This is a genomic window from Pseudoalteromonas sp. L21 (assembly GCF_021728035.1).
Taxonomy (GTDB): Bacteria; Pseudomonadota; Gammaproteobacteria; order Enterobacterales; family Alteromonadaceae; genus Pseudoalteromonas; species Pseudoalteromonas arabiensis.
This window is the reverse complement of the sequence record NZ_JAKKCV010000005.1, coordinates 1-57,671: the sequence shown is the minus strand read 5'-3', so window position 1 is coordinate 57,671 and position 57,671 is coordinate 1. Positions and strand designations below refer to the sequence as shown.

General features: G+C 38.1%; 48 protein-coding genes (1 of these 48 running past the window's edge). 19 read left to right on the top strand and 29 right to left on the bottom strand.

Going from position 1 to position 57,671, the window contains the following annotated elements:
- A protein-coding gene (gene recQ, locus L3V41_RS14705) for a DNA helicase RecQ (protein ID WP_237128017.1) crosses the window boundary here: on the bottom strand, window positions 1-1,346 show its 5' portion. It extends 478 nt beyond the left edge of the window; only the first 1,346 of its 1,824 coding nucleotides appear in the window; it begins with the start codon at window positions 1,344-1,346; the stop codon falls past the left edge of the window.
- Window positions 1,347-1,600: 254 nt separating this feature from the next.
- On the opposite strand from recQ, the gene rarD reads away from it, so the two are divergent.
- A complete protein-coding gene (gene rarD / locus L3V41_RS14700; RefSeq protein WP_237128016.1) occupies window positions 1,601-2,524 on the top strand; it encodes an EamA family transporter RarD in 924 nt (307 codons plus the stop codon).
- A 3-nt stretch (window positions 2,525-2,527) separates the two neighbouring features.
- Here rarD and L3V41_RS14695 read toward each other — a convergent pair whose 3' ends face one another.
- Both L3V41_RS14695 and L3V41_RS14690 read right to left on the bottom strand, forming a co-directional pair.
- Window positions 2,528-3,763 carry a diguanylate cyclase gene (locus L3V41_RS14695; RefSeq protein ID WP_237114800.1) on the bottom strand — a complete coding sequence of 412 codons (1,236 nt, stop codon included), beginning with the start codon at window positions 3,761-3,763 and terminating at the stop codon, window positions 2,528-2,530.
- Between the two features lie 78 nt (window positions 3,764-3,841).
- Window positions 3,842-4,216: a DUF413 domain-containing protein gene (locus tag L3V41_RS14690; protein ID WP_130151724.1), complete on the bottom strand. Its 375-nt coding sequence runs from the start codon at window positions 4,214-4,216 to the stop codon at window positions 3,842-3,844.
- Window positions 4,217-4,306: 90 nt separating this feature from the next.
- On the opposite strand from L3V41_RS14690, the gene L3V41_RS14685 reads away from it, so the two are divergent.
- Complete coding sequence (locus tag L3V41_RS14685; protein ID WP_062567377.1) at window positions 4,307-5,164, top strand: LysR family transcriptional regulator; 858 nt, start codon at window positions 4,307-4,309, stop codon at window positions 5,162-5,164.
- An 89-nt stretch (window positions 5,165-5,253) separates the two neighbouring features.
- Here the strand turns inward: L3V41_RS14685 and L3V41_RS14680 are convergent, their stop codons facing one another.
- Genes L3V41_RS14680 through L3V41_RS14665 form a run of 4 tightly spaced genes read right to left on the bottom strand, consistent with a single transcriptional unit; the run spans window position 5,254 to window position 10,954 of the window.
- Complete coding sequence (locus tag L3V41_RS14680) at window positions 5,254-6,723, bottom strand: DUF3526 domain-containing protein (protein ID WP_237128015.1); 1,470 nt, start codon at window positions 6,721-6,723, stop codon at window positions 5,254-5,256.
- Complete coding sequence (locus tag L3V41_RS14675; protein WP_237114801.1) at window positions 6,720-8,120, bottom strand: DUF3526 domain-containing protein; 1,401 nt, start codon at window positions 8,118-8,120, stop codon at window positions 6,720-6,722. The genes L3V41_RS14680 and L3V41_RS14675 overlap by 4 nt, the downstream gene beginning before the upstream one ends.
- Window positions 8,120-8,839: an ABC transporter ATP-binding protein gene (locus tag L3V41_RS14670; RefSeq protein WP_062567380.1), complete on the bottom strand. Its 720-nt coding sequence runs from the start codon at window positions 8,837-8,839 to the stop codon at window positions 8,120-8,122. Before L3V41_RS14670 ends, L3V41_RS14675 begins: the two co-directional genes overlap by 1 nt.
- 9 nt (window positions 8,840-8,848) lie before the next feature.
- The gene (locus L3V41_RS14665) at window positions 8,849-10,954 is read right to left on the bottom strand and encodes a TonB-dependent siderophore receptor (RefSeq protein ID WP_237128014.1); all 2,106 of its coding nucleotides are present in this window, start codon (window positions 10,952-10,954) and stop codon (window positions 8,849-8,851) included.
- Window positions 10,955-11,556: 602 nt separating this feature from the next.
- On the opposite strand from L3V41_RS14665, the gene L3V41_RS14660 reads away from it, so the two are divergent.
- Window positions 11,557-12,489, top strand: coding sequence for a porin (locus L3V41_RS14660; RefSeq protein WP_062567382.1), 933 nt, complete (start codon window positions 11,557-11,559; stop codon window positions 12,487-12,489).
- 68 nt (window positions 12,490-12,557) lie between these two features.
- Here L3V41_RS14660 and recG read toward each other — a convergent pair whose 3' ends face one another.
- From recG to asnC, 3 genes are read right to left on the bottom strand one after another with little or no spacing between them, the layout of a single operon-like run.
- Entirely contained in the window at window positions 12,558-14,639 is a 2,082-nt protein-coding gene (recG, locus tag L3V41_RS14655; protein ID WP_062567383.1) for an ATP-dependent DNA helicase RecG, read from the bottom strand.
- A gap of 38 nt (window positions 14,640-14,677) precedes the next feature.
- Window positions 14,678-15,394: a tRNA (guanosine(18)-2'-O)-methyltransferase TrmH gene (gene trmH, locus L3V41_RS14650; protein ID WP_062567384.1), complete on the bottom strand. Its 717-nt coding sequence runs from the start codon at window positions 15,392-15,394 to the stop codon at window positions 14,678-14,680.
- A 54-nt stretch (window positions 15,395-15,448) separates the two neighbouring features.
- Window positions 15,449-15,907 (bottom strand): transcriptional regulator AsnC, encoded by a 459-nt coding sequence (gene asnC, locus L3V41_RS14645; RefSeq protein WP_062567385.1) that lies wholly within the window; start codon window positions 15,905-15,907, stop codon window positions 15,449-15,451.
- Between the two features lie 188 nt (window positions 15,908-16,095).
- On the opposite strand from asnC, the gene asnA reads away from it, so the two are divergent.
- The gene (gene asnA, locus L3V41_RS14640) at window positions 16,096-17,091 is read left to right on the top strand and encodes an aspartate--ammonia ligase (protein WP_237128013.1); all 996 of its coding nucleotides are present in this window, start codon (window positions 16,096-16,098) and stop codon (window positions 17,089-17,091) included.
- Between the two features lie 39 nt (window positions 17,092-17,130).
- Here the strand turns inward: asnA and L3V41_RS14635 are convergent, their stop codons facing one another.
- The 5 genes from L3V41_RS14635 to gmk all read right to left on the bottom strand — a co-directional run bounded on the left by L3V41_RS14635 (window position 17,131) and on the right by gmk (window position 22,557).
- Window positions 17,131-18,735, bottom strand: coding sequence for a FapA family protein (locus L3V41_RS14635; protein WP_062567387.1), 1,605 nt, complete (start codon window positions 18,733-18,735; stop codon window positions 17,131-17,133).
- A 180-nt stretch (window positions 18,736-18,915) separates the two neighbouring features.
- On the bottom strand, window positions 18,916-19,308 hold the full coding sequence (locus L3V41_RS14630; protein ID WP_062567388.1) for a RidA family protein: 393 nt from the start codon (window positions 19,306-19,308) through the stop codon (window positions 18,916-18,918).
- An 11-nt stretch (window positions 19,309-19,319) separates the two neighbouring features.
- Window positions 19,320-21,425 carry a bifunctional GTP diphosphokinase/guanosine-3',5'-bis pyrophosphate 3'-pyrophosphohydrolase gene (gene spoT, locus L3V41_RS14625; RefSeq protein ID WP_062567389.1) on the bottom strand — a complete coding sequence of 702 codons (2,106 nt, stop codon included), beginning with the start codon at window positions 21,423-21,425 and terminating at the stop codon, window positions 19,320-19,322.
- A 130-nt stretch (window positions 21,426-21,555) separates the two neighbouring features.
- The gene (gene rpoZ, locus L3V41_RS14620) at window positions 21,556-21,831 is read right to left on the bottom strand and encodes a DNA-directed RNA polymerase subunit omega (RefSeq protein ID WP_054554225.1); all 276 of its coding nucleotides are present in this window, start codon (window positions 21,829-21,831) and stop codon (window positions 21,556-21,558) included.
- A gap of 105 nt (window positions 21,832-21,936) precedes the next feature.
- On the bottom strand, window positions 21,937-22,557 hold the full coding sequence (gene gmk / locus L3V41_RS14615) for a guanylate kinase (RefSeq protein ID WP_193988313.1): 621 nt from the start codon (window positions 22,555-22,557) through the stop codon (window positions 21,937-21,939).
- Window positions 22,558-22,832: 275 nt separating this feature from the next.
- Between gmk and L3V41_RS20020 the strand changes: the two genes are divergently transcribed.
- The 5 genes from L3V41_RS20020 (at window position 22,833) to L3V41_RS14590 (ending at window position 28,290) form a co-directional block, all read left to right on the top strand.
- Complete coding sequence (locus tag L3V41_RS20020) at window positions 22,833-24,128, top strand: tyrosine-type recombinase/integrase (RefSeq protein WP_237128012.1); 1,296 nt, start codon at window positions 22,833-22,835, stop codon at window positions 24,126-24,128.
- A gap of 127 nt (window positions 24,129-24,255) precedes the next feature.
- Window positions 24,256-24,858 (top strand): tyrosine-type recombinase/integrase, encoded by a 603-nt coding sequence (locus L3V41_RS14605; RefSeq protein ID WP_237128011.1) that lies wholly within the window; start codon window positions 24,256-24,258, stop codon window positions 24,856-24,858.
- A 1-nt stretch (window position 24,859) separates the two neighbouring features.
- The gene (locus tag L3V41_RS14600; protein ID WP_237128010.1) at window positions 24,860-26,188 is read left to right on the top strand and encodes a site-specific integrase; all 1,329 of its coding nucleotides are present in this window, start codon (window positions 24,860-24,862) and stop codon (window positions 26,186-26,188) included.
- Window positions 26,189-26,543: 355 nt separating this feature from the next.
- On the top strand, window positions 26,544-27,104 hold the full coding sequence (locus L3V41_RS14595) for a hypothetical protein (RefSeq protein ID WP_237128009.1): 561 nt from the start codon (window positions 26,544-26,546) through the stop codon (window positions 27,102-27,104).
- 526 nt (window positions 27,105-27,630) lie between these two features.
- On the top strand, window positions 27,631-28,290 hold the full coding sequence (locus L3V41_RS14590) for a hypothetical protein (RefSeq protein WP_237128008.1): 660 nt from the start codon (window positions 27,631-27,633) through the stop codon (window positions 28,288-28,290).
- Window positions 28,291-28,483: 193 nt separating this feature from the next.
- On the opposite strand, the gene L3V41_RS14585 is transcribed toward L3V41_RS14590, so the two are convergent.
- The 5 genes from L3V41_RS14585 to L3V41_RS14565 form a co-directional block, all read right to left on the bottom strand.
- Window positions 28,484-29,812: a HipA domain-containing protein gene (locus L3V41_RS14585; protein ID WP_237128007.1), complete on the bottom strand. Its 1,329-nt coding sequence runs from the start codon at window positions 29,810-29,812 to the stop codon at window positions 28,484-28,486.
- Between the two features lie 2 nt (window positions 29,813-29,814).
- On the bottom strand, window positions 29,815-30,105 hold the full coding sequence (locus L3V41_RS14580) for a helix-turn-helix domain-containing protein (protein WP_237128006.1): 291 nt from the start codon (window positions 30,103-30,105) through the stop codon (window positions 29,815-29,817).
- A gap of 170 nt (window positions 30,106-30,275) precedes the next feature.
- Entirely contained in the window at window positions 30,276-30,626 is a 351-nt protein-coding gene (locus L3V41_RS14575) for a hypothetical protein (protein WP_237128005.1), read from the bottom strand.
- Window positions 30,619-31,764 (bottom strand): hypothetical protein, encoded by a 1,146-nt coding sequence (locus L3V41_RS14570; RefSeq protein WP_237128004.1) that lies wholly within the window; start codon window positions 31,762-31,764, stop codon window positions 30,619-30,621. Before L3V41_RS14570 ends, L3V41_RS14575 begins: the two co-directional genes overlap by 8 nt.
- A 519-nt stretch (window positions 31,765-32,283) precedes the next feature.
- The gene (locus L3V41_RS14565; RefSeq protein WP_237128003.1) at window positions 32,284-32,871 is read right to left on the bottom strand and encodes a hypothetical protein; all 588 of its coding nucleotides are present in this window, start codon (window positions 32,869-32,871) and stop codon (window positions 32,284-32,286) included.
- 366 nt (window positions 32,872-33,237) lie between these two features.
- Between L3V41_RS14565 and L3V41_RS14560 the strand changes: the two genes are divergently transcribed.
- From L3V41_RS14560 to L3V41_RS14550, 3 genes are read left to right on the top strand one after another with little or no spacing between them, the layout of a single operon-like run.
- The gene (locus L3V41_RS14560) at window positions 33,238-33,879 is read left to right on the top strand and encodes a class I SAM-dependent methyltransferase (RefSeq protein ID WP_237128002.1); all 642 of its coding nucleotides are present in this window, start codon (window positions 33,238-33,240) and stop codon (window positions 33,877-33,879) included.
- A gap of 60 nt (window positions 33,880-33,939) precedes the next feature.
- A complete protein-coding gene (locus L3V41_RS14555; RefSeq protein WP_237128001.1) occupies window positions 33,940-35,058 on the top strand; it encodes a cysteine desulfurase family protein in 1,119 nt (372 codons plus the stop codon).
- 11 nt (window positions 35,059-35,069) lie between these two features.
- Entirely contained in the window at window positions 35,070-37,985 is a 2,916-nt protein-coding gene (locus L3V41_RS14550) for an NB-ARC domain-containing protein (RefSeq protein WP_237128000.1), read from the top strand.
- Window positions 37,986-38,044: 59 nt separating this feature from the next.
- On the opposite strand, the gene L3V41_RS14545 is transcribed toward L3V41_RS14550, so the two are convergent.
- Genes L3V41_RS14545 through L3V41_RS14520 form a run of 6 tightly spaced genes read right to left on the bottom strand, consistent with a single transcriptional unit; the run spans window position 38,045 to window position 45,913 of the window.
- Entirely contained in the window at window positions 38,045-39,250 is a 1,206-nt protein-coding gene (locus tag L3V41_RS14545; protein ID WP_237127999.1) for a DNA sulfur modification protein DndB, read from the bottom strand.
- Window positions 39,250-39,720: a GIY-YIG nuclease family protein gene (locus L3V41_RS14540; protein WP_237127998.1), complete on the bottom strand. Its 471-nt coding sequence runs from the start codon at window positions 39,718-39,720 to the stop codon at window positions 39,250-39,252. The genes L3V41_RS14545 and L3V41_RS14540 overlap by 1 nt, the downstream gene beginning before the upstream one ends.
- Before the next feature lie 38 nt (window positions 39,721-39,758).
- A complete protein-coding gene (locus L3V41_RS14535; RefSeq protein WP_237127997.1) occupies window positions 39,759-40,613 on the bottom strand; it encodes a GIY-YIG nuclease family protein in 855 nt (284 codons plus the stop codon).
- Window positions 40,614-40,626: 13 nt separating this feature from the next.
- Window positions 40,627-41,739, bottom strand: a complete 1,113-nt coding sequence (locus tag L3V41_RS14530) for a phosphoadenosine phosphosulfate reductase family protein (RefSeq protein WP_237127996.1) — start codon at window positions 41,737-41,739, stop codon at window positions 40,627-40,629.
- 9 nt (window positions 41,740-41,748) lie between these two features.
- Complete coding sequence (locus L3V41_RS14525) at window positions 41,749-44,985, bottom strand: hypothetical protein (protein WP_237127995.1); 3,237 nt, start codon at window positions 44,983-44,985, stop codon at window positions 41,749-41,751.
- On the bottom strand, window positions 44,978-45,913 hold the full coding sequence (locus L3V41_RS14520; protein WP_237127994.1) for a DUF4007 family protein: 936 nt from the start codon (window positions 45,911-45,913) through the stop codon (window positions 44,978-44,980). The genes L3V41_RS14525 and L3V41_RS14520 overlap by 8 nt, the downstream gene beginning before the upstream one ends.
- 319 nt (window positions 45,914-46,232) lie before the next feature.
- On the opposite strand from L3V41_RS14520, the gene L3V41_RS14515 reads away from it, so the two are divergent.
- From L3V41_RS14515 to L3V41_RS14500, 4 genes are read left to right on the top strand one after another with little or no spacing between them, the layout of a single operon-like run.
- Entirely contained in the window at window positions 46,233-48,308 is a 2,076-nt protein-coding gene (locus L3V41_RS14515) for a DEAD/DEAH box helicase family protein (protein WP_237127993.1), read from the top strand.
- Window positions 48,305-48,514 carry a hypothetical protein gene (locus L3V41_RS14510; RefSeq protein ID WP_237127992.1) on the top strand — a complete coding sequence of 70 codons (210 nt, stop codon included), beginning with the start codon at window positions 48,305-48,307 and terminating at the stop codon, window positions 48,512-48,514. The genes L3V41_RS14515 and L3V41_RS14510 overlap by 4 nt, the downstream gene beginning before the upstream one ends.
- 8 nt (window positions 48,515-48,522) lie before the next feature.
- The gene (locus L3V41_RS14505; RefSeq protein WP_237127991.1) at window positions 48,523-50,649 is read left to right on the top strand and encodes an AAA family ATPase; all 2,127 of its coding nucleotides are present in this window, start codon (window positions 48,523-48,525) and stop codon (window positions 50,647-50,649) included.
- A complete protein-coding gene (locus L3V41_RS14500; RefSeq protein WP_237127990.1) occupies window positions 50,649-51,080 on the top strand; it encodes a hypothetical protein in 432 nt (143 codons plus the stop codon). The genes L3V41_RS14505 and L3V41_RS14500 overlap by 1 nt, the downstream gene beginning before the upstream one ends.
- Here L3V41_RS14500 and L3V41_RS14495 read toward each other — a convergent pair.
- Window positions 51,070-53,097, bottom strand: coding sequence for a DNA phosphorothioation-associated putative methyltransferase (locus L3V41_RS14495; protein ID WP_237127989.1), 2,028 nt, complete (start codon window positions 53,095-53,097; stop codon window positions 51,070-51,072). The two genes, L3V41_RS14500 and L3V41_RS14495, sit on opposite strands and share 11 nt — an antisense overlap.
- Window positions 53,094-53,759, bottom strand: a complete 666-nt coding sequence (locus L3V41_RS14490; RefSeq protein ID WP_237127988.1) for a hypothetical protein — start codon at window positions 53,757-53,759, stop codon at window positions 53,094-53,096. Before L3V41_RS14490 ends, L3V41_RS14495 begins: the two co-directional genes overlap by 4 nt.
- Window positions 53,760-53,871: 112 nt before the next feature.
- Between L3V41_RS14490 and L3V41_RS14485 the strand changes: the two genes are divergently transcribed.
- Window positions 53,872-54,357 carry a hypothetical protein gene (locus tag L3V41_RS14485; RefSeq protein WP_237127987.1) on the top strand — a complete coding sequence of 162 codons (486 nt, stop codon included), beginning with the start codon at window positions 53,872-53,874 and terminating at the stop codon, window positions 54,355-54,357.
- 370 nt (window positions 54,358-54,727) lie between these two features.
- Here the strand turns inward: L3V41_RS14485 and L3V41_RS14480 are convergent, their stop codons facing one another.
- Complete coding sequence (locus L3V41_RS14480; protein ID WP_062567428.1) at window positions 54,728-55,588, bottom strand: YicC/YloC family endoribonuclease; 861 nt, start codon at window positions 55,586-55,588, stop codon at window positions 54,728-54,730.
- A gap of 180 nt (window positions 55,589-55,768) precedes the next feature.
- Between L3V41_RS14480 and rph the strand changes: the two genes are divergently transcribed.
- Together rph and pyrE are read left to right on the top strand one after the other, a co-directional pair.
- Window positions 55,769-56,482: a ribonuclease PH gene (gene rph / locus L3V41_RS14475; protein ID WP_237127986.1), complete on the top strand. Its 714-nt coding sequence runs from the start codon at window positions 55,769-55,771 to the stop codon at window positions 56,480-56,482.
- Between the two features lie 22 nt (window positions 56,483-56,504).
- On the top strand, window positions 56,505-57,149 hold the full coding sequence (gene pyrE, locus L3V41_RS14470; protein WP_054554229.1) for an orotate phosphoribosyltransferase: 645 nt from the start codon (window positions 56,505-56,507) through the stop codon (window positions 57,147-57,149).
- Window positions 57,150-57,671: the final 522 nt, after the last annotated feature.

Genomic DNA, 57,671 nt, shown 5'->3' with positions numbered 1-57,671 from the left:
ATACGACTCGTGTTAGCGCCGCGCAACAGCTCTACAATATAACCAATACCAAAGCGTTGCTCAGCACGATAAACACAGGATAATGCTTGTTGCGCAACCAGTGTACCGTCAAAGCTTTTTGGTGGATTTAGACAGATATCGCAGTTGCCACACGTTTCACGTTTGTATTCACTAAAATAATTGAGCAAGATTTGTCTGCGGCAGGTTTGTGCTTCGGCAAAGCTGGCCATAGCGTTAAAGCGCTGCTCTTCCACACGACGACGTTGCTCGTCCTCAATATCTTCAAAAAAGCGGCGTACGCGGCCGATATCAGCCGGATCAAAATACATAATCGCTTCTGCGGCAAGACCATCACGACCAGCACGGCCTGTTTCTTGGTAATAGGCTTCAATGCTTTTTGGAATATCGTAATGCACCACAAATCGCACGTTTGGTTTGTTGATGCCCATTCCAAACGCAACGGTGGCGACCACAATTTGAATATCGTCACGAGCAAAGCCTGATTGTACAAACTGGCGTTGCTCGTTACTCATACCTGCATGATAAGCTGCGGCATTAAATCCTGCGTCAGCGAGCTTTTCAGCCACATCATCGACACGTTTTCGGCTAGTACAGTAAATTATACCGCTTTGATTTTGTTGTTCTTTTAAGTAACGAAGTAGTTGCACCATCGGTTTGAACTTTTCTTCAATGGTGTAACGAATATTGGGTCTGTCAAAGCTGCCTGTGTGCACGTATGGGTGATTAAGCTGGAGCTGTTCAATAATATCGTAGCGAGTTGCTTTGTCTGCTGTGGCAGTTAATGCCATCATGGGCACATGCATAAAGCGCTGTTTTAATTCATTGAGCCTACAGTAATGTGGCCTAAAATCGTGCCCCCAATGCGATACACAATGGGCTTCATCAATCGCAAATAAGGCTAGCTTAAGATGGCTCAAACGCTCTAAAAAATCATGCTGTAAGACTTTTTCTGGTGCAACATATAAAAGCTTAATTTGGCCATAATGCAATTGCTGATACACCGCTTGTTGTTCTTCAAATGGCAAGCTGTTGTTGATATAGGCAGCTTGAACACCAAGGGCACGAAGTTGCGCAACCTGATCTTGCATGAGGGAAATAAGTGGCGAAATGACCACAGTGACGCCATCAAGGATCAAAGCAGGTACTTGATAGCACAATGACTTACCACCGCCAGTAGGAAGCAGCACGAGCGAATCTTGTCCGTCTAGCGCGGCGGCTATAATAGCGTGTTGGCCATCACGAAACTCACTGTAACCAAACACTTGTTTGAGTACGGCTTGTGGTGAGCGAATGGGTGTGTTGGTTGTTGCGGTATTGGTATTCATCGCGAGCATTTTAGTGGTTTTTTATAGCGATGTCTTTAGCAATATACCCAAACGACCTCAATATGCAGAATTCAGCGTTTCACAGGAGCTTAATATCAAGGCGTTACTTTGCAACAATGGCAGTACCCTTTTAAGAAGTAACAACGATGAGGGTAAGTGCCTGTGGAGCGCCCAAAGGGTTTATTTAACCCGTTTTAGTTGCGCAGTTAGAAAGGGGGCGTAAAATAGTGTTTTTAATCAATAAAGCCTAACTTATGCCTACCAATACCGAACAGCGAAAAGGGGTCATTTTCGCATGTTTAGCCTTTTTTATGTGGGGCTTAGCACCCATTTATTTTAAGCTTCTACAAGATATTTCTGCTTTTGAAATATTGATGCACCGTGTTATTTGGTCGGTGTTATTTTTACTTCTTATTATTGCCGTTCGTCATCAGTGGCAGCGAATTCGAGTCGCTTTAAGTCAGCCTAAGCTGCTGTTTATGCTGGTGGTTACCGCTACCTTGTTGGGCTTTAATTGGGGCTTGTTTATTTGGGCTGTGAATAATAACCACATGCTGGATGCAAGCTTAGGTTATTACATAAATCCGCTTTTAAATGTATTACTGGGGATGCTGTTTTTAGGTGAGCGTTTACGTAAGTGGCAAGGTGTTGCGGTAGGTTTAGCCTTGTGCGGGGTACTGTTACAGTTAGTAAGTTTTGGCTCTTTCCCTGTGGTTGCGTTTTCATTGGCGGGCTCGTTTGCTATTTATGGTTTATTACGTAAAAAGCTGCCTATTGAGTCATTACCAGGTTTGTTGCTCGAAGCGCTAATTTTACTGCCTGTTGCATTGATTTACTGGTGGTTAATGGTGCCGACTACAAGTTCAGATTTTACGGCTAATAATTGGCATGTTAACTTATTGCTGATCAGTGCTGGTGTCGTGACAACCCTACCTCTTTTATGTTTTACAGGTGCAGCTAAGCGCTTGCAATACAGTACCTTAGGTTTTTTTCAGTATATAGGTCCAAGTTTAATGTTTATGCTTGCTGTGGCGTTTTATGGTGAAGTATTTGATGCTGAGCGCGTGGTTACCTTTGCGTGTATTTGGAGTGCGTTGGCATTATTTAGTTGGGACTCTTATCGCCAAAGCCGTAAGCAGCGAAAAGCGCAGCTAGCCGCCGTAACTAAGCCAGTATAAAGCTTAACTAATGAGTTTGTTACGGCCACTTTCTTTGGCTTGATAAAGTTTTAAGTCGGCCTGTTTTATAAGTTCATCAAGGTTATAAACAGGCCCACAATGAAAGCCTATCGATAAGGTGAAGGCTACCTTATCTTTACTAAATTCAGTACTGTGCTTTTGCACAAAGAGACGAAATTTTTCTAATCGTTGGTATGCTTTTTCAGCGTCTTGATCAGCAAAGTACACCGCAAACTCTTCACCACCAAAACGACCTACAAGGTTATCTTTGAAGTAGGTTTGCATACATTGCGCTAGCCCTTTTAAAACGTCGTCTCCTGCATCGTGGCCGTATTTATCGTTAATTGCTTTAAAGTGATCTACATCGATCATTCCTAAAGAGACTTGATTGTTGGCAAGTTTAGCGGCTTTTAAGTGGCCATTTGCTTCACTAAAAAAGTAGCGACGGTTAGGGAGTTTTGTAAGATAGTCAGTGTTTGCTTGTAAACGAATCGTTTTAATATTCTCAAGCATGTCGACGTTCTGGCTAAGCCGACAATAAAATTCTTCGCTATTAAATGGTTTACGCAGGTAGTCATCTGCACCTGATTTTAAAAAGCGCGTTGAAAGATGTAATGTATCAAGTGCTGATATACCAATAATTGCTTTTTCATCGTTTGAGTATAAACGGCGAATCTCGACACAGAGCTCATCACCGTTCATATTCGGCATTTCGTTGTCGGTAATAATAACCGAAATGGTTGGGTTCTCAGCGAGCACTTTTAATGCTTGCACACCATCTTCAGCCTCTAATACTTGGTATTTATGTCGTGTGAGCAGGCTGCAAATATAATGGCGAGTGGATGCTGAATCGTCAACTACGAGTACTTGTATTTGCTCATTACGAGGGAGGCGAGTAAGTTGCTTTTCTAGGTATTGATAAGCTTGTTTATTTTCTTTGGTGATGTAATCAATAATAGGGTGTTTTTCAACAATATTGCGTGTGGTTTCATCAAGGTTACCCGTCATTACAATGGTAGGAATGTCAGCTGCAATGGTACAAGGTACAGCTTCACCGGTTGGCGCATCAGGCAGAATAAAATCAACAACGGCGCAAAAGTAACTGTGCTGGCTAATGAGCTCTTTTGCTTCGGCGAGTGAAACTGCGAGATCTGCTTCATAGCCAACTTTTTGCGCGATATGTTTTTGCACTCGCGCAATGGTTGGCGTATCTTCAATTATTAATAGTCTTCGAGTCACGGTTTGCCTTGTAATAACTTATTGGCGAAACAAAAGTTATTACAAGTTTTAACCCTAAAAGGCTAAAAAAGCAAATCGTTATAGGCTGTCTGACTCAGAATAGTATTCAACACTTTGCGATGTTGGACTTGCAATTCGAGAACGACCAAATAAAGTGTGAAACTTAGTTTTGCAGGTTGTCTGTTTAAGGTATTTTATCCAAGCGCGTTCAATCGGGTTGGTGGCTTCTAAATTACCTGTCACAACTTGCACAAATTGAGTTTGAAATTCATTTTGTGGTTCTAGGGTTTTGTTGTATAAACCCTTTAATATAACACCATGCTGTTCGAGAATGTCGGCTTCTAGCAAAGTGAAGTGACCACTACGACCAAAACCGCGTGGGAAATTTTGATCATCATAAAATTGACGTTGGCTTGCAAATGCCTGACGAAGTGATGAAATGTCAATGCTCATGGCTTTATCCTCATGCCCTAATTTCTTGCAGGAGTATGGATCAAGTTGTCGATTTTATTAAACAAGTTATTTTTATCGTAAGGGTAAAAAATGGATATCGATTTATTGAAGACTTTTGTTGAAGTGGTGCGCACGCGCCATTTCGGTAAAGCAGCTGAGAATTTGTATATTACGCAGTCTGCGGTGAGTTTTCGGATCCGACAATTAGAGCAAGGTTTAGGTGTTAATTTATTTATTCGTCAGCGCAATAATATTCAGTTAACAGCGCCAGGCGAGCGGTTACTGCCTCATGCACAAATGATCATAACGGGCATGCAAAGGGCAAAAGTCGATGTCGCACTGGCAGATAATATGCACAAGCAGATTAGCCTAGCAGGCACCCCAAATGTTTGGGATGCATTTTTGCAGTTCGGTATTACTAATATAGTCTCTGCGATGCCTGGCGTGTCACTTGTGGCTGAAGTTAAGGCTCAGCAAGAAAGCACTCGTTTATTACTAGAGCGTACATTAGATCTTGCTGTGCTGTTCGATCCTCCGAAGGTGGATGAACTTGTTGTTAAGCGAATATGTGAACTACCAATCATTCCGGTCAGCGCTTTTGAAGCTGCAAATAGTGAAAACTTTTTCGATAATCAGTATGTGTATGTTGATTGGGGAACGTCCTTTTCGTTGTGGCATGCACGTGAGTTTAATGGCCACGCACCTCCTTATTTTAGAACCAGTACAGGCCGTATAGCACTCGATTTAATTTTAAAGTGCGGCGGCAGTGCATTTATTCCTCAGCTACTTGTTGAGGAGCAATTAAAAGCAGGTGAGCTTTATCATGTTGAAGATGTGGCCCACACATCCCGTGATGTGTTTGTTGCATATCATAGAGACAATGAACAAACCCCACTACTGGAAAAATTGGTCAACCTCTTGATGGAGCTAAAAATAAGTTATAAGTAGTTCCTGTTGAATATAAAAGTGTTCTTATAGCCAGCTACTACTTGGTAACTGGCTATACAAATCCCTTCGTCATCTAAAAAATAGATAATTCATACTACTAACACCTCTTTGTTATTCGCACTGTCTAGTTTGTTAACGCGACGTTTTGCTATAAGGAGAAGGCTAACGGCTAGTAGCAGCAACCAGATTAATGGCGTGTAGCTGTACACCGGTGTAGCAAGTTCGCTGCTAAATTGAGGAATATCCGCAAGATTCGTGAGTGTTGGCTTTGCGCTACAACCATCACACGGTGCAAAGTCTCCTCTTTGATTAGCTTTGGCAATCTCGTTGGCAAAGAAACGTTGTAGTGCTTGATGATGAGCTTCAACTTCGCTCATAAAAGCGTGATGACGCGTTAAACCGTTTCCAGCTAAATCAACCAATAGTGTTTGGACAATGAGCGCAGGGGAAAGATACTGTAGTTTTTGAGCGCTTTGTTGTTGTGCTTGCTGCGCGTTTAAAAAGCGTGCATCTTGAACTTCCATTGCGCGTTCAACAGAGTTTATTGTCGCAATTTTTTTGGTGGCGTAATCACTGGCGCCACTGCCATTTTTTGCAAGCTCTGGATGGTCTTGAAAATACTGCGCTAAGGTTTTTTCACTTGCTTTTTGAGCGTCATCGCTGGCTGCTCGAAGACTATCTATATAGTGAATACGTGAAGGCGTTGGGTCGAGTAAAGCAATGCTTGTGTTGACCAAAGCAGGAACAACAATCACCAAGGCAAGCCAACAGGTAACGAGAGTCGCAGCATTGTTTGCGGCACTTTTGGCCCGGCTATTAACCCAAGCTGTTAAAGCAATCCAAAATCCAGAATAACACAGTACAATAAGGTTATAGCTAAGTAGTTCAGTAACACCCATCTGGTCTCTGATAATAACCAAAAGCAGGCTGCTTATGAGTAAAAATGGCATTACAATCAACGCACTTCGTAGTAATAATTGGTAGGTGAGTAGATGCGTGGCACTGCCACCTTGAAGCATTAGTAGCCTTAATTGCCCGTCTTGGCGCTCACTGGCCAAGGCATTAAAACAAATGCTAATAATGAGCAGTGGCAGTAAATAGATCACCACAAAGCTTAAGTCGAACTGACCAAGTAACAGTGAAAGCGGGTGGACATAATCATATTGATGAACAATATGCTGCTTTTCTTTAATCAGCATTTTAAAGTAATACGGTAATACATCCGCTTGTCCCGTAGCGATAGGAGCCGTTGCGAGCGGAGTTTTAGTAGCGTAATTTTGCATCAAGTAAAAAGCTTGTCCGCGCAGGTCGTACGGGTCTTCCCACCATTTATGATTTTCGGTACTCGCGAGCCTTTCGGGTAATCCTGCTTTAGCATTTTGAATTGTTTGTTGCTGCATTTGTTGAGCAGCAAGTACTACGTCGCGCTGCTTATTGGCAAAATAATGGGCGTTAAAGAATGCCACGAGTGCAAGCACGCTGGTGGTAAGAAAAAGTGTGAGTACGAGTTTCTCTCGCCATAGGTTTTTAAGCTCAGTGGCTAATATTAGGCGCTTCATCTTTGTTCCTCTAAACGTAGCTTTTTAATTGCAAATAAACTAAGTAGCACCAGTACAATCAGCCAAAAGGCAAGGCTTATAAGGCTAATAGCGTAGTGAGGCAGGTAGTGAGTAAAACGTGGATATTGGTATGAAAACTCAGGGATCTGCTGCCATAGCTCTTTTCCTGCGGTGTAATGTCCCTGGGCCTTATGACCATGATCTCTTTGATTAAAGTTAAGGACTTCTTGCATTAGACGACGATGTTGCTCTGCTGCATTTTCAAAAGATTGCTGGTGGCTAAAATCAGTGGCTGCGGTCGCCATCGAGAGTGTTTGTACTGCGATAAAGGGGGTTAGCAATCCTGCCAACTGGTAGCTTTGTGACTGTGCCTCAAGCTGTTCTAAACGTGCTTTAAATAAGCGGTCAAAGATTTTGTCGGCGTATTGTTCACCAAATTGGAGTTGTGCTCCGGCATAATCGAAGGGCAAGTCTGCTACTTGGCTGACGCCATACTGGGCGAGTGTTTGCTGCTTAAATTTTTCAATCGCATCGAGGCGTGCATCGGTATAAACCTCACTTTCAAGTTTTGCTTGAAACGCTTGACCAGAGCCTTGTGGATGCAAGGTGGTTGCAAGATTCATTGCAAGTTTTGGGAGTAATAATGTTGCGAATGCCCATATAGTAAGTAATGTAATTAATGCGCGTCGTGCCGTAGGAAATAGGCTTGAGAGTGTCGTAGTGATTAATGCCCAAAGTAATAGGTAAATTAAATAAGAGAGTAAAAATAGAGCGCTTCTTAGCGTGTAAGGCGCCTCACTTGCAGTTTGGCTATAAAGTAAAAAAAGTGCAACGGGTAGCAAGAACAGGCATGACAGTGTGAAAAGCACAGCACATTTAGCAAAAAACAACTTTGCTGGGCTTGCACCTGCTGCAAGTAGTTGTTTTAAAGTGCCTTGCTCGCGTTCCCGTGCAAGTAATGGGTAGCCAATTAAAATGATCAATAAGGGTAATAACACTTGCAACACAAAGGCGGGTGATAAGCTCCCAAAGCGCGACAACGGCACGTTATCTTGTGCGCTTCTAAATAAGCTATCGTTACGAATGTGCGCCTCTAACCTCAATACATTTCCTTGGTAGGCTTGTAATCCATCATCGAGCGCTGCCAGCGGCGTAGTGGGCTTAACGACATAAATGCCGTAATGAGCTGCAGAGTGGGGGCCTTTTTCACCTTGGTTCAGCCAGCGTAATTGCTCTGATTGAGATACCTCGTTTACGGCTTGCTGATAGCTTTGATGGCTTTTAAAACCAGTCACACAGGCCAGTAATAATAACAAAACAGCAATACCACTTAGCCAGAGTGCTTGACCTTGCCGCTTAGTATCGAGCCATTCTTTTTTAAAAGTACTTTGTAACATTAGGCGCCCACCTTGATATGCTTAAGGTATACAGATTCAAGTTGGACTTCTTTTAATTGTTCGAAAAGTAACGTGTCGACTAATTGCCCTTGATTAATAATTGCAACACGATGCGCATCCTCTTGAGCACGGTATAAGTCGTGGGTCGCCATTAAAATTGCGACACCTTGTTTCGCTAGCGATTGTATGAGTTGACTAAACTCATGGCTAGCTGATGGATCAAGGCCTGAAGTCGGTTCATCTAGAATCAATGCTTTAGCTTGTTTTGCAAGCGCTATAGCAATGCCTACTTTTTGTCTCATTCCTTTTGAATAGGTTGCAACGGGTTTATCTACAGCATGGCTTGGTAGTTTTACTTCTGCGAGTAGGGTACGAAATTCGTCATCGGTTTTGTCGATACTCGCCACTTTGCTGAAATAGGCGAGATTTTCAAGTCCAGTTAGACGAGGATAGAGAGCCACTTGCTCGGGAATATACGCTAAATGCTGCCTCGCTGTTACAACATCGAGTTGTGGGTTTACCCCTGCAATAGTGATTTCTCCTGCATCAGGTTGTAAAAAACCTAACAGGCAATTAATGGTGGTTGTTTTTCCTGCGCCGTTAGGACCAAGCAGCGCTAAAATCTCTCCTTGATGTACGGCCAAGCTTAAACCTTGAAGGGCTTGATATTCGCCAAAGCGCTTTTGTAAGTTATTAATTTGAATAATGGGTGTGGTCATGATTTATCCTTAAAAGCTGACGCTTAATGATGCAATAAGTGTCCGGCCGCGACCTGGCGCGACGCCCCAATCTATGCCTTTAGCACCGCCAGACAGCCAGTACTCTTTATCAAATAGGTTTTCGGCCTTAATTCGCAGTGTGGTGTTAAAATCACTAAAGTGATATTTGGCACCTAAATCAAAGCGTGTATAAGCCGGAAGGTTCAAATTGTTATTAACATTTTGCTCCCGTTCACCCACATGAAACATACCTGCATTTACATTTAGGTTTTCTAAGAAAGGGAGTTGATAATCTAAAAATAGATTTGCTTGGAATTTAGGAACATTTGCAGGACGATTACCATTGAGTGCAGGTTCACCATCAAGCTCATCCAAACTAGGGTCCATAAATGTTATCGAAGCAACAGTTGATAGGCCTTCAATAAACGAGCCGCTGGCATTAAGTTCGATACCTTTATGAGGTTGAGTCCCGTCTTGTACAAAGTAATTGGTGATATGGTTATGGTATTCCAGCATTTTTTCAATTTCGAATACTGCAACGGAATAGTTCATTGAGTCAGTTTGGTATTTTATACCGGCTTCTATTTGTTCACTTTCTTGTGGCCCTAACGATTCACCCTCGTTAATTGCTCCACTGCCAATTACTGCTACGCCACCTTCTCCAGCACCTTCAGAGTAACTGGCATAAAAAGCGAGTTGATCGTTCGGGTTATAATTTAAGCCAATGATAGGTGTGTTGAAGGTGCGATCATCTAATCTTGATTTAGCTTGGTTTGGTGCGGTTTGATCTTTTTTATATTGAATATGACGCAGCCCTAGAGTCGCATAAAATACATCATTAAAATGCAGGGTATCGGTAATGAAAAATGAGCTTTCGGTTGTATCGGTTGTTGTTGGGTCGGGGTATTCTGGGAAGACTGGTTTACTTACATGTATAGGGTTAAATATGTTACCAACAGGATTGTCTAACTCAAACCAGCGACCATCTTTAGATTGGTAGTCACGAATACTTGCGCCGACAACGAGTTCATGTTCAATGCCTGCAGTAACAAGTTGCCCTGTAAAGAAGCTGTGGGCAGAAACCGTATCATAGGTTTCATTTGGCGTTACTTGAATACTTGCTGATAGAACATTTCCTTCTAAATCAACTGAATATATATCAGGAAAAATAGTGAACCGATCATTCCCCGAAAGTGCGACTTGGTTAACCCACTGCCAGTTATCATTGAGCCAAAAATCCACTCGCGCCGCTATATTGAAGGACTCGGTTTTATATTTTGCCCAAGGTTGGCCAAGTAATACTTCACTCGTATCTACATAAGGTGGGAGCACGGAACGGCTATCATCATTTGGGTCACGCGCTAAACCAATAAGTGGTTGTGATACAGTGCTTTTGTCTTGATAGTCGCCATCTAAGCGAATAAAAATACGATCAGACAGTTGCCAGTCTAGAGCTGCGCTAAAAAAGTACCTTTCTAGGTCGTCACCACCAGTAAAATCGCCATTTTTTTCTGCTGCGGCGTTGATACGATAACCAAAAGTTTGCTCACTATCTAAAGGACCACCAAAATCTACATGAATATAACGACCCGCACGACTACGAAATTCTGTCGTGATATCTAAAAAGGAGTCCATCGTTGGGCGCTTCGTTACGTAGTTAATCGTGCCGCCAGGGTTGTTAAAACCTGAGACTAAGCTTGATGGACCTTTAATAATATCGATTCGTTGAATGTTCTCCAGTGGCACATCCTGATAAGGAGCAAGAGCAAGGCCATCTCGTCTTAGACCATTTGTCCAATCGAGTTGAAAGCCCCTCAGGCTGACAAAATCAAATACTGTGCCGATAGCCGTATTTTGTACAGATGCATCATTGGCAAGCACTTCGCTCAACGTTTTTACTCTTTGATTTGTTATTAACTCTTCAGAAAAAGATTGAATAGAAATAGGTAAAAACTGAGGATCTTTGATTCCTAGTGCCGAGGCATTTACATCTCGGGTACTATAAAGTGGTGTACGCGTACCTTGAACTTCAAGTTTTTCAATAGTTTGAGTTGCAAATGATTGCATTGAAAATAAACCAGTAAGAACACTTACTGTTAGAACAGACCTTTTCATTTTTTCCAACCAGAATTTAAGTAGTGTAAGTAATTATTGTTTTGTTAAATGTTATAACATAGCTAATAAAGCATGTTTAAATTTTAATTGGAAGTGATAATAGTTATCATTTTATTGTGTTTGTTTTTTGTTTTGGGAATAGGGATAATAAAAAATGAGCGCTTATTATGGCTGGCGGAGATCCCCTTTACTAGCAAGTATTAAGTGAACAAAAGCATATTATTAGCTAGCTCACGCATTGTTATATTATTACATTTTTAGCTATAAAGCTATTGTAAATGACTGTAAATGACTGTAAATGAAGTTGTGATATAGCAAGCATTTATCTTTGTTTAAACTACTCGTATTGCTTCTATCATGAACTGATAAAGGTTGTGATGCAGTAAAGTTTTTAAAAAAGTCCAACACATGCCACAGACTCTCCCATTTTATAACCAACTGATGTTTTTAAAAATATATTTTAATTACAAAAATAATTACCTTTTATGAATATAAATTGACGTTTTTGTTTCAACTGTCATCTTTCTGTCATTTTTCACTGGCACACTGCGCTCAATCAAACACGAGTATGTGTTTTTTGTTGCGATTATTGAGGAAACGACATGAAATTTGCAAAGTCTAGCTTATTCCTAGCTTTATTTGGTGGTTTATCTTTTTCTGCACTAGCTGATGTAGATTTATATGGTAAAGCCAACGTGACTGTTCAATCATCAGATGATGGCGAAGGGTCTTTTACTGAAATTAAAAGCAATAACTCACGTTTTGGCTTAAAAGGCTCTGAGAAGCTAACTGAAGGCTTAGAAGCTGTATACAAATTTGAGTTTGGTGTTGATGTCTCTGATGCTGATTCTAAAGGCGATAACGATGACAACATTACTGCACGTAACCAATATGTAGGTGTTAAAGGTGGCTTTGGTCAAGTTGTAATTGGTCGTAATGACACTGCAATGAAGCAATCTCAAGGTAAAATTGATTTATTTAATGACCTTGAAGGTGATATTAAAAACGTATTCAAAGGTGAGAATCGTTTAGGTGATTCTATCTCTTATGCATCAAATGATTTTAGTGGTTTCAAAGTATTAGCGACTTACATCGCGGAAGATGATGTAGATGCTGATGATGGTTACTCAGTAGCACTGACGTATGGTGACGCTAAACTTAAAGAAAGCAAAATATACGCTTCTGTTGCAGCAGACAGTGAAGTGAAAGGCTACGATATTGTTCGTGCGACAGTGCAAGGTAAAGTTGGCGACTTCAAACTAGGCGCAATGTACCAAACACAAGAAAAAGTAGATGGTAGTGCAGAGGCTGACGGCTATTTAGTGAATGCGGCTTATCAAATGAATAGCAATACATTTAAAGTTCAATATCAAGTAATTGACTTTGATGAAGGCGACAAGAAAACAGCTATTTCAGCAGGTGTTGATCACAAGCTAAGCAAAAACACCAAGGTATTTGGTTTCTACTCAACATTTGATACTGACAACCAAGTTGATCAAGACTACTTAGGTGTTGGTATTGAGTACAAGTTTTAATCCTCTAAAGGAATAACTCCCTTACTTGTTAGCCCAGCATCTGCTGGGCTTTTTTTATATTATCTGTATTACGCTAAGGCGTAGTCGGACTTGCCAGCAAGCCAACGTTGAATAAGCTTTTCACTTTGTGTGGGGAATTGCTCAAGCATTTTAAATGCGATTGGGCGTACTTGTGTTAAGGTTTGTTTATCACGGCTCAAGTCAGCGATTTTAAAATCAGCTAAGCCTGTTTGTTTTGTGCCAAGTACTTCACCTGGACCGCGAATTTCGAGGTCTCTTTCGGCGATAACAAAGCCATCATTGCTTTCACGTAGCACTCCTAAACGTTTTTGCGCTGTTGCAGAGAGCGGGGCATGATAAAGTAAAACACAGTGTGATGCAGTTGCACCACGACCAACACGGCCGCGCAGCTGGTGGAGTTGTGCAAGCCCTAATCGTTCTGGGTTTTCAATAATAATCAGGCTCGCATTGGGCACATCAACCCCCACTTCAATCACTGTCGTTGCAACTAATACGTGAATATTTCCCGCTTTAAACTCGCTCATAATGGCTTGTTTTTCAGCGGCTTTCATACGGCCATGTACTAAGCCTACCTGCAATTCAGGAAGTGCATTTTTTAATTGTTCGGCGCTGTCTTCTGCTGCTTGGCATTGCAGTACTTCCGATTCATCGATTAAGGTGCAAACCCAATATACTTGACGGCCTTGCTCTTGGCAGGCTGTTTTGACCCGTTGAATAATTTCATCACGGCGAGTATCGGGGATTGCAACTGTCGTAATAGGCGTTCGACCAGGGGGAAGTTCGTCTATGATGGAGGTTTCTAAATCTGCATAAGCTGTCATCGCTAAAGTGCGGGGAATAGGTGTGGCGGTCATAACGAGTTGATGTGGGTAGCAATCACCAAAGCGACCTTTTTCACGCAGTGATAAGCGCTGGTGCACACCAAAGCGGTGTTGCTCATCAATAATAATTAAAACAAGGTTATTAAACTCAACCTGATCTTGAAATAGCGCATGCGTACCTACGATCATTTGTGCTTCGCCAGAGGCTATTTTTTCGAGTGTGACGGTGCGCTCTTTACCTTTGCTTTTACCTCCAAGCCAAGCGACTTCAATACCTAGTTCTTTAAACCATTGGCTAAAGTTGATGCCATGTTGTTCTGATAAAATCTCAGTTGGTGCCATTAAAGCTACTTGGTAACCTTCACTAATCGCTGTTAAAGCGCTCAGTGCTGCGACTAATGTTTTACCTGAACCAACATCTCCTTGCACTAATCTCATCATTGGGAAGGGATGCTGTAAGTCCCCTTTGATTTCTGCAACCACCCGACTTTGCGCATTAGTTGGGCTAAAAGGGAGCTGTGTTAAAAACTGTTGTTCTAGTTGATTATGCGGTGTTAAGGCGACCGCTTTGACACTTTGACCTTTTTGACGAAGTTTTAATAAGCTGATGTTTTGTGCCAGTAACTCTTCAAAGACTAGTCGTTGCTGTGCAGGATGAAAGCCTTGCTCCAGTGCCGTTAAATCAACATCATTTTGTGGGCGGTGCAATGTTAAAAGTGCATCACTTAAACGCATGCCAGTTGGTTGAAATTGTTCTGGCAATAATTCTTCTACAGGGTATTTTGCAAGTAAGTTGAGCGCTTGATCACTTAAAGCGCGAATAGACAGCTGCTTCAGCCCTTCTGTGACAGGATAAACCGGTGTCAGGGTTGTGTTTGTTGGTTGCTCTGACGCAGTGTCTGACAAACTATATTCAGGATGAGTCATTTCAAAACCAACCCGCCCACGGCGTATTTCGCCAAAACAGCGTATGATTTTACCCGCACTCAGCGCATTTTTTTGTGCCGCATTAAAGTTAAAAAAACGCAGCGTTAAGCGACCCGTGCCATCATTCACTTGGCATACCAACATACGGCGCTTACCAAATGTTATTTGGCTTGTTTCAACCGTGGCTTCAATGCTGACATGACTGTGAGGCTGTAAGTCACATATGGCATGGATACGCGTGCGGTCTTCGTAGCGATGAGGCAAATGAAACAGCATATCTTGCACTGTGTTTATTCCCAGCTTAGCAAGACGCTCGGCCATTTTAGGGCCAACGCCTTTTAATTCAGTAATGGGATAGTGTGCTAAGCTAGGATGACTCAAAGGTGACTCAAATTATTAATTAGTAGACTTTTTTCAGTTTACTTGCACTCGTCAGTGGCTTCAAGCGTTTGCGTGTGCTTTAACGTGTGCCAAAAGATGTCATCAGCAACGATTTCACCATTTTCATCAAGGGCAGGGTAGGGAAGCGCTTTTTCGCGGCATTGCTCAGCAATAATGGGATGGCAACCTTCAAACAAAATACGGTGCTTCACTTTTTCATCGAGCATATTGCGGTTATATAAGCCCGCTTCTTCGCGTTGGCGTTGTGCTTCAAACAAAATAAGTGCCGCTGCGACAGAAACATTCAGCGATTGCACCATACCCTGCATAGGAATAATGATGTTCTTATCTGCATGTTCAAGCGCACGAGGTGAAATGCCATCACGTTCTTGTCCAACAATCACAGCTGTTGGTTTGGTGTAATCTATTTCACGAAAATCAACGGCATCATCAGTTAAATTGGTTGCCAAAATTTGCACATCGGGGTTATGAGCTCTCATCATAGCAACAGCATCATCAATATTGCGGTGTAAGTGAGTGTCGAGCCAATTCTTACTCCCACCAGAGGTATTATTGGTGAGCCACTTTTGATTATCAGGCCACACAGCATGCACATGATGACAGCCTGTAGCGTCAGCTGTGCGGGCAATGGCCGACAAATTATGATGCTTGTGTACTTCTTCTAAGCAAACGGTTAGGTCTGTTTGACGGCGATCTAATACGCGCTTCACACGCTCAAAGCGAGTTGTATCCATAGTTATGTGCTCGTTGGCAGATTCTAATTGGTGCTGATTATACGCAGTATAGTGCTAAGGCACTACCGCTCTACTAATTGGATTTTGTAAGGAGATCAGTGTTTCGGTGGATTGAATTGCCTCGATTGCTTGAATCTTATTAATTAACACATCTTGTAGGTGATCAATAGAGCGTGCCATCACTTTGATAAATATACTGTAGTTGCCTGTGGTGTAGTAGGCTTCAACCACTTCTTCTAACTCTTTTAAATGTAATAAAGTTTGCGGGTAATCGCGGGCATTATTAAGGTTGATACCGATAAAACAGCATACATCGTAACCGAGTTGCTTTGCATTAATGCTTACCTGAGTGCCCGTAATGATGCCAGCTTGTTTCATCTTTTCGACTCTGACATGAATTGTGCCAGCACTTACAGCAAAGCGTTTAGCTAATTCTGCATACGCTGTGCGCGCATTTTCCATTAAGGCATTAAGGATGTTTTTATCGAGATTGTCGATTTGATAATTTTCCATCGTATTTTTCAGTGTTAATTATTGAATCAATAAATTTTATAGCATTATTTTTATGAAAATTTCAATGTTAAGTTCTTTTTATTGATGGTTATTGAAAATAACCTTTATTTAGTTGAGGATTGTTTTAACGAAGAGATTTCAGTTCTCTATTAAGCAAGTAACAATAACTGGGAATGAGGCCAATTATTATGAGTTCACACTACCTAAAGCAACAGCAGAAAATAAGCAAAGTAAAACAGTTCTTTTCAAGCCAACTAGAACAACAATTAGGGCTTGTTGAAGTGCAAGCGCCAATTTTGGCTAAAGTCGGTGATGGTATACAAGATAACTTAAGCGGTACTGAAAATGCTGTGTCGGTAGCGGTGAAAACGATTCCTAGCAGTCAATTTGAAGTGGTGCACTCACTTGCGAAGTGGAAAAGAAAAACACTTGCAGATCATGACTTCTCTGTAGGTGAAGGCCTTTACACGCATATGAAAGCGCTTCGTCCTGATGAAGAATCATTAAGCCCAATTCATTCAGTGTATGTGGATCAGTGGGATTGGGAGAAAGTTATCTGTGAGAGCACTGAGCGCACTTTAGATAAGCTCAAAGAAACCGTCACATCAATTTATCAAGCAATAAAATCAACAGAGCGCTTTGTTGCCAGTGAGTTTGGTTTAACACCGTTCTTACCAGAGCAAATTACTTTTGTGCACAGTGAACAATTACGACAAATGTATCCCGATTTCACCGCAAAACAGCGTGAAAAGGCAGTCGCTCAAGAATATGGTGCAGTATTTCTAATTGGTATCGGTGGCGCACTTGCCGATGGGAAAATCCATGATGTGCGTGCCCCCGATTATGACGACTGGTCTACTAAAACCTGTAGTAAATTTGCCGGTTTAAATGGCGACATTCTAGTTTGGAACCCAGTACTTGAAGATGCATTCGAAATATCATCAATGGGTATTCGTGTAAGCCCTGATGCATTGGCCACACAGTTGGCAATTACAGGTGACCAAGCACGCCTTGAGTTTGATTGGCATAAAGCATTGTTAGCGAAAAAATTTCCACAAACAATTGGTGGTGGGATTGGTCAGTCACGTTTAGCGATGTTGTTGTTACAAAAACAGCATATTGGTCAGGTACAAGTGGGTGTATGGCCAGAGCAATTGAAGCAGCAGGTTGACGGTATTCTTTAAATTAATGCTTTAAGTTAAAAAGAGGCTTTAGGCCTCTTTTTAACTTGTTTTGAACTCAACTTCGATTTTATTTTCTTCCAGCTTCACTTTACAAGGCGGGTATTGGCGATTTGTGCGTAATACTTTGTCGAAAATATGAATTTCGACTCCTGAGTGAAGCGCTTTATTCACGACCAATTCGGCATCTTCGAGTAAGTCATGCAGATGATGTTCTAAGCTTGATAGCTTTTTCTCTAACTGTTCGGCTTGTTGACAATAATGAGTTTGTGTTGCGCCTATTTTTGCGAGTAGCAGCTTTTTCTTTTCAGCATCTTTGACTTGATCTGCTTTTTCAATGGCTTCTTGTAATGTATCAAGCTGAGAGTCTGTTTGCGCGAGGTCTTTTAAACATTGGTCGGTTTCTGCTGTGACATCGGCGCCTGATGCAGCGAGGTTTACAACCATTTTAGCCCCTGATTCGTTGCCAATTTCACCAGCAAGAATGATTTGCGCATCGAGGATTTCTCCGCCAAATAACTTACCTTGTGGGTTATCTTCTTGACCAACTTGCAACAGCTTTTTGGCTTTCATAATACAGTGACTCGATTGGCGCTCTATAATAATATTATTGGCTTCTAGGTAACTATATTGGCCGTGTGATAAGTGAATATCACCTTGACTAATAATATTGCATGATAGCGTTTTATCATCGAGCTGATGACCAATCACACCTTGCTTAATGGTTATATCGCCAATGGCAGATAGGTGACCTGATTCAACTGTTCCCATCACTGTAATATCACCTTTGGCATTTATACGCATGCCAGGTTCGACATTGTGAGTGACAATAACACTTCCTTCAAAATCAACATGACCACTTTTAACGTTTACGTCAGCAATGGTGAAAATATCATCGACACGCATGCCGTTAGCAATATCCACGGGCACGCCTGAAATTGCCGAAACTAATTCTAGCGGATTATTTTTTGAAATCTCTGTGCCTTCGCCTGCAACAAGTGCGCTGCTTTCACCTGCTTTTGCAGGTAGCACATCACCAGTGACGGTAAATCCCTCTTTACCTGGGGTCGCGGGGATTTGTTTTACCAATAATACACCTGGTTCAACGCTGGCTAATTTACCAAAGTCGCGCATATCAACGGTGCCGTCTTCGCGCAGAGTTGGCTTTTTCAATCGGTCTTTTAATGTTTCAACTTGTGGTACTAGTTTAGATGGTTGTCCATCAACAGGTAAACGGCCTTTTGCTACGACACCTTTTACCTTTTCACCTGCGGGAAGCTCAAGTTGTTGTTGTAATAACTTTTCTAGGTAGGCTTGTTTATAACCACGTGCGACACCTGCTTTGATTAACTCTTTTTTGGCGTTTTCTAGGCTCATGATTGTGCCACCTTCGGCAAGGGTTAACTCGCCTGTAGCTAGCATTTTGTCATCACTGAGTGTTATTTCGAGGCTTGCATCATGCTTTGAAGCAACAACAAGCGTACGCTCTTTCATATCGGTTTTGAAAAAGTTGTTGATGGCATCATGATCCACTCTGCATTCACAGAAAGACGACTTTTCTAGTGCCTCAATAATAAAGGCAGCACTAGGTGGTGAGTGTTCATGAACATCCAATAAGATGTTTCCGTTATGAGCCAGCTTAAACACGTGGAGATCCTTTTATACTGTGATAGCTAAAGGTATATATTTCTATTTAAAACTAGAATTATTAACACAGATTGCTAGAGAATTGCTTTTGAGTCAAGAGTTTCGGCTGAGAGATAGGGGGATTTTTATAATAAAGTGCCAGCTGTAAAAACAGCTGGCACGAAAGATCAAAAGTGGCGATTAGTTTGTAGAAGGTAACTCCATGATGCCATCAATCTCAACTTGTACACCTTTAGGTAATGCACGAACGCCAATTGCAGCACGGGCAGGGTAAGGTTGCTTGAAGTATTGGCTCATCACGTCATTAACAATCGCGAAATTAGATAGGTCAGTTAAGAAGATATTAACTTTAACCATGTCTTGAATTTGGCCGCCGGCAGCTTCACATACAGCCGTTAAGTTTTTGAATACTTGATGAGTTTGCTCAGTAAAGTCTTCTGAAACCACTTCCATTGTTTCTGGTACAAGTGGAATTTGGCCTGATAAATAAACGGCTGTGCCTACTTTAACAGCTTGGCTGTAAGTGCCAATTGCAGCAGGTGCATTATCAGTAGAAATAAAAGATTTGTTCATGATTATCCTTGTTACTTTTTACGATAGACTCGCTGTACATCAGGCATCACACGAATGCGGCGCATGATGTTGGCAACGTGAACACGATTTTTCACTGTAATGCCTAAGTCTATCATGTATAAATTACTTTCTTTTTCGTCGGTTGCTATCTCGACAATGTTTGCTTGGGTTGAAGCCACAACATTGGTAAGTTTAGCGAGTGCACCCTGATGATTAATTATCTCAATCCTAAGGGCTGCAATGTATTCTTTTTCTGGGTTGTCATCCCATTTCACGACCAAGTATTTAGAGCGCTCTTTCTCCCAACCACGAATGTTTTTACATTCTTGGCGGTGAACGGTAAGGCCTTTACCTTGGCTGATATGAGCTGTGATAGCATCTCCAGGTACAGGGCGACAGCATTTAGAGTAGTTAACTAACATGCCTTCGGTACCAATGATGGTTGCTTTTGCTTTTTTCGCGATATCGTTTAAGTCGTCGGTTTCTTCTTGTACTAGACGTTTTGCGATAAGTACACTCATTAGATTGCCAGAACCAATTTCAACAAGTAACTCTAGAACAGTATTTAGCTCATGCTCTGTTAGCACGCGTTGAATGTTCTCGTCTGGAATATCATCCAGTTTATGTTCGCCAAGGGCTGAATCCAGTAATCGACGGCCAAGTAACATTGCTTCTTCGTGTTGTTGGCTCTTAAGGTAATTGCGAATACCAAGGCGCGCTTTTCCAGTGACGACAAAGTTTAGCCATGTCGCATTAGGGTGTGCGCCTGAGCTGGTTATCACTTCCACGGTTTGACCCGTATCAAGCGCTTTGCTCAGTGGGTGAGGCTTACGGTTTACGCGAGCTCCAACACAGGTATTACCAACATCAGTATGAACCGCATAGGCAAAGTCGACAGCCGTTGCGCCCATAGGCAGCTCTACAATTCGGCCATCTGGGGTAAATACATAAATTTCTTCAGGGAATAGCTCTGTTTTAACGTTTTCAACAAACTCAAAAGACGAGCCTGCACTTTGCTGAAGCTCCAGTAAGCTTTGCATCCATTGGCGTGCACGTTGCTGTGCGGTATGGCCTGCGCTATCACCGGCTTTTTTATACATCCAATGAGCGGCAACCCCTTTGTCGGCCATATGATCCATGTCGTGGGTACGAATTTGAATCTCAACAGGAATACCGTGTGGGCCAACTAATGAAGTATGGAGTGATTGATAACCATTGGTTTTTGGCACCGCAATGTAATCTTTAAAGCGGGTTTCGATTGGCTTGTAAAGGTTATGAGCAACACCTAACACGCGATAACAGGTATCCATGCTGTCTACGTTAATGCGAAACGCATAAATATCCATCACTTCATTAAACGACAGCTCTTTATTAAGCATTTTTTTGTAAATGCTGTAGAGGTGTTTTTCGCGACCAGAAATAGTGGCGTCGATACCTGCTTCTTCTAAGCGTGCTTCAATTTCACTTTTGATGTTACTGATGACTTCTTTTCGATTACCGCGAGCTTTAACCACTTCAGATTTTAAAGCGCGATGACGCATTGGGTAGAGTGCCTGAAAGCCTAAATCTTCCAGTTCATTTTTAATATCATGAATACCTAAACGGTTAGCGATTGGCGCATAAATTTCGAGTGTTTCGCGGGCAATACGACGGCGTTTGTCGGGACGAAGTGCGCCTAAAGTGCGCATATTATGTGTTCGGTCAGCAAGCTTGATCAAGATAACACGAATATCTTGAGTCATGGCCATAATCATTTTGCGGTAATTTTCAGCTTGGAATTCTTTTTTATCTTTAAAGCTGAGCTTATCGAGCTTACTTACCCCTTCTACTAGTTCGGCGACAGTATCACCAAATATTTCGGCTAAGTCTTGTTGACTAAAATCGGTATCTTCAATCACATCATGCATCAGGGCTGCCATGAGTGTTTCGTGATCTAAATGCATGCCAGCAAGAATTTGTGTCACTTCGACGGGGTGGGTAATGTAGGGCTCGCCGCTTGAGCGAGTTTGCCCCTCGTGGGCTTCACGAGCTACCACGTAGGCTTTTTGTACCAGCTCTATATCAGCAGGCGACAAATATTCGGAAATTTTCTTTTTTAGACCTTCAAAAAGATACAAAGTCACACTCCAATGCGCTAATGAAGTAAATCGGTAACGGTATGAATAGAATATACGATGAAAAGAAGGGCTTGCCAACGGCTAGTGCAGAAATACTAGCCGTATAGCGAAATCAAAGCGGGGAGCTTGATTATTGGTTACCACCAACGATAGCAGCAACAGCAGCCATTTCAGCGGCTTCTTGGTGTTGTTGTTCTTCACGGTCAATTAAGTCCATTGAAGAGCTGTCAACTAACCCTTTTTCAATTTCACGTAAAGCAATGACTGTCGGTTTGTCATTTTCAGCATCAACAAGTGGATCTTTACCACCTACTGCGATTTGGCGGGCACGACGAGCCGCAACTAAAATTAAGTCAAAACGATTACCAATTGCATCTACTGCATCTTCAACAGTTACGCGAGCCATCTTAGCACTCCAAATAAATTTTTAAGCAAAGGCGTAGTTTACTGTACCAAGTTACATTCGCCAATAGCTTGTGGTTAATTTTTATCTTTATTACCTAAAATTGTATTATTTAAGTAAGGCGTTCAATAATTCTTGATGGCGAATAGTTTGGCTTTTGAGTGACAAACGTTTTGCCATGACAATTGTTTCGATTTCAGCAAGCGCAGTATCAAAGTCATCATTCACAATCACATAATCATATTCATTATAGTGTGATGTTTCTGATTGTGCCTTTGCCATTCTGCCAGCAATTACCTCGGCAGAGTCTTGACCACGATTATTTAAACGTGATTCAAGCTCTTCTTTAGACGGCGGAAGAATGAAGATGGTTTCAACATCATCCACTAAGTTGCGGATTTGCTGAGCACCTTGCCAATCGATATCTAAAAATACATCAATGCCAGCGTCGAGCTGAGTTTCAATGGCTTTTTTAGAGGTGCCGTAATAATTATCGAAAACTTGCGCCCATTCAAAGAAATCATTCTTGTCAATCAGTGCTTTAAATTCCTCAACCGACACAAAATGATAATGCACACCGTTTTCTTCACCAGGGCGAGGTGAACGCGTTGTGTGTGAAACCGATACCTTCATATCGCTGTGTTTGTTTAGTAATGCACTAATTAAGCTTGATTTACCTGCACCTGAAGGGGCCGATAAGATAAATAAATTTCCGCGAGTTTGCGCCATGATCTGTCTCTATTGAAAATAAATAGGCTCGGACTATTGCTAATCCAAGCCTTTAATTTATCTATTGTACTTTATTTCGCTAAAAGTGCTCAAGTTTGCCTGCTTTTAGACTTTCAAAAACAAAAGACCCAGCAGGCGCTGGGTCTTATAAAAATGCTATAAATCTCGTTTACTCGATGTTTTGGATCTTAGGCTTTGATTTATAACGAAATTTTAAAATTTATGAAATACTTGCGAGGCTAGATTTTCCCCCAATCTGCCCGATGGCGTGATTCGTGAATTCCATTTTTCACTTTGCTTCTTTATTCATTTTTAGAGAAGCAGCCATGAAATATTATAGTAAGTCAGACATCATCAAATATGTGGAGGTAGGTAAGAAGAAAACCATCCGCGTATACAATTCACTATACCTTGAAATACGCTCAAAAGGCAACGCCTCATGGGTTTATCGCTTTCAACTAAACAATCATCGTAGCCAAATGGTCATCGGTGTATACAGCGATACCAACCCAGAATTGATGTGTTATGACAAGGCCATGAAACAAGCAATCGACTACAATGCGATGGTTTTAAATGGTGATAATCCGAAGTTAGATAAACTGCGCAAAAAATATCATGATATTGAAACGGTCAATGATTTAGCTGATTTATATATCGAGCAGAAACGCAAACACATAAAAACCATTTACCCACTTATACGAATATATAACAAAGATATTAAGCCCTATATCGGCCATCTTTTGCTAAATAAAGTTCATCCGTTTGATATCTATGAGCTAGTTCAAAAAGTAGTAAATTCCGGTCGCCATTCTGTGGCGACTCAAGCGCTCTATCTTTGTAAAAATATCTTTAAGCTCGGTGTAAAGTCTCAGTTGATCACATCAAACCCGGCAGAAAATTATACGGCCAAAGAAGATGCAGGGGGAGCTGCATTGCCAAGAGATGTAGTGCTCATGGAAGACGACATCAAGATCATGTTTGAAGTATTCCGCCAATATCCCAAAAAAGTTCCAGAGCAAACCTACATTGGGATCACGCTATTGTTGATATTTGGAATGCGAAAAATGGAGCTATTCTCAGCACGTTGGCAAGACGTCAATTTTGACAGAATGCTATTTCAGATTTTTGCGGATAATACGAAATCAAAAAAGTCACTCGCAATCCCTATTCCGGAAGACACATTGTTTCTTTTTGACAGACTGAAAGTGTTAGCGGGTCGCTCAGAATATCTGTTCCCCGCACGTAAGCTTAGCACCCGGCCATTCATAAGTGACGACACTATCAATCACTCTATAGCTGATTTATTTGGCAAAGTAATTAATACGCGTGAACCCAGCGAAAACGTATTGGGTCTAGCCGGAGTGCCGGAATTCTCTCCCCATGATTTGCGACGCAGTTTCCGCACTTTACTCGCTGCTCACGGTGTTCCCAGAGAGATAGCGGAGCGCTGCCTTAACCATGCTGATAGTCGTTTAATTCGCACATATAACCGTTATGAGTACGCCAAAGAGCGTAAGGAAGCCCATGAGTTGATGGCAAAAATTATTTTGCCGTTAGCGTACTCTCGCTAAATATTTGGAAAATTTAAGATTATGCAGAAAGTTAGAAAAAAGTCGTTTTTATACTAAGCAGCTATTAGAAGAATCAATGACTTAGGCCTTAGAATGACTGCTCTTGAAGACAATTAGAGGTAATTAAATGAAACAAAAAAATACGAATGAAAATAGTAAAGCAACTGCGTTAACTCATGATGAGATTAAAGCGATATTGAAGGAATTTGATAACAACAAATTTGAAATTTCAGAGCAAATGCAAATTGCCGTTGTGATCATGGCGGTTTTTGGTTTAAGGCCTAGTGAATTACTCGCGCTTAAAGTGCGTGACATTTCACTTGAAGAAGGCGTTATTCAATTAAGCACGAGCTTTCAAGTACCGATACCGGAATGCGCATTGCAACTGTTTGAACAACTAATAGAGTTGGCTGATGGTTCTGATTATTTATTTCCGAATCCTAAAAGCAACGCTAACCCTTTGCCAATTAGTGCAATGTCATACGTGATTCGTAAGCTGGTTCCAAGTTTTAAACTTTACAGTTTACGTTATTCGTTCGCCCGATATCTTAACTCGAAAGACGTAGAACCACGTATCGTTTCTAAAAGTTTAAATCAAAAAACTAATCGAAATGTCCTTTTGAATTTTGACTATTTAGAGCAGCGGCGAGAGATACATGAAGCTTTATTCAAGGCATTAATGCCATCAGCCACCAAAACACAAACATTAACAATGAGAGGAATCTTATAAGATGAGGTTAAGAGAATCAGAAAATAAAATAAAAAAGCGTATTGCGTCGGGAGTGAAACAATCACTGACAATTGCACCGAATACGATTTTGGATATTCATAACAAAGAGATCGCTACATTTAGCTTCCGAGCGAAAATTAACGGTAAACGTAAACGGTTCAAAATTGGTACATATGGAGAAAGTGGCGCGCATTTTTTAACCATTGAAGATGCAATAAAAAAAGCAACGGACATGAAAAGGTTAGTCTTGGAAGGGACTAATCCACAGTGGGCCCATCACGGAGAGACAATTAGAACAACTGATGATTTATTTAAAAGTTTCTTTAAATCTTCGACATGCGCTTACACAGCCGAAAAACGCATGTATGAAAAGTATATTAAGCCGGAAATTGGTGATACTGAAATAGCGGTGTTGACAACTAAACACCTACAACTTGTTCTAAAAGGAATTGTAAAGCAAGAGCTATTAAGTGTTGCAGAGCGCTGTTTTTATCTTTTCAGAAGCGTATTTGATGACGCGTTCTACAATAGCATCGTTAAGAAAAATATCGCTAGGAATTTAGATTTACGTAAACACGCTGGAGGAGGTTCTAAAAAACAAGGAATTGCCTTGACTCAAATGGATGTACAAAAATTTTTAGAAGTTGCTAGGCAGCACCCAATGGTATTCCCAGAGCCAAGCCTGATTGCAATCACTATGTTACTTGTATTTGGCTTCAGAAAGATGGAGTTACTTGGGGCACAGTGGAAAGATTTAGATTGGGATCAGAAAGAGCTTCATATATGGGCGGACCGTAGCAAAAATAAATTGTCATTAGCGGTACCCATTCCAGACAGTGTGATCCCTTTATTCAAAAGATTACAAGAGTTGGCGATGGGATCTGACTATTTGTTTCCTGCAAGGCGAAGAAGCAGCACCCCACACGTACATGATTCAACGTTGAATGCTGCAATTAATACACTGTTCGGAAAAAACGGAACTAATAAAGTCATAGGTGAAAACATACTTGGTAGCCTAAATGTACCTTGTTTTAAAGCACATGATTTGAGAAGGACTTTCCGAAGCCTTCTTCCAAGATTCGGGGTTTCTAAGGAAATAGCTGAATCTTGTATGAATCATAAGCCTCGTGGCGTGCATGGGGTTTATAACCGTTATGATTATATAAGTCAGCGCAAAGAAGCTCATGACAAAATAGCTAAGATCATTTTGCCGTTAGCTGGTTTTGAGTATTTCGAAGAAAAGCAAGACAGCCTCTCTCGTGATTTCAGAATAACATCGTTTAGTCCTACTGCTTGGACGAACAATTTGAATTTCAACAAAGTAGCTTAAAAGAGGTAAAAAATGTCAATTGGTTTCTATTCGTTAGATGAAGTAATGGAAATGTTAAATGTATCAGAGTCAACAATTCTTCGGTGGCGGAATGATAGATTGATGCCACAACCTAAGAAAGTCGGTAGACGTATTTTGGGTTGGGACATCGAAGAGTTTCACAACTGGCTTAATGCTCAATAATCGGTTGCAATATTCGGGGGAATCATTGCTAAGTGTTAAACATTTTATTTTAAGGAGGTGACGCGATTAAGCAAAAACAGCTAAGGGCGATTCGGGGGATAGCTCTATAGCCATAGAACTTTCAGCGCTTTTGGCGCTGGTGATTTAAATAAATTATTTAAGGTTATTTATTATGAAAACCCCATTTGAAACAATTAAAGATCTACCACCGATTATCATCTTTACTAATTCAAATTATGAGTTAGGTATTAGCTTTCCACTTGAAATAGGCATATTTGTTAACGGTGAAGCAACATCATTTATTATCAGGCCGCAGTTAAGTTGGCTTCTGGGAGAGTATGACGATAGAGCTGCGCAAGGTAAGCCATTGTCTTATTTTTTTGAAAATGGTCTAGAACCAGATCAGATAAAAGCAGCAGTAGAAAAATTGACTGCGGAATCAGAATTTAATTTCTATTTACGTGAAGGTTATGACCCTCGATTTTTTCATTTTTTGGAGTTGGACGAAACGAACATTCGAAATATTGATCATATCGACACGTTTGAAAATTATGATCAGCGATATGATGAAATAAAAAGACGTGTACATGCTCAAAATTCAAACATGTACTCTATCAAAGATGTTGTTAAAGTCGTCGCTGAGCAAACTTTTGATAATTTGAAATATCAATGTATGTATGACCTTCTTAAAGCTTGCCGTAATGAGCATCCATTAGGGGAAGAAAACGTCTAAAAAGTCTGACTTATAGTGAAAAATACGAAAAAAATATTAAATATTTATCCTAAATTTATTAAATATTTAAGGCGCCTACCTTCACTATAAGTTCTTGCTAAACAATTGGTTATATATCTTTATTCAAAAAAATATGTTATAACTATTATAACGATTGTAACCATTATAAAGTTATATAACCAATGTAAGAACAGAAAGGCTCTTACGTTGAGTTTTTAATATAATCTCAAAAATCACGTCAAAATTTTTCGTGGCATACTCGGCAAAATGCATGTCAAACATGGTAAGAGCGTTGCCAAACTTGGCAAAAAGTCTGTCAAAACTTCACACTCTGTCAGAGTGAAATCGATAAATATTTACATAAAATAATATTGTTCCTTTTTTTCCAAAATATTTAAAAAAAACTTAGAACTATTAGTCCGCTAGTATCGGATCGGCCTTTTAAAAGAGTTAAAATTAACCTTGTTGAATTAGTTCATTTAGCTAAATCGTCAACACTAACTTTAATTCAAAAAGAGGTATTCACTTGATAGTAAAAAATCTAATAATCACTAAAAAGAATCGTAAATATTTTGCGGCTGAAGACAATGGCTATCAGTGCAAATTGTTAATAGATGATAGGTCAAAAAATCTCGATATAGGCGAACATGAGCTACTTGTGGAAGATATTTCTGTTCGATCAAAGTATGGAGCCGACTTAATTTACAAGCTTCATGAAGAGCATACTGAAGTTGATATAGGTAGCGTAACGACACTCCGCCACTATGCATACAATCAAATGTTAGTAGAAGAATGCAGAAAATTGAATGGGCGCTGGGATAAAGAAAATAAAGCATGGGTATTTTCTTCACTTCTGCAAGATAGAGTTGAAGAGTTAGATGATGTTTTTAACTCAGACTTAATCGATATTGAGATGACAACATTATCCGCTATATCAAAAAAGAATGACGCATTATTCACGTTTGGTATTCCGGTTTGTCGAGCAAGGGATAGAGACAGCGGTGCTAAAGTCTGTGACAATGTAGCACTTATTTCAGGAAAAATATCTTCTGGGGGAAGCAGAAAGAATTGGTGCACTGAAGTTGAATCTGGCACTCGATTCAGATTTAAAGTTCCGCAAAAACTGTTTGATCTTCATGTTGATGATTATCTTTCAGCAGGTGAAGTCACCTTCACAAAACTATAATCGCTCGTATAGTCCCCAGTAAAAAGTCTTGGGGGCTATTACGAGATGAAGCCTATATTGATTGGAGCTATAGACAATCAATATCTTATCTATATTCAATATTTATTTTGTCTTTATACTTCATCTAGAAGTAATCTCATTCTAGTAAATCGCCAAAAACTGATTCCACTAAGTGGAATGATTAATTCTTTATCTATACTTCTATATAAGGCAATTCAACTGCTTGAGCTTTTAAGTACTCAGTCCTTAATAGTATGTTGTCGCTCAGTTGCTTAAAATAGCTAATATCATCTTCAGAAAAATGAGATTGGGTATTCAGGCATTCAATCAAGGCTCCAGTTGATAGTTGTTTTATCACTTTATTTGCCATGTCAGTTAACAACCTAGATAATAGTTTTTTATTGATATCACATGTTTCTGCGAAATCAGCCAGTTGATAAGCGTGGATATCATTAGGTTCAAACTCATCTCCCATAGCCATCGCTAACACGTGTTTAAATTGAGGGAACATGGCGATGTTCACTAAATCATAGGCGGGAGTGAATCGTGCGTTATTTCTATCAAAGAATAGTGAAACATTCTTGCCGTGGCTGTCGTAGTTGCTGATCATTAAATTAAAGAGTTGCCAATTTATCAGCCATTGCTTACTTTCAATTGGCGAAGACATATGTTCAGTGAATTCAAATAGCTTTACTAAGCTAGCTCCGTCCCTAATATGTTGAACATCTCTTCCGTCACCTAAGTTTCGCTCGTATTTATAGTCTCTTGGTAAATTCAACGCTTGGCAGCCATCGATAACATGGCGCCTCATTACTTTGTTGGAGTCGGCAACATATTTGCGATCAAATCGTTTTACGATGAGCGATGAGTGTGGCCCAAATTGTCTATACTCAACATCAGCAGTTGGCAATCCAATTGCACCAGAGAGCTTCATACAAAAGAATTCGTTCAAGACGAGATTAGAACAGTTTTTCTTTTCAAATTTTAAAATATGGGTAGAGCAGAGAGAGCCATCACCAAAGCCAATATTTCCTTGCTCATCAATAAAGACATTTAGTTTATCTTGAACTCCGGCCACGCTGAGACGTGGCTTATCGTCCCATGTGAGTAGGCCAAATTCTTCTTTATTGTCGAGCCTAGTAATTAACTCTTCTTCTTCAAGTATTCTAAAAGACGGCTGATTTTGTTCTTCTTCAGATGGCGGTAAAAATGTCACTGCCCCGGCTAAGTCATTTCCAATGGCACGTACTTGCGAATAAACATTTTTCTCTGAGACTCCCAGATTTTCAGCTAATAACTTTCTCGCTTCTCCTTCTGGCAAGGCATTATCAAGAAAATTATAAGCGACCTCTGGTGAGTGTTGATTATCCAATGATAAATAGGGAGATATAGCAAAACCTTCGTTTTGCCACTTGGGTGAATAACTTAGTTTTAATAAGTTGGTGGTGTTGTCTAAAGATAAATTTCCAATTACTTGACCAGCGTATTTGATTTCTAACCTGTATGCGTCAGTTTTGGTCATATCTAAACCCACTCATCGTGAGGTGATGACACCTTTTCTAAAGGTGTTAATTCTTTGGTGTTTAGCTTAATACCCAATCCGTTTAAAACAGAAAACACCGCTGATAGAGTGCAGTTTGAATTTCCGTTTTCTATACGTGATAAAGTATTAATTCCAATCCCGCATAGAGCAGCACAGTCTGCTAATTTTAGGCCGAGTTCTGTTCTTTTTGCTTTTATGAGTTGGCCCAGAACTTCTGCACTATCTATGTATGCAGAGCTAGGCATTTTTGAAGCTGTTACTTTCTTTGCCATCAATCGAACCTTACTGAAATTAATCACCGAATATAGTGATTATAGATAGGCTCTAGAAATTTACAACTATAATCACCGATAAGAGTGATTATATAGTTATCTTGAAAAGGGATGTCAATAAACAACCGATAGTGGTGATTAATTTACTGATTAACAAGCGGCAATCCATTTCAATGTTGATTTTTGTTGAGCTGCTTTAATATGTCTCTCATCTCAATAATACGTTTGGGAGAGTAAGCCCCCGTTCTCATTACAACAAATTCAGCAAGTGTTAATTCGAAAAACTCTGGATTATCATCAATAACGTAACAACTGCCGCTATGTGTTATTACTTCCGATTTCTCTCCTTTAATATGTCTAGTAACTATTTTGGAGGTGACAATTTGCTGAAATGCTCGAAAGCGCAATGTTTCATCTTCTATTACGCTTCCGGTTAACACGTCAGCTAAGTGTATTTTTTCAAAATCTTTGTAATCAAATACTGAGACGATTGCAGCATTTTTTAAATAAGTTTTATCCATTGACTGGAGTTAACTCTAACAATTCGATGCTGTTAAGAGGTCGGAAGTAAGTACAAAATTTGGAACCATTAAATTCTAGTAAGTCGTAATTAGAATCCCAGTGAGACAAAACATGAAAATTTGTTTTGGAAACATAATCATCATTTATTTCAGATAAACGGGCCTGAAGAACCAAAGCTTGTTGACCAATTCTTACAATAAACTTTTGTACCTCTTTAACTAGCTTCAAATGGACATTAAGCTCTGGTTTGCGCCATTCAGACACTAATTTATCATGAGTTCGAATACCAAAAACTAAATATCGAGAACCTTCAATCATAAAGGTTGCGTGTTCTAACCTATCGCTTGCTGCTGTATTTTTGGTGAACAACTCAAGTGTCATAAGCAGCCAGTCATGATGCTTATCTAATGAATTACCTTCAGATATACACCCTTCGTAGTCATTTTCTTGCTGATGTTTAACAAGGTGCATGTAATGATTGACGTTATCTATCGACAGCTTTTCAAACGGATATTTTGTAGCGATAAACCGAAAGTAACAATTATTAAGCTTAAAATCGGCATACTGCACAAAAAGTGGGTCTTCCAACGCATCAAAATAAGGTCGCCATTCAAGTCTAAAGTTACCCTCAGTATTCATAATAAATTTAGACTCACCGTGAAGGCTAAACAATTTATAAAGGTTTGAAATCAATGTAAGCGTTGATACTTTTACAGTGTTCAAACTTTCAATTCGAGAAGCCATATTCTCAATCTCAATATGAAGACTTTTGACAAGAACTTCATCTTCATACTCATTTATTAGCAAGTATTTCAATTGTTCATGGTCTATTTCATATTGGAGATCGAAATTAGAAAAAGTTTGCTCCAAAATTTTAAGAGCACCTGAAAATGTTTTGCAGTTATATACCCCTTTAACAATTGCTTCTTCAGCCAATGCTGTAGGTAGTTCGAATAAAGCTTCAAATTGCTTAACTTGAGTGCTGAGTTTTTCTTTAAGTTGTGAAACTGAAATCAAAAGTCCTCCAAATAAAGTGGAAAATGAGACTGCAACTACGACGCAGAAATTGTCATTGCCCGCTCTAAAAGCCAATAAAGTAATAATTATTCTAGAGTTTTTAATCCACCAATCAAGCATTATTTTCTTTTAAAAACATGCACTTAGTACACGATGGGTACCTTTGAAACAAATGCTAAAAATCCAAATTGCGCAGTTGCAGGGGGGAGTTACTACTCAATGGGTACTAGATTTTAGGTATTTTTTTGCAAAAAAAATTAACTTGTTAGGGCATGATTAATTTGTACATTGGTTTTCCATATTTTTTAAATGTGATCACAAAAAGTGAAGATTTGACTGGACTAAATTCTAATCTGTATCAAATAAATATGCGTTCTACATTTTCTATTTAGTGAATCAATACTTCAGCAACTCAAAATAAATAAGCCATATTTAATTCATATTTATCTAATCTATACACGATAAATATTTGTGTTAATCACACCACTTCGTCCAATAAGTTTGTTTGTTTGTTTGTTTGTTTGTTTGTTTGTGGTGAGTTTATTAATTCGCGAGGAGCTGGGAGCACTAAAAAATCTATAGAGTGGCCCCATCACAAATTAACAGCTTCCGTTATAGCTGTTAAATTGGATTTGTTTGTTAAGCTTTAGCCTCCCTTAGCATTTGTGTTAGTTCGGTTAGTTCGTCAATACGTAACTGACGTTCGTTTAAAAGTTCTGTTTTTCCTCTCAACCTATCTCGGAGCTTTAAAATAGTTTTCTCATTTTCAAACTGTTCATTCGGCTTACTTTGCTCTTCATATAGCTTCATTCTGAGTTTATCGTTATCCAATTCCAGACTTCCAATAAAAGCTTCAAGTTCATCAATTTGAGCATAAAGATTCTGACCTTCAACCTCAAAGTCTTGTTTTATTAAGTTCACTTTTTTGTCAGCCATATTTCTGATCTTTTTATCTACTTTTACTAAAATTCCATGTAGTTCTTTAGATATTTTATCGTTCAATTCAGCAAGTAATTCCTCGACCTCTGGTTCTAAAACATGCGGCTCATCGCTGTCATATACCTCTGGCCTTCCATTCATTTCTTGTTCCCATACCTCCATCAGTCTTTCTGGTCGTCCTTTGCCAATTACCTTTTTCAGTTTATAGCCACTTACCGTTGAGCCTGTGCGCTGTATTTCAAATCCGGCATCAACTATTTGTTGAGTGCTAACTTCACTGGGTCTCATTATTTTTACCTCTTACTATTATATTTTTAATTCTAAATTTGACGTGTTTTTGACAAAACACATTTGGTATTTTCCACATAAAAGAAGAGCTTTCAATTCAAGAAAACTAATAAAATCAAGGCTTAGAAAACGTCAATTTAAATTAGTAAATTTTCCAGTTAGTTATAGACGGAAAAAAATAAAAATATTTTATAGGCTACTAGGACTGATAGAAAGTGAGCCTCACTTTGAGGCTGGCAAAGATAATTAAAGACAAAAAGCCTTATTTGCTGCATGATACAAATATGTATAATCTTGTTTGGTTTACTAAAGTAATCATAAGGTTAGTCAAGGTTGGCACAATAGTGAAAGCTCAGGGAAAGTTAATTGACGGCAAATTTTTATAATGAAAACGCAAGTAATTTAACGCAGCAATACCTCTCAAAAACATTTGATGAGGTTCATCAAAGCTGGGCAGATTTTTTGCCATCAATTATCTCTAATCCCAACGCAAGAATTTTAGATCTTGGTGCTGGATCAGGACGCGACGCTAAATACCTAGACGAATTAGCCCAAGAAACTCATCGAGACGCCAACAATATTCAAGTCCTCGCAGTCGAGCCTGCCACCGAACTACTAAAACTTGGTCAAAGAACTACCGAAGGCACCAAGGTTAAGTGGATTAGTGACTCTCTTCCCGCGCTTACTTCCGTTACAAAATTAGAAGTTAGTTTTGACCTTATATTGCTAAGCGCGGTGTGGATGCATATTGCGCCCAGTGAGCGTGCTCGCGCTATTAGAAAACTGGCCAACATCCTCAAACCGGGTGGAAAAATTGTTATATCGCTTAGGCACGGTCAAACTGAAGAAGATTTTACTCAGCGCAAAATGTATGTTGTGTGTGCTGACGAGCTAAAGAAACTAGCGTCAGATGCTGGACTGTTTTGTAAGTTAGAAACGCCCAAGGAGTCAGATAAAATTGGTAGAAATCATGTAACTTGGCAAACACTTGTTTTGCAGCCCAATTAAAGAAGTCAAACCTAAATTATCTTGATAGTATAGTTACATTAACGGTTCATGAAAAAACTTATGATCTATTTAGACACAGCAGCCTCTTATCCCTTACTTCCTGAAGTAAAAGAATGCCTTATTCATGCTTTTGATAATGCATACGCAAACTCAGCTTCTAGTCACACTCTTGGGGAACAAGTTTCTAAACATATCAATGAAGTGAGAGAGCTGTTAGCAAATGAAATAGGCGCATACCCCAGTGAAATCATTTTTACCTCAGGGGCAACCGAGTCAAACAATATTGCATTTAAGAGCCTTTTATTAACCGAAGCAGTCAAAAATAAAAAGCATATTGTAACCACACAGGTTGAACATAAATGCATATTTGCCATTACAGAGTATTTAGTAACTCTGGGGTATGAAGTTACTTATGTAAAACCTAATTCAGACGGATTGATCACAGCTCAATCTATAAAAGAGACTATCAGACCTGATACTGCATTAGTTTCAGTAATGCATGTAAATAATGAATTAGGGACCGTTAATCCAATTGAAGAGATTGGACTGTTGTGTTTTGAAAACGAGATTCTATTTCACTCAGATGCCGCTCAAAGCTTTCAAAAAGTTGAGATTGATGTTGATGATTTAAACGTTGATATCATGTCTTTTTCAGCTCATAAAGTTGGTGGCCCTAAAGGAATTGGTGCTATTTACATAAGGGATTTAAGACATAAGCAGCTAACTCCTGTAATACATGGAGCGGGACAGGAAGAAGGTATTCGCGGAGGAACAGTGGCCGCGCCCTTAATCTTAGGATTTGGAAAGGCTATTGAGGTATTTCAATCATATTACTCTGATTTTTCAGCCAACCAAATTAAGAAAAAGTTTTTAGAAAAACTGAATTTCCTAGATATTCAATATATAGTAAATGGAATCAATACGTTGCCCCATTGTATCTCGATTACATTCCCAAATGTTGATACTGAAACTTTGATCAGAGACAATGAAAATGAGCTTTGCCTTGCACAAGGCTCAGCTTGTTCATCTAAAGAGATCGAGCCGTCTCACGTATTAACATCAATCGGATTATCAAGGGAAATGGCTGATAAAACTTTTAGGATTAGTTTCCCACTTAATATAACTCTTTGTGAGATAGATTTTTTAGTTAAAGAGCTATATAAACATCAATTAGTTTAGGATCACCAGTCATGGATGATAGAAATGACAATGCACTTTTAACTCCTGACGAAGCAGCAATATACCTAGGAGTGACAAGAGAACTAATATTCAAATACACTAAAAATAATTTCGCAAGAGGATTCAATAAGTTACCTTTAAAGTCAGAGAGTATAAATGGGCGAACCTTATTTAGGTTATCAATGTTAGATACTTTTGACTTACAGTTAAGAGAAAAGTGGTCAGATAATGCTAAAACTAGAAGTTCTATACCAACGTGTATAAGGGACCATTTAATTGCTGAAAGTTTCAATGAGTGCAGTCGCTGCGGTACTGGAAATGGTATTGAATCTGCACACATCATACCTTGGTCTGAAAGCTTATCACATCACCCATCTAATTTGATACGCATATGTTCTAGCTGTCATATCGAACACGATATAAATAATAGTTTATCAACAAAAGAGCTTCAACGTTTGAAAGAGCAACTTATTGCTAGAACTAGAAGAAATATTCAGACTAAGTTGAGGACAAGTGCCGCCTTTCCTATTCCACAAACCTGCAAGAACTTCGTAGGACGAAAAGAAGAATTAGAAAAATTAAAGAGTTGTATCCAATCAAATGAATCTATTGCTATTGTAGGTGTTGGAGGGATCGGTAAATCTGAGCTGGTTAAAGAAGCTTTGAAAAAGCAGCACACCTACAAGCAAACAGTATGGGTCAATGTTGAAAAATATACAGATACTAAAAGTATTATTTCTTCTTTAAATACAGAATTAAATATAAACCTACCAGATGTATCAATATTAGATATCGCAACTTGTCTAGATGAAATACAAGCATGTATTGTATTTGATGGAATAGAGCAAATTGGAAGTAATGAATTAGAGTCTCTAGAAGATTTTTTGTCAGAATTGAGTTTATCTACTAAATCAACGCAATTTATAATTACAAGCCAAGTTAAATTGCTTTGCTTCATACCGGACAAAGAAATTTGCGTTTTCAAGCTAAATTCGGAAGAATCAAGCACTTTATTTCACTTAGATTTCAAACATCCTTTTCGGAAAGATGATTTCGTAGAGTTAATTGAATTTTGTAATGGTCACCCTCTAGCAATTAAAATAGCTACATCTATTGCTAAATTTTACCGCTCACCTGACGCTGCATTAGACGCAATAAAAGAAAAGTCTTTTAATATACCGACAAGAAGTAATTTAAATAAAAGTACGTCTCTTGAAGTGTGTTTAGCTGTTGCATATGACGCTTTGAATGATGAATCGAGAAAACTCTTGTGGATTTTGTCTGAACTACCAAATGGGATATTTGATATATATATAGATTCACATTATCTTAATATTGACTCAGTAGAAGAATCTTTCGCTTACCTAAAGCTATGGACTTTGGTAGAACCAATATATAAATTCAAATCCTTTAATCGTATAGGTGTTTTAACACCTATACGCCACTTTGTAAGAAATAAAAGTTATTCAAAAGAAAATCTCCATGAACTCGAAAAAGTGTTTTTAAACTTAGCTGAATTGCATAGTGTTTGGCTTGCCGCGACTGAATACGCTAATAGAGAACCTGAAAGACTTGGAGTTTACTTATCAAGGATAAATCAAGAACTCGATAATTTATTAAACTTTATATTAACTACATGTGAAAAATTTCGTCACCAAACTCTAGTTGATGCTGCAATTAGCATAGGTATGACGATTATGAAATATTTCTTTGTTTCAAATGAGCCTCAAAGGGGAGGCTTGATGTTGGCTCAATTAATCAAGTTATCAGAAGAAGCAAAGGTATTTACTGGCGTTGCAACTCTTTTAGCTCAATTTTTGAACCTAGCGATAAGATCATCAAATACAGAAATGATTGCTGAAGGAAAAGGATATATCAATTCCTTCGACGCTGTTATTGCAGAGCCTGAAAAGTACCCAGAGCTTTTTTTAGCAAAAGCAATGGCTGAAAGTGAGCCAAATAACATTGAAAAATATGCTTTACAAGCGTGTGAAGCATATAAATCAATGATTGCTCAAGAATCTCATCCTAATGAGAGGATCAATGATTTAAATAATGGACTATCTGATGCTTTAGGCATATTAGCTAGTGCACATTTAGAACAAAACAAAATATTGGAAGCTAAAAGCACTTATTTGCAAGTTTTGGAACTATGCAATGGTTCACACATTGCTTTAAATAGAGGACAAACTTTGCATCAGCTCGCAAATTGTGAAGCTTATTTAGAAAATGATGCAGGTGCTATCGAACTTTATTTGGAAGCTGCATCCATTTTCGAAAATGTTGGCATGGCAGAATACATTGGTAATTCCATATGCGAAATAGGTTATTGCTACTTAAATTTAAAGAAAATCCCCCATATTCCGAAAAAGGTAGACCTCGAATTTGCATTAGATGATTTATACATAGAATTTAAACAGTTATTTGAGAAAAATAAGTTGTTTGATCATCATTATTCAGGAAACTTAATTAGAAAACTAGCTGGTGTACATTATGTTTTTACTTTGACAGGAAAAAGCGAGAATCTAGAAGATATATTCGATAAATTATTCGAACAGCAACTAATTCCGTTGTTGAAAAAGACTAGTGATGCCAATTTAAGAGAGAAAATAAACTTCTCTGTTTCTGCTTTGTATTTTGTTTTAGTCTCTGGTTTATTAGCAGCCAAAGCTGAAAAGGAAAAAAGTAATGCAGGTAAAGCCAGCTTAGAAACCATAAGTCAGTTGTTTAATTTGTTCGTAGAGTACCCAACTTCTAATTGGCTTCGAGATGTTACTCGTATATACGAATGGTTGTATTTATTTTTAACTCATAATTTAAAAATTAATAAGCAAGTAGTAGTGCGCTTGATTGAATTTATTAAGAACAATGATAGCGGGCTAATTCATGACGAAATCGATTTACAGGAATTATTTGTTGGATATTGAAAATTTAAAACCTTAAAATCTCAATATCCCAAAAGCACTTAGTGATTTAAACCTATATGCTACCCCCTTAAGTGAATTAGCTCATCTAAGTTCTGCGCATTCCTCGTTGTTCTTGCCTCATGTCCACAGAGCCTCAACAACTGGGTTTCCGCCATTACTAACTTGCTTGTAATCATGGTTTCCCCAATTGGATCCCATAGAATATTATGCCAATCGTGAGAACTAATATTCATATCAGCTTTCAACAGCACAGAAATAGCAGCCTTAGTATCAAATCCTCTCGAAATTAATAATTGGGTAGCTCTTGCAAAAGCTCTTTGCCCAACAGGTCTAAATAATAAGTGGTTAAGCTCTTCTCTGTAATATCGTGCAGTATTTTGTTGTTCCTTGAATACTTCTTTAAGCTCTGAGCACTCTTCGAGAATTTCATCAAGAAAAGATATTACATCTGAAAGATGTTGTTGTAGCTCATCATCGGTTGGTCTTTTGGACTCAAATTGCTTTTTGTTGTTGCCATATAAGTCTTTTGATATCTCATACAGCCCTACAACACTTGTAATAATTTTTTCATCTTTTGGAGAAATAGAGCCTGTGCTTGTATAAGAAATGTGTTGTCTTTCATCTTCAAACAACCAATGTTGGTCGATGAGATTTCTTGTCACAATTGCAAAACCGTTATCTTCATCTAGAGCGATTGTTGCAGACTTTGATACTGGCTTAGCTTTTTTGTTGACTGTAGTAAATAGCCTTCTGGTTCTTAATTTACCTTCTTGACTAGACTCATCATGCGCAACAAAAATTACATTTATTTCGTCTTTAGCAATACTGTTATCTTGACCAAGTTTATCTAAGGCCTTCTTAATACCGGATACCCTATGTTGTCCGTCAATAGCAAATAGCTTTTCATCGCCTGACAAATGAAGTAAGCCAAGTTTACCTTCAACACTGTCTCTTTGCTCTTCAGATAGTTCAAGTTGATCAATTTTAAAATTTATATTAAGTGGCGCCCAATTGGGCCTTCCATCATAAACTCCAATAATGAGAGACCCCAAAAATCTCTGTGGTGTATTTTCTATATATTTTGCAATATCATCTGAATGCGAATCAATAGCTTCGCGTTGAATCCACTCTGATAAACCTTTTCTGGTATGGATCTCATCAGGAGACTTCACAAGTTTATTAATATCTTTAAATGACATAGACGTAATGTAAGTGATCCAATCACCCACTATTGATCTAATTGCAGGCAATAAAGTTGTACTCATCAAAAGGCCCTCATAACTTGGCTAGTAACTGCATCATATTGTTTATTAAATGGAGGCCTTAAAGCTTTAAGCATTTCTTCTTCAAATTGCTCAGCTTGCTCTACATTATCAGTGGTTGAGTAATAATACTTAAAATGGCCATTCCATCTATTTAACATTTTCCAAATGTGGGGTCTGGTTGAGCGTTCAAAATCTTTACCTAATTCTGAAATGTACGCTCCTATACGTTGATATAGATTGGTCGCTTTTCCTATATAAAAAAGTCCATTAGCGGGCACTAGTGAAAATAAGTTAGGTTCAACAACAAATGCATAAACCCCCGAACTATTGGGTATTAAATTGCGAGGGTCAGGAGGAAAGTCAACGATTTGCCAATCCAAAACGAAGTTTTGAGAGTCTTTCCAAGCTTGTGGGTAAAACATTACCTTTATTTGGTGACTTTCAATAATTGCTAAATCAATAACGTCCATATAGTCCTTTTTTGCATAAGAAGCGCATATTGCACTTCTTATTTATCAATTTTCAAGTTAGTTAATTTATATTCAGATATCTGTATTGAACAAATGCTTTGTTCGTTATCCAATAAGCATGCTAAATCGCGGATCAACATTCTTTCTATGGAGACTCTATACTCAGATAAGGAATCTGGTAAAACATTATATTTATAATGAGTCCAATTATGAGTGCCTTTGTGATGCGCATTAAAGCGCTTGACCATATCCGTTGCTTCCCCAACATAGATAAGCTTATTTACCTCATCTAGAAGCATATAAATTACGTTATGAGCACCAATTTCAAATTTATAATTATCCCACACTCTCCAGTCTTGTTTATGGATACTAAGAGAGTCTTTATCTAACACCTCGGAACTAATTCGCTTTAAAGGAGCTGAATTCACAAGTCTCTGAAATAAATTTGGAAACTGAGGTTTTAGTGGGTAATGAGCATTAAAAAAAAACTTTTTGTTATCAATGTCAAACTCAATATCTAAAAACTCCCAAAAAGATATTTCTTTTTCAATATCTCTAGTGTTCAATTCTGAAAGCTCTGCTTCAATGCTTCTCATAAATGACATTAAAAAAGTGGTTCTTAGTTTTTCAACTAGAGCATCATTGAAATAAAGTCTATATTGGAAACCAGAGGAGTGTTTTACTTTCGAGACCTGACCTTGATAAGTATTTTTATCAAAAGTAATTTCAACGCATGCCTCTTGGTCATTTTTAGATCTCACGTTGCCGAATGCATCTTCAATACCCCAAAATTTAAATAACCACTTTGGGATGGGGGTTGAACCGTCTTTTAGTAAAGTTGCATCGACTTTCTTTCGCCACATTGGAAAATCGACTTGTGAGCGTTCCAGCATTATTTACGTCCTTTTATTTATAACAGGTTACACAAGCTCCACCACCTTCAACTTCGTCATATATCTCATCCATACGGTCTGTATCAGAAATCTTGACTTTAGCTCGCAGTAGGTTTGCTCGTCTATTCAGCTTTTTCTCTAATCGTTTAACTCTTAATTCATGATTCTCAATGATTTCAATCTTACGTTCTTCAGTTTCTAGAGTAGATAAAGGAGTACCTTTGCCTAGCCAGTAGAATGTGCCATCACCTTTGTCTTCTTCGGCTTTTTTTTCGTATGACTTCGCTTCTTCAAAGGCCTGAGGGTAGATTTCTTTTAGCCTTAGCCATTCGATCTTTTGTTGATAGAAGCAAAAGGTGCAACCACTTCTAGACCTCCAGCCATAATAGCCCGGTTTTCCTTGATCTTTTGCTTCTACAATTTTTAATAAAGTTTCGGGGGTTAAATTTGGTTGAATTTCTTGAGAGTGCTCAACTTGATTCATCGAACGTTTTTTCAAAAGTTGGTTCATTAAAGCCATCTTAACTTCTTCAGAAGGCTCTACAGGTTCACCCGTCATTGGGTCAACGAATAACTTACGATATTCGACAACTTCTTCTTCATTGCCTAATAGATCAGCTTTTCTTAATATTTCAAAAATATCATCTCTTTCTAAGCCATCTTCTCTGAACGGCATTTTAATGGTCAGATATTCTGATGTAACAGTATTAGTTAAAAAGCCTTCACGAGCTGGCTCATCAGCTCTAATCCCCACATAAGAAACTACTTTTGAGTAGCCTTCTTTTTCCATTTTCATCTGAATCCACTTTTCAAATGGAACTAATTTCATTTGAATTGTACACCAGCGGGCCTGAGGTGACGGCAAGTAGTTCTTATGCTGCCTCAAATGATAATCGAAGTCTTTTTTCTCCCGGTTAGAACTAAATACTTCTTCGTATGGGTCAACAATTTTGCCAACATAACCCTCTAAGCGGTTCACAAAGTCAATAACTTCGGGTAGCTCTTTACCTGTATCAGTGAAGTAATATTGAATGTCTAAATCAGGATAGTTATCTCGCATATACATAGCGAGAGCAGCACTATCTTTACCACCTGAAAGACCTAATACATGTAGCGTTTTTTCCATTGTACTTCCTTATACTTCCATCAAGTCATCTAACATTGTCATCAAAATCGCTTTTTTCTCTTTGATTTCAAGCTGATTTATTTTTTGGTCTATATCTTTAAGCTGTTGCTTAAAGTTTTTCTTAATATTTTTGTAATCAATATCACCAAAATTAGACAGGTATAGATCTTTCTTAAATCTTTCAATTATCTCAATCAATTCAGAATTTGCCTTAGCTAAGGCACTATCGTCCCAATTTCTCTCTGCCTTACCTGAGAGTAATGAAATTATTGACGAAACCCATTTATTTGAACTAGCAAACTCAGATAATCGCAATGCAAAAGTTTCAACTTTTGGGTGTGTTGTGAAAGCGGCAACTTTTTTACAGTTCTTAACTAAGTGCTGGTTAAAAGTTATGTATTCTTTAATTCGACTCTCAAACTTTAACAGCTCTTTTTCATGAGCTTTTTTGAGCTGTTCAATAATACTCTTAAAATCTTCAGATTTGATATCGGAAAGCTTTGTACTCTTTCCAAATATCGCTGGTAATTTATTGAACAAGTAATCATTTGGATCTGAAGCGACTCTCGTTTCGTCTTTAAACTTCAATAGTTTTTTATCCAATGAGCGCGTATTTCTTGTCCAAGGAGATAGCTCAGCATAAAAGGCCACTAAGGATTGTGCAATAATTAGCGGTGAACACTCCCTTTCTGCTAGTCCAATGGCTGAAGATATTTCATTTAAATAGCTAGTTGTAGAGTGATCTATTTTGACTATCTGAACACCTAGTAACTCAGGTTGCTGGAATAGCTTCATAGCGAACTCTTCGTCAGCTCCATCGATGAAAGTAGGTTTGCTTGTAACTCCGTTATAATCATAAAAAGCTAAATGATGAGTATTAGCTTGTAAAAATGCTAAAAGCCAAATTGGAATTACACCTTTCGCTATACCAAACGGCTCCTTTTGCCACAGTTCAAATATGTCAGATAGTCTAACGATTCCATTTTTATCGGTTATGTAATCTAAAGTTATTTCGAACAGTTCTAATAAACGATTTTGTTCATTAGAAGGCATAACGAACTTATATTGCCCTTTATGCTCTGGATCTGGTACATGCAGGCCAACGTTATTTATAGCAGAAAAGTATAACCCTTTTTCCGCTGGAAAAGTCTTATCTGGCATATCTAAAAAAGGTTCGCATGGTGCCTCAGACATAGCCCTAAGTAGTTTTTTAAGTGCAGCGTTTGCACTGCCGGATGGTTTATTTTTATTAATTAACTCATTAATAATTATTGGAGACTTATTAAAGACTTCATTTGCTACAAAAGATGCGATTGAAGATACTGGTTGCTTCTTCAACTCATTATTTAAGTATGACCAATTAGCATTAGCGAAAGCTCTATCTAACTCATGAGATAGCTGCTGCTTAAAAGAAATAATCCTAGAATCAAGCTCTTTCAATGCGATCTTATCGCGCACTACAGCCGCTTCTTCTTTCTTTGCTTTCTCTAGTGCGATTAATTCGATAGATAAATCTTTTAGTCTATTAATTGTCGATGATTTGCCAATAACCACACATTTATTCGTGGCTGTTTCTTTCACTAATTCGTTATAAGCCTTATCGCTTACTGCTAATACGAAATTTAAGAATACTTTACCGTGTCGTGGAGTTAATTCGATAGATGAAAGTAACTTATTATCAACATTGTTAACTAATAATTTGTTAGCCCACCTCATTGCTCCAGTTTTGTGATAATGCGAGGTTGCTAATACACCATCAGTTAAATCACATACTGTCGTCCAATCTATCCCAGATTCTAACTTTTCTTTTTGCTGCTTAATTAGCATATTGATGTCAATATCACTGCCTTCAAATATGAAGTAGCCGTTGTGTGCAGGACGGAATATTATTACTGTCCAAGATTCCAGCTCTTTTATCGCCTTAGTGACTACTGCTTTTTTAAAGCCTTTTTGTTCAAAATAGTTTTCTAAAAAGTCTTTGGTTGAATGAAAGTGTTGATTGAAGCCAAACAGAGTTAGCAAAGCAACAACTCTAGCTATTGAAGCATGTAACTCATTACCTTTCTTTACGGCTCTATCTACGGCATCACAGCTTTCTAACCACGCTTTACTATCTGATGAAGTAACAATTATATGATAGAGATTATGGTGCAAGTAATTCCAAAGGTTATCTAACGTGTATAGTGGATATTCTTTGTTTTCTGCTGCGTAAAATTCTGAAAGAAATTCTCTGAATCCATACTTTTCGTGTGATGCAAGAAATCCAAATAAACTACGCTCATTCTGTGAGAATCTACGCTTAGATATAGGGCCTAAGAGTAAACTAACTAAAGGATCTAGTGGCAGGGTTTTATATAAGTCTGAGGTGTTTCTAGTCTTGCTTTTGAACGAATCATTAACTATTTCAACTAAGTTCTTATTTTGCTTTGATAACTTTTCGTCTAGTCGTTTTGAAGACTTACTTATAGCATCTCCTAACAAAAATAACGACTCGTCTACTGAAGGGTTATAACCAAGATCTCTATATCTGCCTTGGACTTTTGCCCAGTCTTCTTGCAGCTTAGATTCTTTGTTTTTAGCGTATTCAGTAAACGACTGGTGTAAAAAACCAACAATGACTATATTGTTGTCAGATTGCTGTGCGATATCGGCTAGCAGTTGGAATATATATAGATCTTTATTATTACTTGCACAGAAATCGAGTGCTTTACCCATTTCGTCTAATAAAATTAATACACCATCTTCTTTTATTTTTTTAGAATTTAAATATTCTTCTATTAGGTCAAGGCATTCAACATCAGTAAAATTTCTAATATCGTCTTTTTTTATTTTTATCTTTAGTGAAGTTGCTAGGGTGTAAAGTATTGAATGTGCAGGAGATTCCATCGCACACACATGCTTAATCGTTTTCCAGCCATTATTAATCTTAAAACGGTTAGGAAATTCTGATTTCAGTCCTTCTGCACTATCTAGTGAGTCTTCTGCATAATCCCTTTCATCTTTAATAGTTGATAATAATAAAGATAAAAATAATGCCACTGTAGATTTACCAGAACCATACGGACCTGTAATCGTATAAGCACGTTGCTCACTACCCTCAAAGTCTCTACTGATAGTTTCAAGAACGTTTATAGCTGTGCCGTGAAGAATGAAATTATCAATAAATTGTTTACAATCTTCTAATTGACTATCGATTCGAGTAGAGCTTTTATATTTTTGTTTCACGTCTACTAACAAATTAGACATTGTTTGCTCCTTCGTAGTAACTGTCTAATACAACTTGCTCTTGATTGAGGTATTCGCTATCGACGGAAACTTGTCGAAGTCCTGAAGTGTCTAGCCATGAAATACTGCCATTTGAATAATCCTGTGCCGAATCTAATTTTTCACCTAGCCCTTGTTCAGAAAGTCTAAATATTCTTCCGGGAGATAAAGGGTCAAGCAGCAAGGACTTAAAATTAACTTTTGAAACTTTAGATATTCTCGATTCTTTCTGAATGAATTTAAGCAGAGCGTAAATGAATATTTCTATAGGCAAATCTGACTTACTGTTTAAGTCACTTAAATAATAATTTTTACCACTTTCCTGAATTAGCGAAAGCTCGGTTAAAGGAGAGTTAAATTGTTCTTCATCCCCAGTCTTAGTTATATGTTTTTTACTATAAGAGTTAAGGAATGTATCGATATCTTTTTGAATTGTAGAATCATTTAAAGATGAATCACCAGAAGTAAGCTTTACTAAATCGTTAGACATATGAGCCAACAAAACTTGTTTTTCAAAATATTCACCGTTAAAGATATTAAAAAAATACCTGTAAGATGTCATTTCGTCTTCATTAAAACATAGCCAAAAGTGTACTAGCCAAATTGAACCTAAATGCTCTAGATATGGATCTTTGCCTGTTGTTTCATTAAATAGATAATCACCATTTTCAGAAGTGTAATAATCAATATTTGATTGCTTTCTTTTACTCTCAAGCAGTCCAGCACACTCCGCCCAATAGCGAATCGCATTCACCATGTTTTTACCCACACCTAGCTGAATAATAGCTTGCTGAGTTTCATCTTCTTTACTTGTCTGTAATTTTCCACCTGAATTCAAATGGTTAACAGCTTTATATAGCCATCCATATCTAAGAGGGAACGTATCATGCCCCGTAAACTTCGCTCTCATATTCCTATTGTTACCTCATTCATAAAGCTTCTTCTGGAGAAAATCTCCAGAAGCTAATCTTATATGTAACGCAACGCAGAATAAAGAGTTAAAGGAATAAAAATGCTGTTGATATATACAGTTTATTTTTTGGACAGGTAAAAGCAACAAATAGTTAACATATCTCTATGATTATTATACAAAATGAATTTGATATACAAAGGTGATAAGTATAAAGTTGGATACTACACAATGAGTACCATTAAAATAATGAATTCATTTAGCAGGAGGCTTTAATGTTACTAACACAAGCAAAGTTTGTTCAAAGGAAAAGTAATTAATGACAACGAATGAACAAGTTTTGAATTCATTGCCACCAGTATATTTCCCCAATGAGATAAACATAGTTAAAAAACTTTTTTTGCCTGTTTCCAAGGTTTCAAATAACTTTAATTGCTTATCTGGTTATTTTTCTTCAAAAGCCATTTCTGAATTAGCAGAACCTCTTTCTGTTTTATTTAAAAACCCCTTAGCGAAGGGAAGGTTTGTTATTAGCCCTAACTTAAGTGACGAAGATAAAGAGGCTCTAATTAAAGCATATGAAAATGAAGAGTCGATATTTGATTTTTTAGTCGGTAAAGATGAAATAACACGAGAAGCTTTAGTTACGTCAACATTAGAAGCCATTGGCTACCTAATCAAAAAGAACAGATTAGATATACGTATAGCCTTAATGAAAGAAGGAATGATGCACGCTAAGATTTGGTTGTTTTCAACAACTGAAGGTGAAGTTGCGATACATGGTTCAGGTAATGCAACTAAATCAGGATTGATGACTAACTTTGAACAACTCGTTTTTAGTCGTGAATGGGAATCCAAAAGTAACAAAACAATTATTGACTCATATCAAGATAGATTTAATACATTTTGGGATGGTAGAAGAGACGATTCGTACACCTTGAAATTGAATGATAAAACGATTTCAAAAATATTGATGTCAACTAAGACTGACGTTTCAGAGGAAGAGTTTCCTAATTTATTAAATAAATTAACAAAGCATTTGGAAAATAAAACTGTGTCTCAAAGATTAACTATACCTGAGTGGCTCAATTTCAGAGATGGAGACTACAAGCATCAGGGCGAAGCAATAGATGCGTGGATAGAGCAAGGATACAAAGGTACTTTAGAAATCGCTACAGGTGGCGGAAAAACTCTCACCTCACTTGTATGCGCGTCAATTGCTTTTGAATCGGAAGAAGCAGGAATACTTGTTATTGCTGTGCCAAATAAACCTTTAATTAAGCAGTGGGCAGAAGATGTTAGAAATTTTTCGTTACGCCCTGTAGATACTGAAGGGATAGGAACTAAAGGAATAGTGAGAGTTATCAGAAGAACTATTAAAGAACATGAAATGATTCCTCAACATAGTGCAATTGTTCTTACACATGACGCACTAAAAACTGATGAAGTAAAAAGTGTACTTTCAAAATATAAAAATAAAATAATGCTAATTGGTGATGAAGCTCATAATTTAGGAAGTGCTAGTTTTGTTGATAACCCTCCGGGCTTTATTGAGTTGAGGCTGGCTCTTTCTGCAACTCCTGAGCGACAGTATGATCCAGAGGGAACGTTAAAGTTGTTTGACTATTTTGGTCCTGTCGTTTACGAGTTTTCACTTGAAGAGGCAATTGGTAATTGTTTAGTACCGTTTAAATACTCAGCTCATAAAGTATATTTAAATCAAGAAGAGTCGGACTTGTGGAAAGAGTATACAGAAAAAATTAATAGTTTGTTGTGGAGTGAAGATAAGGAAACCAAAAAATTAGTAGAGCAATTACAAATTCGGAGAAGAGCTATATCTGAAGGGGCAGAGAACAAAAATTCAGCCTTTAAAAGTGAGGTCTCTACGCTTAAAAGTCGAATTCATTCATTAGCTTTTTGTACTGATAAAAGCCCAGAACAATTAATATCTGTTAATGATATTTTGAGGGAAGAAGGTTTTTTGTTTCATCAAATTACAGGTGATGAAACTTCAAATAAAAATCTTATGCAAGATGTTATTAGTTCTTATAAACGTGGGGAGATAGAAATACTCACTTCAAAAAAAGTGCTAGATGAAGGCTTTAATATTCCTCCTATTAAGACCGCGTATTTTCTTGCAAGTAGTGGAACTGTGCGGACTTGGGTTCAAAGGCTTGGAAGAGTACTAAGGAAAAGTGATGACACAGGTAAGAAAATAGCCGAAATACATGACTTCATTGTATTTCCTCCAGAAAATACTAAAGAGTTTAAGTCACTAGTTTCAAATGAGCTAAAAAGAATGCAGTGGTTTATGTCGTTAGCAGTGAAAGATAGATCGCTAGATCAAGCTATTTCAATTTCTAACGAATTATTGGCTATCAAGGAGTTATTATGAGTTTGTCAAGAAAGTTGGTGGAAACTTTAGTCCAAGACGAAGTAAATAAAAATGCAGAAAATTATCAGGATTTAAATAAAGAAAAATTAATCGAGTTAGCTAATCAAGCTTTTTTGATTCAGGTAACACAATTTGATGCTTCATCGGTAAAAAAAAGCCTGCAAGATAAAATTGAACATTTCAATGCAATTATGTCAGATTCTTAGGAGTAGTAATGAAGTTAATTAGTGCAAAGTTCAAAAATGTACGGTTACTCAGGGACGTGACCATTAATTTTTCTACAGATGATCATAAGAAACTAACTGTTATCAGAGCAGAGAATGGGACAGGTAAAACTACTGCTATGAGTGGTTTAATATGGGGGTTGTATGGTTCACAGTTTATTTCTGAAAAATTATATCCTCTATCTCTTGCTGAAGAAGGGCAAGACGAAATTCCAATAGAAGTTCAAATTGAGTTTGAAACTGAGGAAGCTGTTTCTCGTCAAGGAAAAACAATTGTAAATGAGAAAGTCTATAGGTTAATCAGAAAGTGTAAAGAGTTCGTTTCTCAGGATCGAAAGACTTTTAAAAGAAGTAATGATGATGTTCGGCTGTATGAAAATACATCCGAAGGTTTTAAGCCAATTATTCAGTCAGATATCGATTCTATTATTGAAAGAGCGTTACCTGCTCATCTAAAAGATATTTACTTCACCGATGGAGATAAGGCTCTAACATTTATTGAAAGCACCGCAACAGGAAGTGAAAAGAGACTTCGTGTTCAAAAAGCTATAGAGTCTTTGTTGTCTATGAAAGATTTAGAGTCTCTAATATCTACATTAAAAAGCGTTAAACGAGGGTTACTTAGTAAAGTTGACAAAAGCGATTATAGTAAAAAGCTTTTAGATGTCGAAGACAAAATCCAAGGTAACGATGATTGGATTAAGTCAAATGAGGAAGAGTTAAAAGATTTTTTAGTAGAAAAGACTAAATGTGAAGAAGAGTTAGCCCGACTTAGGAAAGGCATTGAAGAACAGTTGAAACTCGGTAATAAAGCTGCATTAAGCAATGATATTAAGAAAGCACAGCAACAACAACGTTCATCTGAAGAACTTAAAAAAAATTCAATCAAATCGCTATGTACTTTACTAAATAATAAGAAGCTATCATCTAGTCTCATTCAAGATAAGATTCAACCCGCCATTGAATTACTAAAAGAAATGAAGGCTCGTGACAATTTTCCTAAGCAATTTATTCCTGTTTTAAATGACATCCTAAAGAGAGAACAGTGCCTTTGTGGTGCAGACTTAAGAGAGGAGTCAACGGAAGGAACAAAAAAAAGAGATTATATTCATGGAATCATAGAAGATTGCCGGGAGGTTGATTTACTTAATAACAGAGCATCTTCTTTGTACTTCGCATCTCAAGACTATTTGCCTGAGGGTTCTTGGAGTGAGAATTATGACTCATTAACGCAAAACTACTTTAATGCGGATAACGCTTATAGAAGTTCTACCGAAACGCTAATTCAAAAGCAAGCAATGATAGATGAGCTTAATGATGATTTACTAATTTCATTACGTGACCAAGAAAAAATTTATACTCAAAAATTACGTGAAGTTAATAATGAGATCACTATCAATCAAGATGAAATAACTAGAAGAAGGGAAAGCAATACCCTTCTAAAAAAGGATGCGGAATTATATTCAAGCAAACTAAATAAAAAGAACACTGCTGGTGGAAAGCATAGATTGGCAGTAGCTTTGAATACAATTTATGAAAATGTTTTTGAGCAAATAAAAACGACTGAGTTAGAAAAAGTTAGTATAGAAATGAATCGGATTTTCCTTTCTATGATAGGCGCTGATACAGGGATGAACCCTAAGGGGATGATAAGAAGAGCAGAGTTAAGCCAAGACTTTGATATCAAAGTATACGGCCCAAATGACCAACCATTAAATCCAGATACCGAACTAAATGGAGCTTCTAGGAGAGCCATATCGCTATCTTTTATATTAGCTCTAACAAAAGTTAGCAATGTAAAAGCAACTAATATAATAGATACTCCATTAGGAATGACATCAGGGTTAGTAAAGTCATCTCTTTTAGAGAACCTGATTAGTGAAGGGTCTCAGATTGTTATGTTCTTAACTTTTGACGAAATTAAAGGTGTTGAAGAATTACTTGATAAATACGCTGGTAAGTCCGTAACGCTTTCTTTCTCAGGACACTATCCTAAAATGTTAAGAAATAAGCCTAAAGTTCAAGGAGTTACAGCTATATGTGAATGTAGTCATAGAGAATTTTGTGACATTTGTGAAAGAACTGATCAAACTAATTTAATTGCAAGGAGGGCTTGATGGATAACATATTTGCTCAGTATCAAATTGAAATGCCTAAAGTATATCAAGAAAAAATTAAGACATATGTGTCTACAGGTGGTAACGCTGAGTCAAGAGAGAATACTCCATTTGATAGACAAGTAGACTTTTGGTATATGGCTTTATGCCTTGCTTTCAAAGAAGGTCTAACTCCTACAAAGGAAAAAGACACATACAATGCAATTACGGCTGAGATATTAAGTCGTAATTCTCACAGAGTTACACAAATGCAGATGATCGCACTAGCAACTACAAATGATCCTAATATTTTATTAGAACCTAAAAAGATGCTTGATGTATGCATTGGCTTAGCGAATGCGGGAATACCAATGTTATTGAATATATTGGCAGATACAGAGGCTACCCCTTTATGGAATATGTATTATGAGCTTGAAGATCTCACATCTTGAAAAACTTATAGCCTTGCGTCTTATATTTGATGCTCTCTAGAAAGTGAATGAAAGAAGATTGAGTTGTTGGTTCATTTTTTTGATGGTTGGATAACAACTCTAAAAGGCGCTTATTAAAAGCCTTTTGCTTTTTATAGTCTTCAAAAGAATTATCAATATATTCAATTTTATCCAACAATAAGGGGCGTTTTGCTTCATTGATATAGTCAAAGAAATCAACGTCCTGATCAGCCATTCTAATTTTTACTCTTTCTGTTAACTCCGGTAAAGGTGAGTCATCAAACCCTGTATAACCAAGCAATGTCAGCTTGCCTGATGTTATGTGTATTTTTATCAATTGGATGTCGTCAAGATCACCATATAACTGTAGCCCAGCGTGTGTATATACACGCAAGGTTGGGGACAATAAATCAAGAAACTTTTTATGGAATGTCAGAGCATGTGGGTATTCATTTTCATAATCCAATTTTGAAGATGGCAAATATTCATTGGCTAATAGGCATTCTTCAGTGATTTTCCCAACGTCTGCTATGGAGAACAAAAGCTCTTTCGCCTCATTCTGAGCAGTTGCATAATTATCAAAGAAAAATTTAATATCTCTCTTCAAGTCTTCAGGCTGTTGTGTATAAGGCTTTCTCTTTCCAAATAGCTCTAGAGCAAAATATAGGATTAAGTCCTCTTTACGCATTTTTGCAGACGCTTCAAATTCATTTACGTCATACCAATCACAAACAAGTTTGAAAGCTTTTTTGTTTGAACCAATAATTTCAGCTATTTCATTCGTTTTAGAAAACTCATCATTAGCCGGGCACCTACCGTAAGCCAAGCAAGTTAACCAAAAAGATTCTAATAGTTCAGAATTCTTAGTGAACAATAACCTTTTATTTTCTTCACTTGTTGGTATAGGAGCGGTTTTATGTTGCCACTGGTAATGCCTTTTGTTACGGTTTTGGAGGAAGTGCTGCTCTAATTCTTTGTCCTTAAATATATAGTAAATTCCGGGCGATATGGCTATCGCCTCAGTGTCTAATATACCTTCGATATACGCCTTTAATTCAGCTTGATTAAAATATTTTTGAAACGTATTTCTTGACGTAATAACACCATCTTTATAAGGGGTAAACTGAGCTAAGTATGATTCACTAGCCAGCATTGCTGATACAACAAGCATTTTGTTCGCTAGCTCCCAAGCCCGATGAACAGCTTCAATACGTTCGTCTTGGTCTTCAATTACGTTGATAACATAGCCGATATTAACGATATCACTTACCAGCTTATCGGCATCAGGTCTAAAATTTGGATCCCAACCGATAGCGTCTAATCCGTGAGCTTCAAGCTCTCTCAAGTCGTCACCGCGACCACAGCCGTAATCAAAAATAGAATAGTCACCATTGAGGAAACCATGTTTGGCTAGATTCTTCATAGGAGCTGACAGTTCGTGTCTTACTAGTGCTGTTTTATGACGAGCTATTTCTTTATCGTCTGATTCAACTTGGACTGCTGAGCTTCTAAATAGTCTTCCATCAACTAGTTCATAACCATTTCGTGCTATTAAACGATCCCAAGAATTTTTGAAGCCGATCATACGACTATTTTCATATAGCCCGGCAGTCTCACCTTCTTCAGTTATCATTTTGAAAGTTTCAAATGATTCATGATCTTCAGGGATCATAGTTTCTTTTCTATGAAGAATTGGGGGATTATCAGCTTCAGAGTAATCGGTAACACGATGCTTCAGTTTTGCTAGATCAATGTTGACGCTTTTAGTCAGGCATGGATATGAATCTTCGAAGAAATTAGGATAGTTTAAAAGTGAAATACGAAATTCATTTTTAAATACTTTGACTAGGTTCCACTCGTCATCGTCAATCTTCAATGCTTTCGCAATATTATTGATAACGTTTACCAATATAGGAGGAGTATCTTTAAATGCTTCTTTATGGAAATAAATAGCGTCAGGTAACTTCTTACCAACTTTAATTTGCTTGGCTAAATCAGCAAACTGCTCTGCATTCATGTTAGTAACTCCTTAGCAAGCGAAACGGCTTCATCACCATATGCTTTTTTACCCGGTATTCTTCTTCCATTTGCACTCTCATTCATTATTTGAAGGTGCTTTTGCATAGCGTTACTAACACTGACATGAATAGGTCGGGTTGAACCATAGTAATACAGCTTATCGAACTCTAATTTATTAACAATATAGTCTGTGATTACATTCATTTTGTTTTCAAAGCCAGAAACATAGAAGTCACATGCAATACCACCTCTATCGCAAATACAGATGTTATTTGCATTAAGTTCGTGGCTAGAGTGCTGATCGATTGATGGATATGTCCCTGTACGACTATTTTTTTGGATGTAGCTATTAAGCTCACTTGATACGAATCCATATGTGATCGTAATTTTTCCAAATCTATCATTGATTGGGATTAAAATTTCTTTGAGCAGCAATGCTAACGCTTTGATGGATGTAACTTCGGTAGGAGTATTATCTAATTCGATCTCATGTTTATTTTGATACCAGTTTATAACTTGGGCTGCTAGATCATGATTAGATACTAGAGTCTCGTCATCAACTTCATAAAGAAACTGATTCCCCTTTTTTATAAATGGCAAGTTACCTTTTTCTCTTTCATGCATTAAATGACAATCACTAAGAGAAAGTAACTTTTTCATTTCTTTGGATGTGAAATAAAGCGTAGTTTGCACTAGTAACATTAGTTCTTAAGAAAACCTAAATCCATACTAGAATAATGAGACACATCTTGGAATAAGGACGTATAACAAATTGGATAAAATTAGCGTCTTAAAGTCAGTTTTTTATAAGAAAATTGGTTGTTATTGGGAACATAAGCTGTTTTGGCATAATTTAGATTGTGAAGGTCAAACTATCTTTATCAATAATGAACTAGATGATGTTATTGAAGATGATTTTATCACTGACAGATATCACCTCTCCAACTTCTTAGATCTGCACAACCAGTGGGATAGTTTTAATGTTGCCATCGGCAATACGGATTTGTTATGTCTGGCAATGGAAGATGAACTTGCCCCCGACTTTACTAATGAATGGTTGACTCAGTCTTCTAACTTTAACATTGATGTTTTATCCTGCATGCTATCTAATCTCAATCTGCTATCTGAATTTAAAATCTACATGTTTAATCAATGCAAACAATATCATCAAGAATGCTGTGATTGCGGGTATCCATTAATCGTTCCCAACAATATACAGAATGAATTATTGAACCATATTCATTGGAAGCAAGAATGAATATGTGTTTTATCCCAATTTTCAATTATTAGATCCATGCTTTTTTAAAAATATGACTTTCTACCAATGTTTTTACTGAACTGAGTGGTAAATTTCAGTCATGTTTTTAAAAAATCATGGAGGTAATATCGACTTTTTTCGAGAATTAGAAAATCAATTCTAAACTTTTTGAATAAAGCTACTAGAATATGGATTAGCAAAGTGAAAAATGGCTGACTCGCCAAATGACTTGTATTTCGATTTTTGAAATTGAAGGGAACTGACGTTTAATAAAGGTTCTAGAAGATTTGGAGTTACCGTCATGGCCCTATTTGATAGTTACATGACGGTAAATGAAGATTTATAACCCTATGTAAAGGTTAATAATTTTCTATTCTATGTTTTGGATCTGTTCACGCATTTGCTCGATTAACACTTTTAGCTCTACCGCAGCGTTAGTGATGTCACTGTTGATAGATTTTGATGCTAACGTGTTTGCTTCACGGTTAAACTCTTGCATCATAAAATCTAAGCGTCGGCCACACGCGCCACCCTTAGTTAAGATTTTTTTGGTTTCTTTAACGTGAGATTTCAAGCGGTCGAGTTCTTCGGCTACATCTTGTTTTTGTGCTAGGTAAATTAGCTCTTGTTCAAGGCGAGACTCGTCGATGTCGGTTTTTAGCTCTTCTAGCTTTTGGTTTAATTTTTCGCGCTGCCATTTAGCGATTTCTGGTAAGTGGCTTTCCACAATGGCTACTTGTTCTAAAATTGCATCAAGGCGAGTAGCTATCATTTCTTGCAAGTTTGCGCCTTCATCGCCGCGAGCTTGTTTGAAATCTTCAATTACATCATCGAACCCCGCAATTAAATCTTTATTTACGCTATCCATGTCGAGCTCTTCGGCTTCCATAACGCCAGGCCAACGTAAAATATCAACAGGGTTGATGTCGCCATTGCTTTGTTGCTGCACCCATTGTGCGCTTTTTATTAGCTGCTCAGCGAGTGATTCATTAATACTAAGCTCACCAACATGGGCAGGATTTGCTGCAAATTTTAAGAAAACTTCAACTTTACCGCGTTGTAAGTGTTTGCGTAAACGCTCACGAATAACAGGCTCCATGCCACGGAATTGCTCAGGTGCGCGGATAAAAGTTTCAAGGTAACGTTGGTTTACTGAACGAATTTCCCAAGTGCCAGTGCCCCATTCGCCTTTAATTTCGCGGCGCGCATAAGCTGTCATGCTGTGGATCATGGATGATTTCCTAGTGTTATTTGTTTACAAAGTTGACTGATTATACCGCATCAGTTTTTAACCTCTAGCGTAAATTTTCTGAAATGTACTTTTCTGTTGCAGTTAATAGTGTAAATCAACATGGCATCTGTTCGTATATATACTTATAATGTGGCAAATTCTGAATTAAGGGGATCGTTAATGCGTCCAAGCGAAAGAACACCTAACCAAATTAGACCAGTTACATTTACACGCAATTACACTATGCATGCTGAAGGCTCAGTGTTAGTAGAGTTTGGAAATACTAAAGTTTTGTGTACAGCGACTGTTGAAGCTGGTGTACCGCGCTTTATGAAAGGCCAAGGTAAAGGTTGGGTTACGGCTGAGTACGGTATGTTACCTCGTTCAACACATACTCGTAATGGTCGTGAAGCGTCGCGCGGTAAGCAGGGCGGTCGTACTATGGAAATTCAACGTTTAATCGCACGTGCACTTCGTGCCGCGGTTGACTTAAAAGCGTTAGGCGAAAACACTATTACTATCGATTGTGATGTTATTCAAGCTGATGGCGGCACGCGTACTGCATCAATCAGTGGTGCATGTGTTGCTTTAGTTGATGCGCTTACTTACATGCGTAGTAAAGGTATGATTAATTCAAACCCACTTAAGTATATGATTGCGGCAATTTCAGTTGGTGTATATAAAGGTCAACCAATTAGTGACCTGGAGTACCTAGAAGATTCTGAAGCAGAAACAGACATGAACGTGATCTTGACCGAAACAGGCAAAATCATCGAAATTCAAGGTACAGCTGAAGGCGAGCCTTTCTCATTCGATGAACTAGATGAGTTACTTACACTAGCTAAGCACTCAATCCGTGAGATTATCGACATTCAAAAGCAAGCATTAGCATAATAAAGAAGTAGGTTGATTCGTTATGAAAGATTATCAAAAAGAGTTTATTGAATTTGCACTCGAAAAGCAGGTGCTTAAGTTTGGTGAGTTTACTTTAAAGTCTGGCCGCACTAGCCCTTACTTCTTTAACGCTGGTTTATTTAATACAGGTCGTGACCTAGCGCGTTTAGGTCGATTTTATGCGGCAGCACTTGAAGATGCAGGTATTGATTACGATGTATTATTTGGCCCTGCTTATAAAGGTATTCCGATTGCAACGACGACAGCCGTTGCGTTAGCTGATCATCACGACAAAGATGTACCTTACTGTTTTAACCGTAAAGAGAAAAAAGCACACGGTGAAGGCGGTACATTAGTAGGTTCTGAACTTAAAGGTAAGATCATGTTAGTTGATGACGTGATCACTGCGGGTACAGCTATTCGTGAGTCAATGGAAATCATTGCTGATAATGGTGCAGATTTAAGTGGTGTTTTAATTGCACTTGACCGCCAAGAGAAAGGTAAAGCTGAGTTATCTGCTATACAAGAAGTCGAGCGCGACTTTGGTACTAAAGTTATCTCTATTGTAAAACTAGCTGACTTAATTAGTTACCTAGAAGCGAAAGGCACAATGGATGAGCATTTAGCCGCAGTAAAAGCATACCGTGATCAATACGGCATTGCTTAACATCTAAAAACGCGAACTTTTTAAAAGCCTAGCAGTATTGCTGGGCTTTTTTGCTTTTATAGTTTTGTGCTTTTATAGCCTTAAATACGGCTGAAAAGTAACTGAAGCGTTAATAAAGTTTCGCTTTTGTGGTGTTTAGATTAAAAAGGATTCAAAAGGCAGTTTTTTTAAAGTTTTCTTGAAAAAGTGCTTGCGTTAATTCGCTGCATCCCTATAATGCGACCCCACTGAGACGGCAGACAGCAACGCTTAGCGAGGCAAGAGCAGCTCAGGGTGTCAAGTAAAACTGAATTTTGAAACATTGCTTGAAAAAGTAACTTTTCTCAAAATTAAGTGTTGACAAAAATAACGGCTTGCGTAGAATGCACAGCCCTTGAGACACGAAAGTGAATCAAAACGTTCTTTAACAATATAAAGCAATCATCTGTGTGGGCACTCGTACAGATTGAGTTCTAACAGCAGAGTCTAGTTCGCTAGATGACGCAAACAAATTTAGAGTCTCAATTTCTTATGAGTGACTAT

What these genes read in the sequence shown, in the direction of transcription:
- rarD (WP_237128016.1), top strand. Translation starts at nt 1,601, where the DNA reads ATGCCTACCAATACCGAACAGCGAAAAGGGGTCATTTTCGCATGTTTA.
- L3V41_RS14690 (WP_130151724.1), bottom strand. Translation starts at nt 4,216, where the DNA reads ATGAGCATTGACATTTCATCACTTCGTCAGGCATTTGCAAGCCAACGT.
- L3V41_RS14685 (WP_062567377.1), top strand. Translation starts at nt 4,307, where the DNA reads ATGGATATCGATTTATTGAAGACTTTTGTTGAAGTGGTGCGCACGCGC.
- L3V41_RS14680 (WP_237128015.1), bottom strand. Translation starts at nt 6,723, where the DNA reads ATGAAGCGCCTAATATTAGCCACTGAGCTTAAAAACCTATGGCGAGAG.
- L3V41_RS14675 (WP_237114801.1), bottom strand. Translation starts at nt 8,120, where the DNA reads ATGTTACAAAGTACTTTTAAAAAAGAATGGCTCGATACTAAGCGGCAA.
- L3V41_RS14670 (WP_062567380.1), bottom strand. Translation starts at nt 8,839, where the DNA reads ATGACCACACCCATTATTCAAATTAATAACTTACAAAAGCGCTTTGGC.
- L3V41_RS14665 (WP_237128014.1), bottom strand. Translation starts at nt 10,954, where the DNA reads ATGAAAAGGTCTGTTCTAACAGTAAGTGTTCTTACTGGTTTATTTTCA.
- L3V41_RS14660 (WP_062567382.1), top strand. Translation starts at nt 11,557, where the DNA reads ATGAAATTTGCAAAGTCTAGCTTATTCCTAGCTTTATTTGGTGGTTTA.
- trmH (WP_062567384.1), bottom strand. Translation starts at nt 15,394, where the DNA reads ATGGATACAACTCGCTTTGAGCGTGTGAAGCGCGTATTAGATCGCCGT.
- asnC (WP_062567385.1), bottom strand. Translation starts at nt 15,907, where the DNA reads ATGGAAAATTATCAAATCGACAATCTCGATAAAAACATCCTTAATGCC.
- asnA (WP_237128013.1), top strand. Translation starts at nt 16,096, where the DNA reads ATGAGTTCACACTACCTAAAGCAACAGCAGAAAATAAGCAAAGTAAAA.
- L3V41_RS14630 (WP_062567388.1), bottom strand. Translation starts at nt 19,308, where the DNA reads ATGAACAAATCTTTTATTTCTACTGATAATGCACCTGCTGCAATTGGC.
- rpoZ (WP_054554225.1), bottom strand. Translation starts at nt 21,831, where the DNA reads ATGGCTCGCGTAACTGTTGAAGATGCAGTAGATGCAATTGGTAATCGT.
- gmk (WP_193988313.1), bottom strand. Translation starts at nt 22,557, where the DNA reads ATGGCGCAAACTCGCGGAAATTTATTTATCTTATCGGCCCCTTCAGGT.
- L3V41_RS14605 (WP_237128011.1), top strand. Translation starts at nt 24,256, where the DNA reads ATGAAACAAAAAAATACGAATGAAAATAGTAAAGCAACTGCGTTAACT.
- L3V41_RS14600 (WP_237128010.1), top strand. Translation starts at nt 24,860, where the DNA reads ATGAGGTTAAGAGAATCAGAAAATAAAATAAAAAAGCGTATTGCGTCG.
- L3V41_RS14595 (WP_237128009.1), top strand. Translation starts at nt 26,544, where the DNA reads ATGAAAACCCCATTTGAAACAATTAAAGATCTACCACCGATTATCATC.
- L3V41_RS14585 (WP_237128007.1), bottom strand. Translation starts at nt 29,812, where the DNA reads ATGACCAAAACTGACGCATACAGGTTAGAAATCAAATACGCTGGTCAA.
- L3V41_RS14580 (WP_237128006.1), bottom strand. Translation starts at nt 30,105, where the DNA reads ATGGCAAAGAAAGTAACAGCTTCAAAAATGCCTAGCTCTGCATACATA.
- L3V41_RS14575 (WP_237128005.1), bottom strand. Translation starts at nt 30,626, where the DNA reads ATGGATAAAACTTATTTAAAAAATGCTGCAATCGTCTCAGTATTTGAT.
- L3V41_RS14570 (WP_237128004.1), bottom strand. Translation starts at nt 31,764, where the DNA reads ATGCTTGATTGGTGGATTAAAAACTCTAGAATAATTATTACTTTATTG.
- L3V41_RS14565 (WP_237128003.1), bottom strand. Translation starts at nt 32,871, where the DNA reads ATGAGACCCAGTGAAGTTAGCACTCAACAAATAGTTGATGCCGGATTT.
- L3V41_RS14555 (WP_237128001.1), top strand. Translation starts at nt 33,940, where the DNA reads ATGATCTATTTAGACACAGCAGCCTCTTATCCCTTACTTCCTGAAGTA.
- L3V41_RS14550 (WP_237128000.1), top strand. Translation starts at nt 35,070, where the DNA reads ATGGATGATAGAAATGACAATGCACTTTTAACTCCTGACGAAGCAGCA.
- L3V41_RS14545 (WP_237127999.1), bottom strand. Translation starts at nt 39,250, where the DNA reads ATGAGTACAACTTTATTGCCTGCAATTAGATCAATAGTGGGTGATTGG.
- L3V41_RS14540 (WP_237127998.1), bottom strand. Translation starts at nt 39,720, where the DNA reads ATGGACGTTATTGATTTAGCAATTATTGAAAGTCACCAAATAAAGGTA.
- L3V41_RS14535 (WP_237127997.1), bottom strand. Translation starts at nt 40,613, where the DNA reads ATGCTGGAACGCTCACAAGTCGATTTTCCAATGTGGCGAAAGAAAGTC.
- L3V41_RS14530 (WP_237127996.1), bottom strand. Translation starts at nt 41,739, where the DNA reads ATGGAAAAAACGCTACATGTATTAGGTCTTTCAGGTGGTAAAGATAGT.
- L3V41_RS14525 (WP_237127995.1), bottom strand. Translation starts at nt 44,985, where the DNA reads ATGTCTAATTTGTTAGTAGACGTGAAACAAAAATATAAAAGCTCTACT.
- L3V41_RS14520 (WP_237127994.1), bottom strand. Translation starts at nt 45,913, where the DNA reads ATGAGAGCGAAGTTTACGGGGCATGATACGTTCCCTCTTAGATATGGA.
- L3V41_RS14515 (WP_237127993.1), top strand. Translation starts at nt 46,233, where the DNA reads ATGACAACGAATGAACAAGTTTTGAATTCATTGCCACCAGTATATTTC.
- L3V41_RS14510 (WP_237127992.1), top strand. Translation starts at nt 48,305, where the DNA reads ATGAGTTTGTCAAGAAAGTTGGTGGAAACTTTAGTCCAAGACGAAGTA.
- L3V41_RS14505 (WP_237127991.1), top strand. Translation starts at nt 48,523, where the DNA reads ATGAAGTTAATTAGTGCAAAGTTCAAAAATGTACGGTTACTCAGGGAC.
- L3V41_RS14500 (WP_237127990.1), top strand. Translation starts at nt 50,649, where the DNA reads ATGGATAACATATTTGCTCAGTATCAAATTGAAATGCCTAAAGTATAT.
- L3V41_RS14495 (WP_237127989.1), bottom strand. Translation starts at nt 53,097, where the DNA reads ATGAATGCAGAGCAGTTTGCTGATTTAGCCAAGCAAATTAAAGTTGGT.
- L3V41_RS14490 (WP_237127988.1), bottom strand. Translation starts at nt 53,759, where the DNA reads ATGAAAAAGTTACTTTCTCTTAGTGATTGTCATTTAATGCATGAAAGA.
- L3V41_RS14480 (WP_062567428.1), bottom strand. Translation starts at nt 55,588, where the DNA reads ATGATCCACAGCATGACAGCTTATGCGCGCCGCGAAATTAAAGGCGAA.
- rph (WP_237127986.1), top strand. Translation starts at nt 55,769, where the DNA reads ATGCGTCCAAGCGAAAGAACACCTAACCAAATTAGACCAGTTACATTT.
- pyrE (WP_054554229.1), top strand. Translation starts at nt 56,505, where the DNA reads ATGAAAGATTATCAAAAAGAGTTTATTGAATTTGCACTCGAAAAGCAG.